At 67.1% G+C, this 56,904-nt stretch carries 51 protein-coding genes and 2 pseudogenes; 26 read left to right on the forward strand and 27 right to left on the reverse strand.

Annotated features, from left to right (window positions below; translation table 11 throughout):
- The first annotated feature begins 591 nt into the window (after positions 1–591).
- Complete coding sequence (locus tag ADK86_RS26075) at positions 592–816, forward strand: hypothetical protein (protein WP_159393958.1); 225 nt, start codon at positions 592–594, stop codon at positions 814–816.
- Positions 817–1,020: 204 nt separating this feature from the next.
- Here the strand turns inward: ADK86_RS26075 and ADK86_RS45715 are convergent.
- Together ADK86_RS45715 and ADK86_RS26080 are read right to left on the reverse strand one after the other, a co-directional pair.
- A pseudogene (locus tag ADK86_RS45715) lies at positions 1,021–1,074 on the reverse strand (hypothetical protein); the annotation flags it as partial.
- Positions 1,059–1,247, reverse strand: coding sequence for a hypothetical protein (locus tag ADK86_RS26080; protein WP_053698791.1), 189 nt, complete (start codon positions 1,245–1,247; stop codon positions 1,059–1,061). The pseudogene ADK86_RS45715 and the gene ADK86_RS26080, both read right to left, overlap by 16 nt.
- A 117-nt stretch (positions 1,248–1,364) precedes the next feature.
- Here ADK86_RS26080 and ADK86_RS26085 point away from each other — a divergent pair, with 117 nt between their 5' ends.
- Positions 1,365–2,894, forward strand: coding sequence for a GMC family oxidoreductase (locus tag ADK86_RS26085; protein ID WP_053698792.1), 1,530 nt, complete (start codon positions 1,365–1,367; stop codon positions 2,892–2,894).
- Between the two features lie 2,227 nt (positions 2,895–5,121).
- On the opposite strand, the gene ADK86_RS26090 is transcribed toward ADK86_RS26085, so the two are convergent.
- The 3 genes from ADK86_RS26090 to ADK86_RS26100 form a co-directional block, all read right to left on the reverse strand.
- Positions 5,122–6,456, reverse strand: coding sequence for a VanZ family protein (locus ADK86_RS26090; RefSeq protein ID WP_053698793.1), 1,335 nt, complete (start codon positions 6,454–6,456; stop codon positions 5,122–5,124).
- 40 nt (positions 6,457–6,496) lie between these two features.
- Positions 6,497–6,844: a hypothetical protein gene (locus tag ADK86_RS26095; RefSeq protein ID WP_159393959.1), complete on the reverse strand. Its 348-nt coding sequence runs from the start codon at positions 6,842–6,844 to the stop codon at positions 6,497–6,499.
- Between the two features lie 1,137 nt (positions 6,845–7,981).
- On the reverse strand, positions 7,982–8,191 hold the full coding sequence (locus ADK86_RS26100) for a hypothetical protein (protein ID WP_053698795.1): 210 nt from the start codon (positions 8,189–8,191) through the stop codon (positions 7,982–7,984).
- Positions 8,192–8,359: 168 nt separating this feature from the next.
- Here ADK86_RS26100 and ADK86_RS26105 point away from each other — a divergent pair, with 168 nt between their 5' ends.
- Positions 8,360–9,112, forward strand: coding sequence for a DUF6879 family protein (locus ADK86_RS26105; protein WP_053698796.1), 753 nt, complete (start codon positions 8,360–8,362; stop codon positions 9,110–9,112).
- 15 nt (positions 9,113–9,127) lie between these two features.
- A complete protein-coding gene (locus tag ADK86_RS26110) occupies positions 9,128–9,985 on the forward strand; it encodes a helix-turn-helix domain-containing protein (protein ID WP_053698797.1) in 858 nt (285 codons plus the stop codon).
- A 57-nt stretch (positions 9,986–10,042) separates the two neighbouring features.
- Here the strand turns inward: ADK86_RS26110 and ADK86_RS26115 are convergent, their stop codons facing one another.
- Entirely contained in the window at positions 10,043–10,795 is a 753-nt protein-coding gene (locus ADK86_RS26115; RefSeq protein ID WP_053698798.1) for a GntR family transcriptional regulator, read from the reverse strand.
- 223 nt (positions 10,796–11,018) lie between these two features.
- Here ADK86_RS26115 and ADK86_RS26120 point away from each other — a divergent pair, with 223 nt between their 5' ends.
- The 3 genes from ADK86_RS26120 (at position 11,019) to ADK86_RS26130 (ending at position 13,027) form a co-directional block, all read left to right on the forward strand.
- Positions 11,019–12,155, forward strand: coding sequence for a hypothetical protein (locus tag ADK86_RS26120; RefSeq protein ID WP_159393960.1), 1,137 nt, complete (start codon positions 11,019–11,021; stop codon positions 12,153–12,155).
- A 9-nt stretch (positions 12,156–12,164) separates the two neighbouring features.
- Positions 12,165–12,710: an adenylate kinase gene (locus ADK86_RS26125; protein ID WP_053698800.1), complete on the forward strand. Its 546-nt coding sequence runs from the start codon at positions 12,165–12,167 to the stop codon at positions 12,708–12,710.
- Between the two features lie 89 nt (positions 12,711–12,799).
- Positions 12,800–13,027, forward strand: a complete 228-nt coding sequence (locus ADK86_RS26130; protein WP_053698801.1) for a hypothetical protein — start codon at positions 12,800–12,802, stop codon at positions 13,025–13,027.
- A 146-nt stretch (positions 13,028–13,173) separates the two neighbouring features.
- Here the strand turns inward: ADK86_RS26130 and ADK86_RS41350 are convergent, their stop codons facing one another.
- The 9 genes from ADK86_RS41350 to ADK86_RS26175 form a co-directional block, all read right to left on the reverse strand.
- Positions 13,174–13,437: a YrhB domain-containing protein gene (locus tag ADK86_RS41350; RefSeq protein WP_078952274.1), complete on the reverse strand. Its 264-nt coding sequence runs from the start codon at positions 13,435–13,437 to the stop codon at positions 13,174–13,176.
- Positions 13,437–15,065 (reverse strand): pre-toxin TG domain-containing protein, encoded by a 1,629-nt coding sequence (locus ADK86_RS26140; RefSeq protein WP_053698803.1) that lies wholly within the window; start codon positions 15,063–15,065, stop codon positions 13,437–13,439. The genes ADK86_RS41350 and ADK86_RS26140 overlap by 1 nt, the downstream gene beginning before the upstream one ends.
- A 408-nt stretch (positions 15,066–15,473) precedes the next feature.
- A complete protein-coding gene (locus ADK86_RS26145; RefSeq protein ID WP_053698804.1) occupies positions 15,474–15,665 on the reverse strand; it encodes a hypothetical protein in 192 nt (63 codons plus the stop codon).
- A 290-nt stretch (positions 15,666–15,955) separates the two neighbouring features.
- Positions 15,956–16,228, reverse strand: coding sequence for a hypothetical protein (locus tag ADK86_RS26150; RefSeq protein WP_053698805.1), 273 nt, complete (start codon positions 16,226–16,228; stop codon positions 15,956–15,958).
- A gap of 129 nt (positions 16,229–16,357) precedes the next feature.
- Positions 16,358–16,657, reverse strand: a complete 300-nt coding sequence (locus ADK86_RS26155) for a hypothetical protein (protein ID WP_053698806.1) — start codon at positions 16,655–16,657, stop codon at positions 16,358–16,360.
- A gap of 223 nt (positions 16,658–16,880) precedes the next feature.
- Positions 16,881–17,378, reverse strand: a complete 498-nt coding sequence (locus ADK86_RS44765; protein ID WP_234346036.1) for a glycoside hydrolase family 16 protein — start codon at positions 17,376–17,378, stop codon at positions 16,881–16,883.
- Between the two features lie 462 nt (positions 17,379–17,840).
- The gene (locus ADK86_RS26165) at positions 17,841–18,230 is read right to left on the reverse strand and encodes a hypothetical protein (protein WP_053698808.1); all 390 of its coding nucleotides are present in this window, start codon (positions 18,228–18,230) and stop codon (positions 17,841–17,843) included.
- Positions 18,231–18,268: 38 nt separating this feature from the next.
- Positions 18,269–19,108 carry an endonuclease/exonuclease/phosphatase family protein gene (locus tag ADK86_RS26170; RefSeq protein ID WP_053698809.1) on the reverse strand — a complete coding sequence of 280 codons (840 nt, stop codon included), beginning with the start codon at positions 19,106–19,108 and terminating at the stop codon, positions 18,269–18,271.
- 57 nt (positions 19,109–19,165) lie between these two features.
- A complete protein-coding gene (locus ADK86_RS26175; protein ID WP_053698810.1) occupies positions 19,166–19,933 on the reverse strand; it encodes an IS5/IS1182 family transposase in 768 nt (255 codons plus the stop codon).
- Between the two features lie 905 nt (positions 19,934–20,838).
- Here ADK86_RS26175 and ADK86_RS42540 point away from each other — a divergent pair.
- The 6 genes from ADK86_RS42540 (at position 20,839) to ADK86_RS26190 (ending at position 24,811) form a co-directional block, all read left to right on the forward strand.
- Positions 20,839–20,976, forward strand: a complete 138-nt coding sequence (locus ADK86_RS42540; RefSeq protein WP_107088557.1) for a lasso RiPP family leader peptide-containing protein — start codon at positions 20,839–20,841, stop codon at positions 20,974–20,976.
- 23 nt (positions 20,977–20,999) lie between these two features.
- Positions 21,000–22,859, forward strand: coding sequence for an asparagine synthase-related protein (locus tag ADK86_RS26180; protein WP_159393961.1), 1,860 nt, complete (start codon positions 21,000–21,002; stop codon positions 22,857–22,859).
- Entirely contained in the window at positions 22,856–23,119 is a 264-nt protein-coding gene (locus ADK86_RS26185) for a lasso peptide biosynthesis PqqD family chaperone (protein WP_234346037.1), read from the forward strand. The genes ADK86_RS26180 and ADK86_RS26185 overlap by 4 nt, the downstream gene beginning before the upstream one ends.
- On the forward strand, positions 23,116–23,535 hold the full coding sequence (locus ADK86_RS41360) for a lasso peptide biosynthesis B2 protein (protein ID WP_078952276.1): 420 nt from the start codon (positions 23,116–23,118) through the stop codon (positions 23,533–23,535). Before ADK86_RS26185 ends, ADK86_RS41360 begins: the two co-directional genes overlap by 4 nt.
- Positions 23,536–23,603: 68 nt before the next feature.
- Positions 23,604–23,765, forward strand: a complete 162-nt coding sequence (locus ADK86_RS43320; protein WP_159393962.1) for a DUF6233 domain-containing protein — start codon at positions 23,604–23,606, stop codon at positions 23,763–23,765.
- A 56-nt stretch (positions 23,766–23,821) separates the two neighbouring features.
- Positions 23,822–24,811: a Ku protein gene (locus ADK86_RS26190; RefSeq protein ID WP_053698812.1), complete on the forward strand. Its 990-nt coding sequence runs from the start codon at positions 23,822–23,824 to the stop codon at positions 24,809–24,811.
- Between the two features lie 509 nt (positions 24,812–25,320).
- On the opposite strand, the gene ADK86_RS26195 is transcribed toward ADK86_RS26190, so the two are convergent.
- Positions 25,321–25,911, reverse strand: a complete 591-nt coding sequence (locus tag ADK86_RS26195; protein ID WP_159393963.1) for a hypothetical protein — start codon at positions 25,909–25,911, stop codon at positions 25,321–25,323.
- Between the two features lie 1,196 nt (positions 25,912–27,107).
- On the opposite strand from ADK86_RS26195, the gene ADK86_RS26200 reads away from it, so the two are divergent.
- Complete coding sequence (locus ADK86_RS26200) at positions 27,108–27,596, forward strand: hypothetical protein (RefSeq protein ID WP_053698814.1); 489 nt, start codon at positions 27,108–27,110, stop codon at positions 27,594–27,596.
- Positions 27,593–27,919 (forward strand): winged helix-turn-helix domain-containing protein, encoded by a 327-nt coding sequence (locus ADK86_RS26205; RefSeq protein WP_234346038.1) that lies wholly within the window; start codon positions 27,593–27,595, stop codon positions 27,917–27,919. The genes ADK86_RS26200 and ADK86_RS26205 overlap by 4 nt, the downstream gene beginning before the upstream one ends.
- 518 nt (positions 27,920–28,437) lie before the next feature.
- On the opposite strand, the gene ADK86_RS43325 is transcribed toward ADK86_RS26205, so the two are convergent.
- From ADK86_RS43325 to ADK86_RS26225, 5 genes are all read right to left on the reverse strand, one after another.
- The gene (locus ADK86_RS43325) at positions 28,438–29,322 is read right to left on the reverse strand and encodes a hypothetical protein (RefSeq protein WP_159393964.1); all 885 of its coding nucleotides are present in this window, start codon (positions 29,320–29,322) and stop codon (positions 28,438–28,440) included.
- 949 nt (positions 29,323–30,271) lie between these two features.
- Positions 30,272–30,700, reverse strand: coding sequence for an NUDIX domain-containing protein (locus ADK86_RS26210; protein WP_053698815.1), 429 nt, complete (start codon positions 30,698–30,700; stop codon positions 30,272–30,274).
- 93 nt (positions 30,701–30,793) lie between these two features.
- Entirely contained in the window at positions 30,794–31,150 is a 357-nt protein-coding gene (locus ADK86_RS26215) for a hypothetical protein (RefSeq protein ID WP_053698816.1), read from the reverse strand.
- A gap of 51 nt (positions 31,151–31,201) precedes the next feature.
- On the reverse strand, positions 31,202–32,524 hold the full coding sequence (locus ADK86_RS26220; RefSeq protein ID WP_053698817.1) for a UDP-glucose dehydrogenase family protein: 1,323 nt from the start codon (positions 32,522–32,524) through the stop codon (positions 31,202–31,204).
- 128 nt (positions 32,525–32,652) lie between these two features.
- Positions 32,653–33,888: a hypothetical protein gene (locus tag ADK86_RS26225; RefSeq protein WP_053698818.1), complete on the reverse strand. Its 1,236-nt coding sequence runs from the start codon at positions 33,886–33,888 to the stop codon at positions 32,653–32,655.
- A gap of 246 nt (positions 33,889–34,134) precedes the next feature.
- Here ADK86_RS26225 and ADK86_RS26230 point away from each other — a divergent pair, with 246 nt between their 5' ends.
- Entirely contained in the window at positions 34,135–35,553 is a 1,419-nt protein-coding gene (locus tag ADK86_RS26230) for a hypothetical protein (RefSeq protein ID WP_053698819.1), read from the forward strand.
- A gap of 148 nt (positions 35,554–35,701) precedes the next feature.
- Here ADK86_RS26230 and ADK86_RS26235 read toward each other — a convergent pair whose 3' ends face one another.
- The 6 genes from ADK86_RS26235 to ADK86_RS45720 all read right to left on the reverse strand — a co-directional run bounded on the left by ADK86_RS26235 (position 35,702) and on the right by ADK86_RS45720 (position 39,810).
- Positions 35,702–36,238 carry an EF-hand domain-containing protein gene (locus tag ADK86_RS26235; protein ID WP_078952277.1) on the reverse strand — a complete coding sequence of 179 codons (537 nt, stop codon included), beginning with the start codon at positions 36,236–36,238 and terminating at the stop codon, positions 35,702–35,704.
- A 196-nt stretch (positions 36,239–36,434) separates the two neighbouring features.
- Complete coding sequence (locus ADK86_RS26240) at positions 36,435–36,677, reverse strand: hypothetical protein (RefSeq protein ID WP_159393965.1); 243 nt, start codon at positions 36,675–36,677, stop codon at positions 36,435–36,437.
- Between the two features lie 382 nt (positions 36,678–37,059).
- Positions 37,060–37,494, reverse strand: a complete 435-nt coding sequence (locus ADK86_RS44770; RefSeq protein WP_234346039.1) for a hypothetical protein — start codon at positions 37,492–37,494, stop codon at positions 37,060–37,062.
- Positions 37,495–37,565: 71 nt separating this feature from the next.
- A complete protein-coding gene (locus ADK86_RS44775; protein ID WP_234346040.1) occupies positions 37,566–38,510 on the reverse strand; it encodes an NAD(P)/FAD-dependent oxidoreductase in 945 nt (314 codons plus the stop codon).
- The gene (locus tag ADK86_RS26250; protein WP_053698821.1) at positions 38,507–39,433 is read right to left on the reverse strand and encodes a hypothetical protein; all 927 of its coding nucleotides are present in this window, start codon (positions 39,431–39,433) and stop codon (positions 38,507–38,509) included. Before ADK86_RS26250 ends, ADK86_RS44775 begins: the two co-directional genes overlap by 4 nt.
- On the reverse strand, positions 39,427–39,810 hold the full coding sequence (locus tag ADK86_RS45720) for a TniQ family protein (protein ID WP_078952280.1): 384 nt from the start codon (positions 39,808–39,810) through the stop codon (positions 39,427–39,429). Before ADK86_RS45720 ends, ADK86_RS26250 begins: the two co-directional genes overlap by 7 nt.
- 722 nt (positions 39,811–40,532) lie before the next feature.
- On the opposite strand from ADK86_RS45720, the gene ADK86_RS43330 reads away from it, so the two are divergent.
- From ADK86_RS43330 to ADK86_RS26290, 10 genes and pseudogenes are all read left to right on the forward strand, one after another.
- Positions 40,533–40,742 (forward strand): hypothetical protein, encoded by a 210-nt coding sequence (locus tag ADK86_RS43330; protein WP_159393966.1) that lies wholly within the window; start codon positions 40,533–40,535, stop codon positions 40,740–40,742.
- Entirely contained in the window at positions 40,739–41,173 is a 435-nt protein-coding gene (locus ADK86_RS41375; protein WP_078952281.1) for a peptidase inhibitor family I36 protein, read from the forward strand. The genes ADK86_RS43330 and ADK86_RS41375 overlap by 4 nt, the downstream gene beginning before the upstream one ends.
- Positions 41,174–41,208: 35 nt before the next feature.
- Entirely contained in the window at positions 41,209–42,087 is an 879-nt protein-coding gene (locus tag ADK86_RS26255; RefSeq protein WP_053698822.1) for a hypothetical protein, read from the forward strand.
- A gap of 584 nt (positions 42,088–42,671) precedes the next feature.
- Positions 42,672–46,745, forward strand: coding sequence for an SGNH/GDSL hydrolase family protein (locus tag ADK86_RS26260; protein WP_053698823.1), 4,074 nt, complete (start codon positions 42,672–42,674; stop codon positions 46,743–46,745).
- A gap of 115 nt (positions 46,746–46,860) precedes the next feature.
- Complete coding sequence (locus ADK86_RS26265; RefSeq protein ID WP_159393967.1) at positions 46,861–47,253, forward strand: hypothetical protein; 393 nt, start codon at positions 46,861–46,863, stop codon at positions 47,251–47,253.
- A 31-nt stretch (positions 47,254–47,284) separates the two neighbouring features.
- Complete coding sequence (locus ADK86_RS26270; RefSeq protein ID WP_053698825.1) at positions 47,285–47,572, forward strand: hypothetical protein; 288 nt, start codon at positions 47,285–47,287, stop codon at positions 47,570–47,572.
- A gap of 981 nt (positions 47,573–48,553) precedes the next feature.
- The gene (locus ADK86_RS26275) at positions 48,554–51,559 is read left to right on the forward strand and encodes a Tn3 family transposase (RefSeq protein ID WP_053698826.1); all 3,006 of its coding nucleotides are present in this window, start codon (positions 48,554–48,556) and stop codon (positions 51,557–51,559) included.
- A 224-nt stretch (positions 51,560–51,783) separates the two neighbouring features.
- Positions 51,784–52,245, forward strand: a complete 462-nt coding sequence (locus tag ADK86_RS26280) for a hypothetical protein (protein WP_324611418.1) — start codon at positions 51,784–51,786, stop codon at positions 52,243–52,245.
- Positions 52,242–54,920: an FxSxx-COOH system tetratricopeptide repeat protein gene (gene fxsT / locus ADK86_RS26285; RefSeq protein ID WP_053698827.1), complete on the forward strand. Its 2,679-nt coding sequence runs from the start codon at positions 52,242–52,244 to the stop codon at positions 54,918–54,920. The genes ADK86_RS26280 and fxsT overlap by 4 nt, the downstream gene beginning before the upstream one ends.
- 192 nt (positions 54,921–55,112) lie before the next feature.
- A pseudogene (locus ADK86_RS26290) lies at positions 55,113–55,729 on the forward strand (recombinase family protein).
- Positions 55,730–56,904: the final 1,175 nt, after the last annotated feature.

Consider the following 56,904-nt stretch of genomic DNA (forward strand, 5'->3'; position numbering starts at 1 on the left):
GAGGCATCCTCCCCACCCTCTGACGAACCGTCGAAGATCTCCTTGGGCACCAGCAGCTCATTCGCTTCCCGCGCAACGGAAGCCGATTACGGCTGGCGTCTGCGGCTGACCACAGATCAGGAACTGGGGAGGCGCAACTCGTGCCCACGGGGCCTTCGGCGCGGGAATCCCCGGTGGTCGGCCTGCCTCATTGGATCCGAGCGAGGCCCTTCGCCGCGAACGGGTGCTGTCGAATCTCATGAACAGTTCGATAGGCCCTGATGATGCGGGTGCCTCCCAAACTCGCGTACAGGTGCTGTCGCAACTCGTGAACAGAGCCACAGGGGCGATGACCGGCGGGACCCGGCGTCCGCTGCACACGATCACTCACAGAGTGACGTCCCGGCCCGTTGCTGGCCGGGCGGGGCAGGCCGGGGAAGACGGCGGTTGGCCGCCGTCTTCCCGGGGGTGCGGCAGAGGGCCGCGCACATGGAGCAGCGCTTGAGGAACAGTCGGCGGTGTGAGGGCGCACATCTCCCAGTTGGGTGAACTAGGGAAGGAGCGCACGGAACACATAATCGGCTCCAGCCGGACGGACTGATCGCCTTCTCGGTGAACGAGCCCCGCGCCGGAGAACTGCCCGGCCGACGCGTGGACAACCTTACTCCGGCCGACGGCACCCGGTTGCCGGTCGTTCACTACGCGTACGACGCCGGTACCTCGTGCAGCTTGCTGCACGAGCACGGCTTCGCCGACGCCGAAGTGCTGCCAGTCGAGGGTCCCGAGGGCAGCTCCTATCGCACGCTGGTGATACGGGCTTGCCGGATCGGAGACTGAACGGCCGACATCCGGATGAGCGGTGCTCGGTCCGACTCCGGTGATTCTGGGGTCTCCGGGCCAGGGGCCTGGCCGTGATCCAGGCATTGCTAGGGTCTGTGCGGAGTCGTGATCACGCTGTGGCTGGACACCGATCGGGGCGCCTTGGGCGGAGGTGCCGTGCGCTGGGCACCGGCCGGGCTTCGCCGTCGTGCGACGGCGTATGGAGCAGCGGGCGGTGGGAGTAGTGCGCAGGTTCGGGATCAGTCCGGCGCGCAGGAGCGAGGACTCACCACTGCCGGACGGCCGGCCAGCACCGGCAAGGGCCTCTCGCGCACCATGACCATCAGCTGCTGGATGTGGTCGTCCCGGCCGAAGAAGCGGTCTTGGTCACCTGTTTCGTAGCGCGCCGGCCCCGGATACGGCGCCTGGTCGGCGGTGTTTCGGGCCATCACGGTGACGGAATCACAGGGCGCGTAATCTTCCCGCCGTGCGACCGTGATGCTTCGATACCTGATAGCGGCTGGCCGAAGCCGTGCAGGAGTGACGACGCTCCGAAGGAGGACCGCGTGCCGGGATTCGACTTCGTCATCGTGGGCGCGGGGACGGCCGGCTGTGTGCTGGCGGCGAGGCTGTCGCAGGACGTGAACACTCATGTCCTGCTGATCGAGGCGGGTGGCTCAAAGGTGCTGCCCGCGCAGACCTCGCCTCCCGCATGGCCGACCCTGCTCCAGACCCCTGCGAACTGGGGAGACTTCACCGTCGAGCAGTCGGCCACCGGCACATCCATACAACTGCCGCGAGGGCGCGGGCTCGGCGGATCCTCGGCGATCAACGGCATGGTCTTCGCCCGCGGCCACCACTTTGGCTACGACCGGTGGCCCAGCCAGGGCGCCAAGGGCTGGGGCTTCGACGATCTGCTGCCGTACTTCCGGCGCAGTGAGACCGCGGTGGGCCGCGATCCGGCACTGCGCGGGATCGACGGCCCCCTGACCGTGGGGCCCGCCAACCCGCCGCATCCGGTCATCGAAGCGTGCCTGGAAGCGGCCGCGGAGACGGGGTATGCCAGGGCCGCCGACATCAGCGGCGGCCTGGAGGAGGGCTTCGGACTGGCGGACCTCAACATCGTCGACGGCAGGCGGCAGAGCGCCGCCGACGCCTATCTCGCGCCGGCCCTGGAGCGGCCCAACCTGAGCGTCGTGACCAACGCCCTGGTGCGGCGGCTGCGCATCAGCGGCGGGCGCTGTGTCGGCGTGGAGTACCGCACCGGTACCGACGAGGTGACCGTCGACTGCGCGGGTGAAGTCGTCCTGACTGCCGGTGCCATCGGCTCCGCGCAGCTGCTGCTCCTGTCGGGGGTCGGCCCGCAGGCCCATCTGGCCGACGTGGGCCTCACGACCGTCCTCGACCTGCCGGGCGTCGGCGCCCGGCTCCACGACCATCCGATCGTCAGCGTCACATCGAGCGCGGCCCGCCCGCTGCCGCCACGGCGCAACAACCACGGCGAAGCCATCGGTCTCATACGCAGCGATCCCGCTGTCGAAGAGCCGGACCTCCAGGTCGTCTTCGTCGACTTGCCGTCCCATCTGGCCTCGGCCCAGGACCCCGAGGACGGCTACACCATCGCTGTCTCCGCGATCCGCCCGTACAGCCGCGGCACGCTGCGGCTGGCAAGCGACGATCCCGGTGCGGCGCCGGTGCTCGATCCGGGTTTCTACACCGATGCGCGTGACCTGGCGGCGGTCGTCGCCGGTGTGCGGCTCGTCCGGGAGATCGGCAGGGCCCCGGCGCTTGCGCCGTGGCGTGGCCGGGAGGTGGTTCCCGGGCCGGACGCGGACGACGACGATGCCATGCGCGGGTTTGTGCGCCGGACCCTCACCTCGTACTGCCATCCGGTGGGCACCTGCCGGATGGGGACCGATCCCCTCGCTGTCACCGGGCCCGACCTGCGGGTCCACGGCATCGACGGACTCCGGGTCGCCGACGCCTCGGTGTTTCCGTCCATTCCGTCGGCGAATACGGTCGCCACGGTGTACGCCGTGGCCGAACGAGCCGCGGACCTGCTGCGCGGCACCGACTCCAGGAGGGCATCGTCATAAGCGTGCTGACCACCCGGCTGACGGAGCGGTTCGCTGTCCGCACCCGCACGAGCTGTCGCCGCACCGCCTGCCCTAACACCTTCCGCCGCGCGCTATCGCTTACGCGATCGACACCGTGCCAACTGCTTCCGCTACGCTCTGACCGCTGGTTCACCTGATCTCCACCGCCGAAAACCGGCGTCCCGCCCGCCACCGCCAACCACCTCGTCCAGAGTGGCGCGTCGACCGACACCCGCGCTGCTCGGAGCGTGGCCTGATGGCCTGTTCGACGGGCCGTTTGGGAAGTTCTGCACGTACGCACCGAGGCCCCACCGGGACTTTCGGCCAAACGAGATGACGCAGCCACTCATTCTGCAGGCCCCCGAGGTTGCGCCTCGGGGGCCTGCTGATTGATGTAGCGAAGCCGATGTTGGTGACCTACTGGTGGCCTCCCCGATCCGAGCCGAGATCGCCGATGGCATCGTCAACAAGGCACCAACTAATGTACTCGCCGTGTACCGTCAATCAACTGCTGAATCGTCCCAGTAGCCCACAGGGAAATCGTCGGGCTGTGTCTCTCTCGCTTCTGGGGTAGGCAGATCCTCTTCGGCGGGATGGTGAAGGAGGAACATCGTGAGGAACATCGCCGTGAATGGGTTCCTCGGATGAAGGGGGCGGGTAACCGAATGACTCAGAGTTCACACCGCACCTCGCAGACTAGGCGCAATACATCCAATCAGGTCGACCGTACAGCAAGTTGCCCCGCACCTGGACACCATTGGTGGCGATCGCGTATCCGCGCGCTTCGAGCCGGTGTTGGTCATCGTTGAACCTGTGTCGGCATCGCAGCCTGAAGGTTGTGTCGTTGAGCTGCCCGGTCTTCCTCGGGCCACTGGCCGAAGCTGTGAAGCGCCGCCATCCAGCGCCGTCGGGGTTGTGGGCGAACTGGCCGTTGGTCCAGTGGGTCCGGAAACTTCCAGTACACGTCTGATGGGTACCAGCCTTTATGTTGTCGCTCCCAGCGTCAATAATCACCCTCCCAACGCAGGTGCTGTAAACAAAGCTGCCGGGTGCCTTTGTTGGCCCCGTCACGCTTCCAGGAAGCCAGTTGGCCGGGTCCGCAGCCCCCGGATCTGATGCGTTCATCACTTGAGGGTGCCGTCGTTTCAGGGACGGCCGAGAGAGGTCAGGGCCGCAAAGAGTTCGAGTTGTTCAGCGGCGCCTGCCGCTGCTCAATCAGCTTCCACGGGGTTCCTCGTCGTAGAAGCTGTGGAAGGCATCCGAGGCTTGTCCCGTCCAGCCGCTGTGGTCCAGGTCGCGCAGCCCGGAGTCGACCCCTGTGACAGTGTCTGCCCGAACTGGGTCAGGAGGTCGGCCGTGGCCTGCACCGCCTTCGCATCGCCCGGAACCAGGTCCATCGGGTTCCGGCTCTCCCCAAGCTCAGCCACGCACGCTCCCGCCGGTGGGCGGAGCGATACGGGCCAGGGATGCGGCAACGTGCTGGTCGACCTCCAGGTAGGCGCCCGCGGTGTCGATCAGCCTGCGTGGCCGGCCAGTGCCGCCCCCAGGCCGTCATGCCCCCACGGCGTCCGCGTCGCAGTCGATGTCCTCCACGCGGTGGCCCTCCAACAGCGCCATCAGATCCGCTGCTCCCAGTCCCGCGCTCTTGAGCGCCTCTATGTCCACAGAGAACGACTCTGCCCCCACCTGTTCCTGCTTCCCCTCACTTCGACTGCTGTGTACTACACCAAGACGCGGCAGCACCACCGCCTGATTGCAGCAACCGCGGTAGAAGCCGGGCCCATCACCCGGTCAGCGACAAACCGCTGACCCGATGACAGCACGGGCCCTGCGGACGCACCGCCGCGAGCGCGGCCGGACGAGGTACACCGCGACATCCTGACCGCCCAGCTCCGACCCCACCTCTGTGAACAGGCCGCTTAATGTTCGACGGGGCAACCTACCGGCCGACAGGCGATGTCGTCGAACCCGGCGAGCCAGTTGATCACCGACTGTCTTCGTAACCCGCCGGCAAGCGCTGTTCCTCTTGGAGACAATCGAAGCCAGGGCCCTTACGGTACGCATCCGCGTACCGTAAGGGCCCTGCATCTCTGCAGCGCCGGGCAGCGTCTGTGGTCGGTGCTTTTCGCCCCAGTCCTCCAGCCTTCGGCGGAAATTATGGACGAATTCTTTGGGACTCGGCCACTCGGTCCGAACCGGTTACGGGGGCCTCAGGCGCCTTAACACTTCAAGAAGAGCTCGGGCTGACTGAGGAGCCGGCGTCGCCAAGGGTTTCGGGAGTGACCTTTTTGCCGGTTACGACATCGAGGAAGATGCTGCTTTTTTTGTCGGGGTTATGGGGGTCGCTTTTTGGCTTGAGGCCGATCAACCAGACCGGTCGCCAGGAGCCGCCGACGCGTTGCGCCATGAGGGACACCGGTTCGGCCTGCATGCCTGTCGCTTCATGCTCCGCGCGCTGTTTCGCAGCAGTATTGCTGACAGTAGCGGGGGGCAGGGCAGGGTCCGGAACGCTGCGGGCTGCTGCGTTCGTGACACGTCCGGCCGTTGTGACGATAATGTCGAGCCGCATCGGCATCATCACGTTCTGCGAGTATCGGCGGTAGCTCAAGATGTGCATCCCCTGATTCCGCCGGAGGGGGCGAAAATCGGCTTGCGCGCCCTTTGTGTCAGCTGCGAACCATTTTTGGGCGAATCGCTCTGCCGATTCCTTCATCTGCGCTGCAGAGAGAGCGCCGTTGTCGTCGTGGTTGTCTGCCGATTCCACCTCTACCAGTTTACGGTCTGGCCAGGTGGCGACGACGGTGCCACGGTTTGTCTCAGCCCGCAAACGCCAGTGGCCGTCCTGCACCATTCTGACTTCCGTCTGGCCGAGTTCGGCTTGCGCTCCGTACAGGTCTTTGGCGGTCTTCGCCAGCCACTCCAGCTTTTCGGTTGAGTCACCGAACTTGGCCTGCGCACGGTGGTGCAGTTCTTCGTAGTTGACGCTCGTGAGCGTGAAGTGGAAGAGGGGTGTGACGACAGCTGCGACCGCTATGACAGCCCCGATCCCCCACGCCGCTCTTTTGCGCGTGAAGGGGAACTCGCTCTGACGTCCCCACACGTACAGGCAGCCCAGAGCGATGCCGATTACTCCGCCAAGGAAGTTCGCCTTGACATCGTCGTAGCTGCATGCGCGCCCCAGCCCCAGCCATCCCTGCACCAGTTCAATGCCGCAGGTCAGTGCCAGTGTTGCGGCCAGCACCAGCAGCGGGCGGCGGAAGAAGAGGACGGCCAGGAAACTCAACGGAACGAACAGCAAGACGTTCAACTGGGCCGACTCTGAGGCCAAGAAGGCGAGACCGGGCAGGCCTGTGTCACAGGACCCGACCTGCCCGGTACCGGCGATTCCCGGCATCATCGTCACGACAAGCACGCCAGCCAGGGCCGTGGTCAGCAGTAACGACAGGCCGATGGATCGGCCTTTGGCTTTGGCAATCAAGGCTGCAGGCACGCCCATGACAGCCGCGCAGATCAAGAATGCCGGAATAAGGCCGGGCAGCGCGCCGACCGATGCTTCAATCACCGGGTTCGTCTTTCAATGAGCGAGAAAGGATGCCGCCTGATCAGCAGAGATGCCGGACGGAAGGCGTCTCGTGCGACTTCCCTCCCGAATTCATGTAACCAATTGCGAAGCACTTCGGCACATCACTGATGGGCTTTGCGCCGAAGTTGTGGCTTACCGTCTGCCCCTTCTTCACCGTCTTCGCCCCGGAAGTGTAATCGGACCTCTGAGTGTAAAGCCCGAATACGACGGACACCGTTCCGCCCCCGGTCTTGCGGTAGCTGTCGGAGGCGTAGAACTTGGTGCTGGAAGAGCCGATGGCGACCCCATTGAATGCCGTGAAGCTGAGCACCCCATTTTCCAGCTGAGTCGATGACGTTCCGTTCGCGAACGCAGTTGTGGCACCCATCGCGGCAAGCGCAACCCCCCGACGGCAATTACTCGCGCTATCTTCTGCGGAAACATCAGTCCCTCCGTAAAATGTACGTCTGGCACAGGGTGTAGCGAATTCTCGCGCCACAACCCAAAGGCTGATCGAATCCCCATCCCCCGCCGCCACCCGTTCGATCGGATGTTTGATTTGACTTTAGCGCAAGATGATCAGACGGCCAACGCATTTCCGCGCCTCGGGACGATCTAGGCACGTTACGCATGGCTGGAAAACCTATGGACAGGGCTGGATCTCCCGCATGCTGCGCACGGGTGGCTTCTTGCAAAGGCCGGTGTCGGTGATTTCCCGGGACGCGGCCTTCGAGCGGATCGGCTGGCGACTGGCATCGGAACTGCGTTGCCTCAAGGGGGGAGAAGGACGCATCAACACCGAGCGCGGCATCTGCTCCCTGGCCTCGGTCCCACCGCAGCGGGCCGGTCAGGCCTGCAGATGGCGTTGGCGGGCGGTGACCAGGGCGCGCCAGCGGGTACGGACGGCGGCTTCGCTGTCGAGCCACTGGATTGCGGAACGAAGGGGATGATGCCGTGACGCTTCACGCACGCCGGGCAGGCGTACACCGTCCTGCCGCCGGCCGACACCACGTGCTCGATCCCGACATCGACAGGGTCGGCGGTGGACTCCCTGCACCAGCGGCATGTTTCGCTCACCAGGCCCACCCCGGCAGGTAGGTGCCACCGTTCACGCGGTTCCGCTGCATGTTCCGGCGTGCCGTCGGGCAGTCGGGCCTGCACGCCCACAGTTCCACCGTGATCTCCTGGCCGCACGAGATGACCGGTGCACGCCCAGGGAGCGGTCCGCGAACAGGCGGGCGTTGCACAGTGCACAGTTCCAGCCCTCCTGCTGCGGCCCGTTCAGGCGCGACAGGTCAATGCCTGCAACCGGCGCGCTCACCGCAGCGGGCCGCTCTCGGAGTCTGCGTTGACCGCGGCGAGGCGGGCGCTGAGGAATTCGCGCGGCGTCGGGGGCGCAGGCTCTCCGGGGCGGCGTCCCATTCGCGGCCCCCGCCGAGCGGCCGGAGCTGTACGGACGTCCCGACGCGGCCCATGACCCTGCCGACGCGCAGCTGGGCGGTGTCGAAGACGATCTGTGCGTCGTTCATGCGTGGGCCCCGCCCTTCTGCCGCACCACATCGGCCAGCCGCATGGCCACGGCGGCCCGTACACGGCCGAGGCTGACCAGGCCGAGGTCCGATGCTGCGTCGGCGGCCAGTGAGGGCAGGACAATGCCGACGCCCATCAGCGCGTCGCGGAGCGCTTCCGTCGCCACGTCCGGATCAACGGTCTCGGGACTCCTTGCTGTTGCCATGCATTCGACGTTAGGAACAGCCTCGTGGAGGTGCTAGCGGAGTTGCGCGAAGTTTCTTGACAGCCCATGCGAGTTGCGCGAAGTTGCTCGCGAAGGCCGGGGATGCCTGTATCACACGCCTGAAGAGTCGGTGATGCTTAGCGGATCAGTCCCCGACGAAAGGTACTGATCATGAGGCGACTGCGCTTCAACGGCACGGGCAGCGGCGGCGGTTCCTGCCCTGCTGTGCACGAGGACCTCGACTCCGGTGAAGTGATCGTGCACGGGCCGCGGCTCACCGACCCAGCCTCCCTCTCCCAGCTCCAGCACCTGGACGAAGACGAAGTCCCGATCGTCGTTCCGCGTAACACTCTGATCGACTTCGGTCCGAAGGAACGCGACGAGAAGCCGCGCATCCTCGACCCCGAGACGTTCGCCCGACTCTTCGAGAACTTCCGGCACAGCGCGTGGCATCTGGAGATGCGCCGCCGCTACGCCGTTGATGAAGCCACGGAGACCTACGCCCAGTTCGCCCGCGGCGAGACGCCTGCGTGGGACATGAACTCGCCGTGGGCCCGCATCATCAGCGCCAAGACACAGGACGGCGCAGCCGTCGGCCGCGTCCGCATCCTCGACCGCCCGCCGACCGAGGGACAGCGCTACCTTCTCGTTCACGCGGAGCACAACGACGCGCTGGGCGAGGACGTACGGAACATGTGGCGCGAGGATGCCGAACGCGTCCACCTCCCGGACGAAGATTTCTGGATCTTCGACTCGCACATCGTCGCCGTGTGCCACTTTGACGGTGAGGACAACCTCACCGGCGCCGAGCTGATCACGGAACCGGCGAGGGTCAACCAGTACAACCGGCTGCGCGACATCGCAGTGCACTACGCCGTTCCGTACAAGGACTTCGTGGCACGCATGACCGCGGAGGAGTGAAGCAGGTGGGTACCGGTGGGCACGGACTATCAGCAGGCACGCGCGGATCTCGGGATCCGGCTCCGGGAACTGCGGCTCACGGCCCCTGGGGGCCGGCTCACCGGTACGCAGCTCGCTGACCGCCTCGGACCGGGATGGTCCAAGGTCAAGATCAGCAAGCTGGAGAACGGCAAACAGACGGCTACGGCCGATGACCTGCACGCGTGGGCGAAGGGCACCGGCCAGCCCGAGGCATATGAGGAACTTCTCGCCCGCCTGCGGGGGTTCGAGTCACACATCCGCTCATGGCGCCGCCAGCTGTCCGCAGGGCACAAGCCGGTCCAGGACGCCGTTACCGTCGAGCACGAACGGACGCGGGTTCTGACCATCTGGGAGAACTGTCTGATCCCCGGCATGGTGCAGATCCCAGAGTACGCGCGGCACACCTTCGCCCGGCACGCAGACCTCATGCAGTCGCCGCGGGACACCGAAGACGCGGTGCGCGCCCGGATACAGCGCCAGAAAGGGCTGTACCGGCCGGGCAGGAAGTACAAGATCATGATGTGGGAAGGAGCGCTGCGCTCCCTTATCTGCCCGCCGTCCGTCTTGGCGGCGCAGCTTCATCACCTGTCCGGAGTCATCGGGCTGGACACCGTCGAGATGGGCATCGTCCCTTTCAGCGCCTCGCTGAAGATCTATCCGGGCAACAGCTTCTGGGTCTACGACGAACGCCTCGTGGTGGTCGAAGACTGGCACGCAGAACTCTGGATCGAGGAGGCCGACAGCATCGCCACCTACCTGCGGGTCTGGAGAACACTGAGCGAGTCCGCAGTCTACGGCGCCGATGCCCAGAACGTCATCAACCGGGCGCGGCGGGCACTGAGCGCCGGATGACTGCATGAAGCGGCGGCGCCTGCCGGTGCAGGCGCCGCCTGGGTGAACTCCTGCCCGTCAGTCCCTCGGCCGCTGGTAGGCGTAGCGGGTGAGCCGGTCGCCCGAGCTGAGGTACTCGCCGTACTCGATCACTTCGCCCTCCTCATCGAAAAGCGAGTTGTACCCGACGAACAGCGCCGCCGGCCGCTCGGTGATGCCGAGCAACTCGGCTTCTTCGTCCGTCGCGATCCGGGCTCCGACCAGGTCCTGCCCGTCGTTCCAGACCCGGCCTGTGGCTTCCTCGATTGCGCCCGGCGTGCCGCCGGGAATGCGCTCCGTGGCCAGAAGCGCCGGAACGGCACGCGCGAGTTCACCGGCGAACCACGAGGTGGACACGGACACCGGGCCCGACTCATCACAGATCACCCGTCGGCGGCAGATGACCTGGGCACCCTCTTCGATGCCCAGCGCGAGAGCCACGCGCTCCGGTGCAGGGCGCAGTTCAGCGGAGAGGATCTTCGCGTACTGGCCGGGCGGGTAGATCCGTCCGGTGATGTCTGCCGACCGGACGCGGTCGGACGGTGAGTGGTGCTGGGTGCGGCGGGCAGTGACCACGGTGCCGACGCCCTGCCGGGGTTCGACCAGGTTCTCGTGGCGCAGTTCGCCGAGGACTTTGGCCGCCGTCGCCCGGGAGACGGACCAGTCGGCGGCGAGCTGCCGCTCGGAGGGGACGGTTTCCCCTTCAGCGAGTACTCCGCTGAGGATCTGCTCACGCAGGTGGTTGAGAACCTGCCGGTAGGGAGGGAGGGACCTTTCGACCTCAGGAGACATGCGCTGACACTCCTTCACGCGGGGTGGACTAGGCCACAGCCAGGATAGCGCCAAGCCCTTGACGGTGGATGGTGGCCTAGGCCACCTTGGGAGTGTCGTACTTCACCGGACCGCACCCACGGAGGTGCCTGTGAGTACAGCCCCCGTCCTCCCGGCCGTCACCGCAGCTGCCCGTCCGCTGCTCCCGCCGGACCTCGAAGCCCTGCGTTCTGGCGTACCGGTCGTGGACTCTCTGCCTGTCAAAGGCTTCCCGCAGACCAGCGCAGGCGACCGGCGGCTGCGCACCGTACAGCAGATCTACGACCGTGCCGGAGTCCTGGCGCACATCGCGTGCGCCCCTGACGAGGGGTACGCCCTGACCGACAAGGCGTCCCCGCACGCGGTGCACGAACTGATGATGATCTCCGCAGGCCGCAGCCGCCGCCCTGGCCTGGATGACCACTCGGCCGCATTCGGCCGCGCGCTGGGAGTAGTGGCAGGGGCCTTCGCACTGCACTGCGCCGACAACGACCTGTCCCCGGCACTCTCGTGGAGTTACGACCCGCACACCCTGGACCGGCCGTCCATCCAGGGCGAGAAGCGGTTCCACGCCCATCTGATCGGGCGGACGCCTGCGGAGCAGGCCGCCGTCGCGCAGCAGGCCGTACCGGCGGCAGACCTGGACCCGCTGCGACGGCGGCGGATTGTCGAAGAGGCGTCTGTCCTCGGGGCGCTGCTGACCGCCGACTGCGTGGACCCCGACGCGCTGCGCGTGCTGCGCCCTGTAGCAGCTCTATCCTCCCCCGCATCTACCTGCGCTGCGGTCTTCGGCGTCCCCGGCGGATGGGGCGCCCTCGCCGACCCCGGAGTCCACGAGGATCTGGTGTACGTGCACCGCAAACTGCGCCGTGCGTACGAAGAGATCTCGCGCGCCTGCCTGACGGGCACAGCGGGCCCGTGGCGGCGCCCCGCCGTCGACGCAGACAGGGTGCAGGACGTGCGCCTGCCGCTGTCACCGCGCTCCCGGTCCGCCCTCGGGCACTACCTGTCCGCCCTCCGTCCGGACCTCACGCCGCAAGGCCCCGCCACAGCGCAGCGGGCCCGCATCATCCACACCTACCCGTTGGCGTGGCTCGCCTACGCGGTGACGATCACCGAGTTCCAGGGAAGCCTGGCGGTATACGTGCGGGTCAACGTGTTCTCCGACCTGGGCGGTGCCGGAGTGACCATCATGGACGGCACGGTCGTCAAGATCCGCAAAGGTGTGGGAGCGCTGCGTCCTGCGGAGATTGACGCACGCGCCTGCTTCCAGAACCAGTACCTTGACCGCCTGTGCCGCCACCCGCAGGCCGGGTACGCCCTCTTCCCCCGCCAGAGCTGAAGGACACCCATGAAAATCACCGTGTTCGGACTGCCCGGCACCGGGAAGTCCACCCTGGCCCGCAGCCTGTCCGCCCGTACCGGAATCCCCGCGATCAGCCTGGACGCCATCCTCTTCAGTCCCGGCGGCCCGCTGCCGCTGGAGGAGTTCCGCGCCGAAGCAGGCCGCGTAACGGCCGGTCGGAGCTGGATCGTTGAAGGCAACTACTCCAAGCTAGCGGATGTGGTCTGGCACCGCGCCGACACTCTGGTGTGGCTGGACTACTGCCTTCCTGTCATCGCCTGGCGTATCACCGCACGCTTCCTGCGCCAGGCTGCGGGGCGGGAAGCGAACCCCAATCGGCTGACCTTCCGGCGCACCTTCACTGCCCGCACGTCGGTCCTGCGCAACGCGGTCCGCAAGTACCGCAAGAACCGGCCACGCTATACCCGGCAGACCGCGGAGGCGTCGGCGCACGGCGTACTGGTGCTGCGCTTGCGCAGTCCCCGCCAGACCCGCTGCTGGCTGCACAGCCAGCCGGTGGCAGCGGAGGATCAGCCGGTACGGAACACCTGAGCAACCAGCACACAGTCCGGCACCTGGAAGGTGCCGGGCTTCTGCTGCGCCGGGATGCGGACCGCGCTCCCCCGCATGATCCTGTCCGTATGGCAGCGCGCGTGGTGGTGCATCCGCCCTCCCCCACCGGAGGACGGCGCGTCCACGCCGACTCCGTGGTCCTGGGGGTGGCGTACGGCATCGCCGACTTCCTGGAGTTCCTGCGCCGCGCGGGCCTGGACCCGGACGACGTGGACCTGGGCGACACCTCGCTGATTGAGTGGCGCGGGGGCGGACCCGGCGTGTGGTCACCCGACGACGCGGCACCCGTCGGCTGAGCCGTCGCTACGCTTTCCGGTGAACGCATTGAAGCCGTGGAGTCGCCGCATCTGGGTCGGTGACTCCACGGCTCAATCATGGGAATCAGCTTCAGCAGGCCGAGTTCGCCTGGAGCCAACTCGGCTGCATCAGGAGCGAAACCAGATCAGTCCGCCCACAGCGACCTGTCGTTGATGGTACCCATACGGACTTGCCCACTGGCGAGATCCACCAGGATGGGCCAGCAGTCGAGCAGCATGTCACGAAAGTCGCGAGTCTTCAGGTATTCGATGCCATTGAAAGGGACGATGAGCAGGCCATCGCGTTCTTCAACATTATCCGCATCGATAGCCAGAGGCGGATCGTTCGGCCTGGTCTCCCTTTTGAGGAGTTCTTCTGCTGCCTCTAGAGCTTGAGTGCGACTCAACATTATGCTGTCCTCATAAATGCGAATTTGGCGTACCCGGTGGGGTCAGCATGCCCGCTCTGCCCGTCCAGCAATACTACATCTCCGCCACGGTTGACCACATTGAAGGCGTGACCGTCTTTCCCGGTCGCACCCATAATGATGCCCCGCGCGCCATCGCCCGCATCCTTGATTTCTTTGACGATGTTAGAGAACGACTGACCTCGGAACCTCTTCCCGGGGTAAAACTTCTCAAGATCCCGAATTCCCCCACGGTCAATCTTCAATGCGGTTGCCGGAGCACCCTCCAGAGTCTTGTCGACGGCCAGGGCGCAGGCCCGACAGTTCACATCTGTTTTGGGATTGTAGTCAGGGTTGATCAGCTTGTGCAGATCCGGCGTAATGGGCGTCTTGTAGCCGTCTCCCAGGGCGGTGGTGCCGCCACCGCCCGCGTTCCAGCGGACATTGCCGACCCGGCTGAACGCCTTCTCGTTCTCGATGGCCTTGAGCAGGTCTTCGGCCTTGATGGCCTGCTTGCCGCCCTTGATCCAGCGGGCGACGATGGCAGCTCCGAGAATGCGATCGGCGGTGGAAAGCTTCTCGCCGGTGATGATGTCCTTGCCGGCGATCGCCTCAACGACGCCCTTGACGTCACCGATGCCCGGAGCGAGGTTCAGCAGCAGCGAGACGAGCGCCTCTTTGGCCTTACTCTCCTCGACCTTGGAATGGCCACGGACGTAGTCCCCGATGCCGGACAGGTCCAGGTCCTTGAACGGGCTGCTGCCGTCCTTGGCGATAGGGGTCTTGATGGCATCGTTGACCTTGTCGATGGCCTTGTTCATGCCCGTGACGCCACGGTTGGCCTGGTCCATGCCGCGGTTGGCTTCGGCGATGCCCTGGTTCATCTGCCGGAGACCGCGGTTGGCCTGATCGATGCCCTCGATCATTCCGTTAATGCCGCGGTTCACCTGGTCCATGGCCTGGTTCATTCCGTCCAGACCGTCGATCATTTCATTCAGGCCGCGTTGCATCTGATTGATGCCCTGAAGCATGCCGTCGACGGCCTGGTTCATGCCGCCCACATCGTCATTCAAACCGTTGATGGCTTGATTCATCTCTCCGAAACCTGCGATCGCCTCATCGAGCGCAGCATGGATTTCAGGGTCCGAGATGATGTTCGCGGCCTCGTTGAAGACCGGTGCCAGTTCGAGGGCGAGGTCACCAGTGGCCTTCACGACTTGCACAGAATGCTGCGTTATGTCGCGGATGTTGCCGAGCACCCGCTTCTGTGAGTCGATGGTGGCGGTCAGATTCTTGTATATCTCCGCCGCTTCCGGGTCCTTCTTTTCCTTGGCGGCAAGGTACTCCTTCATCTTGGCTTCGATGAGCGGAGCCGCCCCCTTGGCGCCAGATATCTTCTCGCGCAGGCCGGGGAACTGGGCGTCGACCTGCTCCTTCCAGTCATACGATGCGCCGAGGTAAAGAACGATGCCCAGCAGAGCGAACGCCTCGCTCCTGGCATTCTTTTTGATGCACTCCAGCTTTTTCCCGAAAGGCTCGGCGAGGCACTTCTTCAGGGCTGAGGGCGTTTCCTTCTGGTCGGCTGCAAGGGCTTGGCTCATGCCGCCGGTGATGAAGATGGCGAGCGTCACTACGAACGCTGCGATTCTGCTCAGTGTGCGATTTTTCATGGATTCCAGACGTGCGGGCAATGACAGGATGGCGCTGGGTCTGGAAAGTCGCCTTGCCTCGAACCTCGCTGCGTCAGATCGAAGGAGGAGTCGGGCATACGTGGCGTGAATGGAGTACACGCCTGACGGCGGCGCAAACGTCCCCCCGAACGCCAGGCGAAAGATCATACATACCGCATGTACCGATGTCTCCCCTCGGAAGCTACTTTGCCACTTTGTCGGCCACAGACGGCGGCCCCGGGGCGGCGAAGCCGGAGACGTCGCCGGGAAGTCGAACCATCGCTACCTGTTGTCAGGGAAACTGCATCGAATCTGAGCGTGGGCGCCCCGCAGCTGCAACACCACGCGAAGAAGCCCTCTCCACCCGCGTCATGTTTCGGTGCGGTCGCACTCCTCCGCCAGGGGCGGCAGATCCTGCGGCGTGATCCCGGAGCTGCGCATCTGCGCATTCAGCCCGGCCACGTACCCGGCGAAGACGTGCTCGACCGTATGCAGGCGGACGGTTTCCACCCGCAGTGCTTGCATCCCCTGGCGCCGTTCCTTACGGATGGCCTTGATCATGTCGAGGTCGACGCGGCGCTGCTCCGGTTCGGCGGCAGCATGGGCTGCCGCCCGGGTGACTTCGGCTCCGTTGTGGTACCTGACGCCGTACCGGTCCGCCCGGCCGCAACACGGTCAGCCCGACATACCGTCGGATTGGCCGGCTCATCGGGTCGGTTGACCGCGGTGCTGCATGGTGCAGCTCCGGATAGTCTTGTCGCGGTTATCGTGTCGCTTCGCCTGCGCGCTGCAAGTCGGTCAGCATCGGGCGCCCTCGGCGGCTACCGCCAGCGCCACTGCCCGGGCCCAGTTCACCGGACCGTCTCGTCCGCGAGAGCGAGGGACAGGCGGGCCCGGAGGCGGGCACCACGGCATTCCACCACTGTTGCCAGAAGTGCCTCCGCGACCAGCATCCAGAAATCTTCGCGGTACCGGAAGATGATGTCGAGGAGTTGGAGAGGGGTCTCGGCGACGCGTGCACGCTGCTGTGCGATGCGCTGGCGGCGATCGGATAGGAACTGGGTGGTGCTGGCCAGTGCCACGCCGGCGAGCGTCCCGATGACGGCCATGAGCGAGTCCCGCATGGCTGAGCACCCTTCCTGCTGGCCAGCCGGACGTCTGAGATAACCGCCGGTATGGCCTGCATTCTTCATGTGGATCAGTCCGCCAAGGGACTCGTTGCGTCAGTGACGGTATGGCGGACCCCGGATCCGTTACTGGTCGGCCGGAAGCCGGGCCAGTCCACCGGGACAGGTCACCCGGATCCGGTCATCGGGCTGCCGGGGATGCGGCAGCACCCGGTGCATCTCGCTCTCACCGAACTGCCCGGAGCCCCGCACACCTGCGTTCAGCCGGACAGTGGTAGGCGGACCGCAGTAGGTCACCGGGTAGACCTGCCGGACATTGCCGCATGCCGGGCAGTACACCCGCACCTGCCGGGCTGCGGCCCGCTGAGTAGCAGGCGACGCCGCGAGCTCCCTCGTCGTCTGCGTCTCAATGATCGTGGTCGTCATGGTTCCTCGTTCCCGGTCGTACCGGCCCGGGCCGACGGCGGCCACCAAACCGGCAGCTGTCGGTCGCAGTTCGTGCACAGGTGGGCGACCAGCTACCGGCCGACGGTGTAGGCCGGACCACGTCCTCGTCCCAGTGCAGGCAGGCGCCCGGGAAACACTTCCTGCCATTCACGAAAACGATGGAGATCTGCTCGCAGTGGCGCTCGTTCCTCACCACCGGGATTCACCCTGCGGCGCAAGTGCTGCCGTACGTGTAGCCGGCCACCCATGTGATCTGTAGGTTCGCCCTGCTGCCGGGTGCCGCGTACGGCCCGTACAGTGCAGACTCGTTCTGGACGATCCAGGACAGCGGCCGGTCGGGGGTGCCCCGGGCGGGCCCGATCAGCTTGCCGTCCAGGAAGTACTTGACGTGATCCGGGGTCCACTCGGTGCTCACGGTGTGCCAGTCCGTCCACCGGGCCTTCGTAGGGAAGGCGTCCTGGCGGCCGCCGTCACAGGCGTGGGTGAACGCATGGATCGTGTCCGTCCAGTTCTGCTCGGGGTAGTCCAGCTCGCAGCCGTGGCCGTAGTGCAGCCAGGCACTCTTGTAACCGGGCGCTGCCCGGGTGACCTTGAGGCGGGCGGAGAACTTCCCGTACGCCTGGTCCATGAGCTTCTTCGGTACCACCGCGGCGGAGTGGACGTCACCGCCGGACCGCGGCCGCCAGAGATCAATGTTCATCCGTCCGTCGCCGTCAGCGGCCGGGCGCACGCTCACCGTATCCTCAGGATGGTAACTCCCGCCGACCGTACGGCCGGTGTTCCCGTCGGCCCCCGATTTCGCGGTGTCAGGCCAGCCGGCGGGGTAGGCCCGGTACGTGCCCGTAAGCCCGCCGCAGTAGGCCCGGCGGGTGTCGGGATAATGGTTGCAGTCGCGGAAGCTTCCGAGCGGGACCATGTCCCCGTTGAAATTCTCTGCGAAGGTCTGCCGGAAGGGACCGCAGTCGCCGCGCGGCATCGCGGTTCCGGTGGTGTTGGCACAGGCTTCCCGGCCGGCCGCAGCCGCCGGGGACGGGCAAAGCAGGGCAGCAGTCACCGCACACGTGGTGGCGACTCATGGCCCCGAAGGGGCGTTTCATGGTCGGGTCCTTCGTTCCTGAATTCCTGGATCGGTCGTCTTGCCCTCACCCTGTGGAGTCTGCTGTCAGACGGCGACAGCCTGAAGCTGAGAGCGCAGGCTGTTCACGTGCTGGAAATCGATCTCGGTGGACAACGTCATATCGTCGCCTTCCTTGCCGTTCCAGCGCTGTTCATGCACTGGTGTTGCCCACCGGAAAAGGATAGAACCGTTCTTGTCGCCGGACAGGGACAAAGCTTCCGTGTCCGGTTCTCTGAACTCTGCCCACTTGTACCACTCAAGGCATGAGGTTACCTGATCGAGGGCAGCCATGATATGCGGGACCTGATCGGCCAAAATGCGCAGTACATATCGGTCAACGCGTTCCGGGGTGTGCTTCTTGACGAACTCCTTGGTCGGCTCACTTACGATCAAGTAGAACGACCGAGAGCGAATCTCGGTGCGATAGAGGCCCATGGCGGACGGGCTGCTAAAGGTTGTCCCGTAAACGCCTGTCAGAACAGAGGGTGCAGGTCGGAAGGTGTTCGTAGGTCTGCGAGGACGGCGGCGTGGTCGGACGGCCACACGGCATCGACGGGCCCGTCGCCGACGCGACGGATGGAACTGACGGAGCCAAGACCTTGAGGGCCTGGTGGGCCCGTGTGGATGTAATCGACGCGGACACTGGGTTCGAATGCGGCGGCAACGTACGGGTTGGCCGCGTTCCAGGTTGCTGAGGGCTGTGCCGGGTCTGCGTATTCCCACGCGTCGAGGAAGACCTGGCCAGGGACGGCAGGAGCCGTCTTGTAGCCGCCGAACTGTCGTACTTCGTCGGAGTCAGGAAAGGCGTTGAAGTCGCCCGTGACAACGGGTGGGAAATCGGTTCCACGGCTATGGGATACGACGAACCCGGCGAGCACTTTGAGCTGTTGGCAGCGTACCGCGGAGGCATCGATGGCCGAGGTGAGGTGGGTAGTGAAGAACGGCACCTGGTGTGTGGGGGCGTCGATGCGCGCGTAGAGGGCCAAACGGCCGTCATCATCGTCCTCGCGGGCCGGCAACTCCATCCTGTCGTACTCCGCGATGGGCCAGCGACTCAGGACGGCGTTGCCGATGTCCACCGTTGAGTCCCCGATGCGTCTTTGCCACCGCTCCGGCGCGCGGGATGCTGCCCAGGTCCAGTGCATGTCGAGGTGGGACGCGAGCCATTCCGCGAGGTTCCCCCCGCCGTGGGCCCACACCTCCTGAAGGCCGATGACATCGGGCTGGAGATCTCTCAACACTGTGAGGATGGCCTTCCGCCGTTCCGCCCATGGGCCAAAACGCCACCACACGTTCCATGTCAGCACCCGCATCACTGCCGCCCCCCTAGCCGGTTCGCACGAGCATCCTGGATGCATGCCGGATGCTGGCTATCCGGCGACGGTGAGGTTGTGCAGGCGGGCGATGCCGAGCATGGTGTGGTGGACGCCGTCGCCCTTGAGGCGGCAGTCGCGCAGGATCTTCCAGCCCTTCATGCGTGTGAAGGTGTGCTCAACGCGGGCCCTGACCTTCTTGTGCGACCGATGGTGCTCCCCCTTCCAAGTCGGGAGTTCTTCGCCCTCGCGGCGACGGTGCGGAATGACCAGTCCGGTCCCTTGGTAGCCGCCGTCGGCGATGGCCATCGTCCTGCCGACGGCGGCCTTGGCGCCGGACTCCTCCCAGCCGCGGGAGTCGTGACGGTTGCCCGGGACGGGCCGGCCGACCACGACGACCAGGCGGGTGTCGGCGTCGATGACGACCTGGTGGGCGGTGGAATAGCGATAGCTCTTCGACTGCTCCGCGATCGTGCGGTCGCGCGTGGGCACCAATGTCCCGTCCACGATGAGGACGGTGTCCTTGCGGAACCGCTCACGCGTCCGGAGCGCGAGAAGCGGCCCAAGGTGGTCGATGACCCGGTCGGCCGCGGACTTGGAGACGCCGAACAGCGGGTCCAGTTGGCGCAGCGTCAAGTTCGTGCGCCAGTAGGTCGTGACCAGGAGAATTCGATCTTCGAGCGAGAGACCCCAAGGCCGCCCTCGGCGAACTGTGCTCGCGGTCTCGCGACGTACAGCCGTCACCAGCTTGCCGAAGCAGCGCGGGCTCAGCCCGGAGAACGGACCTATCCAGGACGGTACCGACGCCGTGATCACACCAGCCACACCAAGATCATCTCACCTTTGGCCAGCCGTTACGGGACAACCTTTAGTTTCGTCTACGCCAACGGATTGCGCGCCACCCTGGGCTCGACCACAACCGCCTAAGGAGCCATGACACGGCATGGCGGGCCAGCCGAGCTGTGACTGGCGCCGCTAGTTGGCCATGGTCAGCGTTTGTTGGCCAGCCGTCCTGCAGTCCCTCGGCAGGCCGGCAAGAAGCACCACCACGTGATTGTGATCGTCTCCGGCGGCAAGCGGCTGCTGTCCCGCCGGTGAGGCGCCGGGGCGGGGAGGGGCAGGCCAGGCGCGAACGGCAAGCGGCTGGACCTCGGCGGTACGGTGGCTGGCGCGTCACCGGCCCGCGAATGTGCCAGCAATTACTGGCTGCCCCCGAATCAAGGGGCATGGCCTCGTTTGATCGGCATGGGGTGCTGGTGGTCAGGGGCGGTCGGGGGCTTGCGGATGCGTACGCCGGTCCAGATCTCGGGGCGTTCAGCCTGGGGCTCTTGGAGAATGGCGTACGGGTCAGACGTTCGCTTGCGACGCGCTGGAGCCTCCGCTTCGAGCGGGCGACGCTGGTGCGTCCGTTCCGCTGGCCCAGGGCGGGAAGAGCTTCGCGGGCTGGTCCTTCGTCTGCTCCTGATGCGATCGCCTGCCAACGGGTTCCCACGCTTTCACGGGCAGCATTCGACGTATCGACTGCTCACTCTCCGCATCCCGCTGTGCGTTGCCCTGATGCCCCTGAACCCGCTGTCAGGACTGTCTGGCGCATGCCACCAGTCTATGTTCCCGCGTCCTCCATGCGGGTCATTGTCGTATGAATGTGCTAATCGGTCGGGCTGAGAGGGGAAAGTCCAGGTGCGGTGGGTGAAGAGCCCGCCGGTAGATGACTACGGAAGGAGAGAACAATGACTGAGCAGACCGCCGAGTGCGACGTGTATGAGCCGCCGGCGCTGGTGGAGGCCGGTGAGTTCGCAGAGGTGACCATGGGTGCGCATCAGGACGGAACCTGCGACGGTACCGGCCCGACCTACTACCGCAGCTGAAGGCTGGAGAAGGGACTTTTGACGTGGCTGAGGAATGGTTCGTTGTCCTTCCGGACTCTGACGCCGGCCTCACCGCAGCACGAGCCCTTCGCCCGTCGGCATCGCGTGTCATCGAGCACGCCTCGGGCCGGCCATGGCTCATCGGGCACTGGCCTCTCGGTAGCGTTCTGCGCACCGACAGCGGTCCGGTACGGGTGGCGGTGGTCGGGCAGTGCCCGACCACCGCCGACTCGCTGCGGAGGCTGACGGACAAGGTGCGCTCGGTGCATGAGGTAGGAATCGCTCTCGCGGGCCTCGCGGGCGCTTTTCATGTCATTGCGTCCGTGGCGGGACGCGTGCGTGTCCAGGGTTCCCTGGCCGCTGTGCACCGCGTCTTCCAGGCCCGGTTCGGCGACGCGGTCATCGCCGCGGATAGTGCCCGGGTGCTGGCCGCACTGACCGGCGCGACGTGGGATCCGGCATGGCTCGCGCTGCACCTGACATCCCCGAGCATGCCGTACCCCCTGCACGAGAGCACGCCTTGGCTCGGCGTTGGGGCCGTGCCGGCCGACCACTGGCTGTGTCTCGAACCGGACGGCACGGCGGGCACCCACCGTCGCTGGACGGCGCCGGATCCCGAACTGCCCCTGGCCGAGGGGGCGCGGGAGGTGCGCAAGGCGCTGGCGCGGGCGGTGAACGCGCGGACGGAGGCCGGTGGCACTATCAGCAGCGACCTGTCCGGGGGCATGGACTCCACCAGCCTGACGTTCCTGGCCTGTCGCGGGTCGGCACAGGTCGTCACCTACCACCAGGTGGGCCGTGACCCCCACAACGACGACACCCACTACGCCCGCCTGGCCTGCGACGGTCTTCCCGACGCCCTCCACCGGAGGTTTACGGCCGACCAGGCCGGGCAGCGCTTCGCCGCACTGGGCGCCGATCTGTCCTTTCGTGACACGGAAGCGCCCTTTCCCATGGAGCCGGGCCGGTCAGATCTCGGCATCCGCGCGCGGGCCATGGCCGAGGAGAAGTCCCGGGTCCATCTGGTGGGACTGGGAGGGGACGAGCTGTTCCGTCCGGGCATCGCCTACCTGCACGACCTGGTGCGCAAGCGGCCGTTGACAGGACTGACGCACGTCCGGGCCCAACGCCTGTGGGACCGGCTGCCGTGGTCCGCGGTGCTGCCTGCGCTCACCACGTCCAAGAGCCCCGTGAAGCAACTGACGACCGCGGCCGAGGTGCTGACGGCGCCCCGGCGCCGCACCTGGGCGGAAGACTTCGGCTGGCTCTCGCCGATGCGTATGCCGCCCTGGGCAACGCCGTACGCGGCCGAGGCCGCCCGGGAGACGCTGCGGCACTGGTCCCGCAAGGACGTCCGCCCGCTGTCACGGTGGCGGGGCCAGCATGCGATGCTCGTGTACGCCCGCGCGTCGGGCAGGTCGGTAGGGCGAGCCGATCTGCTGTTCGCCGGTCATGGTGTACGCCTGGCCGCACCGTTCCTCGATGACGAGGTCCTGCACGCGGCCCTCGCGGTGCGCCCGCAGGACCAGCTGTCGCCTTTCCGCTTCAAACCGCTCCTCGCGGCGGCCATGGACGGCATCGTGCCTGACGAACTCCTGCACCGCACCACGAAGGGCGAGTACAGCGCCGAGAACCGGCACGACTGGGCACGGCAACGCCGACAGGTCATGCGGTTCTTCGAGCAGTCGGAACTGGCGCGGCACGGGCTGATCGACACGGCGGAGATGTGGAAGGCATTGCTGCGACCCCACAAAGACACTTCGACGCTGATTCAGATGCACGGCACGGTGGTCTGTGAAGCCTGGTTGCAGGCGGTCCGTGACCACGCCGGCGTTCCGGAACCCCGGCCGGCATCCGCAGCGAGGAAAGGCAGCGCACCGTGATCGTCCTGCGCCCCGACGTGAACGTAACCGAAACCGGTGACGCCATGGTCCTGCTGGACCGGAGTTCCGGGAAGTACTGGCAGCTCAACGCCACCGGAGCGCTGGTGCTCCGGACTTTGCTGGAAGGCGCCACATCGGAGAAAGCCGTGCATGATCTCGCAGAGCGGTATCCGGCAGCAGCCCATCGGGCGGCCGACGACGTGGACCTTTTGATCGGGCGCCTGCGCACCGCGGGGCTGATCGGCGAGGAGCGAGTGTGAGCGTCAACCTCGTCCTGTCCCGTGGCGAGCGTCCTCCCCCACGGCAGTGGCCCGCCGCCTACCTCGCCGTCGCAGCGGCCCGGTGGCTGTCCGGCAGATCACCGCACCGCATCAGTCAGGTACTCCATCTGGTCAGGCGCGGGGCGACACCGGCATCCGTCGGGCAGGCCACAGCGGCCAGAAAGGCGGTGGTCGCCGTCAGTCCCCGCTGCGCGATCGAGCGGGGGTGCCTGCAGCGTTCGCTGGCGACAGCGCTGCTGTGCCGTCTGCGTGGTACCTGGCCGACGTGGTGCACGGGGGTACGGACTTTTCCCTACTTCACCGCCCACGCCTGGGTCGCAGTCGACGGGCAGCCGGTCGGCGAAGACCAGAACCCGGACTGCTACACCCTCACGCTGACCGTTGCTCCCAGATGACGACGTACCGGTCGCGGCACAAACGGTGACCATGGCCACCTAGCGGCGACAGTCACACGAGCGAGGGCATGCTTTGCAGCCGCGGCGATCCCCTGTACGTGTACGACGGCGCGTGTCGGGCCGCCAAAGGCAAGGCGATCACGCGTGAAGAAGCCATGCAGGCGCTCGTCCAGGGTGTGGAGCCGTGCCCCTACTGCCGGCCGGACACGGAGCTGGGCATTCTCAGCTGAGATGCCGGTCAGCAGCCCGCGCCGTAGGCTCGTACTCCCGCAGGGAGGCGAGCCCCATGCCCTCAGCGAAGGTCACCATCTCGTTCGGCCTGGTCATCATCCCCGTCTCTCTGGCCCCGGCGACGGATGCCGGTCCCGCCGTCTCGTTCCACCGCATCCACACCAAGGACGGCGGCCGGGTCCGCAACGTCGCCGTGTGTAGCCTCGACGACGAAGAGGCCCCCCGCGAGGACATCGGCCGAGGCTATGTCACCGGCGACCGCGTCGTGCCGGTTACCGACGAGGACCTTGAGCGGCTGCCGCTTCCGACGGCGAAGGTGCTGACGATCTTGTCCTTCGTCGACTCCTCGGAGGTCGACCCGCTCCAGATCGGCAAGCCGTATTACGTCCGCGCCGAAGGTCCGTCCGCGAAGCCGTACGAGCTGCTGCGCCGGGCGATGGAGGACCAGGGGCAGGTCGCACTCGGGAAGGTGGCCCTGCGTGGCCGGGAAACCCTCGCGATGATCATCCGCCCCATGAACCAGATGCTGGTGATGCACGCCCTGCTCTGGCCCGACCAACTGTGCTCCCCGGCCGGCGTGGTACCTGACCGGCCCGTAGAGATCACCGCGCAGGAGCTTCAGGCGGCGGAGGAGCTGATGGACTCGTACGGCCCGCTGGACGAGGAAGACCTGCGCGATCACTGTCGCGAGGAGCTGGAAGAGATCGTCCAGGCCAAACTGGAGGAGCGCGAGCCCGAGGTTGAGGCCGAGAAGCCCGCGCCGGGCGGGAAGATCGTGGATCTGATGGCTGCGTTGGAGGGGAGCGTGCGCTCCGCCCGCCAGTCCCGCGGCGACACCGGCGAGGAGGCCACCGTCACCCCGCTGCGGGCCGTCCAGAAGGCTGTCGCCCCGGAGGAGAGGCCGCCCGCCAGGAAGCCCACGGACTCCGCCGCCAAGAAGTCCACACGGGCCCCGAAGGCCACCGACGGCAAGGCAGCCACCCGCACGAAGAAGACGGCCAAGAAGGCCGCGGGGAAGAAGACCACCGGCAGACGAGCCGGATAACAACGCCGGAACGCCCCGCCCCGCCAAAGCGGAGAGGGCGGAGCGGGGGGGTGTCGCGGCACGGGCCGATACTCGATGAGACGGACACGCCCCAGCCGCGGTCATGCAGCCCGCTCATGGACGCCGGGGCCGGTGCCGAACTCTGAGCAGCACCATCGGACCGGGATGAATGCGGTCTCGCTACCGAAGATTACCGAGACCCCGTCCTGGTCCGGATAGCTCTGTAATGAACGGAAGCGCCTCGGAGCTACGCCAGCACGCTACCCCTCACGTAGAGGGCGCGAATACCCATCGCGGGCTGTCAACATGCCGGTGTAGCTACCGAGGCGCAGGGCCTATCGGCGGGCTCGCAGGGCTATGACTGCGCCGCTGGTCGTGCAGCATGTCAGCAGAGCACCAATGACGATGTTCCACGTATCACCACGCCAGATACCGATAGCCGTCACCGCGAGCGTAAGAACAAGCGAGATGGCGAGGAGTATCCGTCCGATAAGCATGAGCAGCAGTCCTTAAAAGCAGTCCTGGACGCCGTGAGCTGCCGCCGCCGCTCCGCCCATGAGGGCTCCGGTGGCGGCCAGCGACGTCCCGCCGCTGGCCGGAGCCGCTATAACGCCGCCGGCGGCGCCAAGTCCGGCCCCGATGGTTGCCACACCATCCCAGAAGCAGTTCGAGTTGGAGCGCTTGGCGCGCGTCGCCACCTTACCTGGGGCCGCCGCGGGGACCACGGTGCCTTCGATCGTGGAGCCCTTCACGTCAGCGATCTTCTGCGTGAGCTGGTCGCCCTTGAGGGTCCAGGTGGCCTTGTGAATCTTCCCGGCCTTGTCCTTGACGTCGAGCCGCTTCATGCCGCCATCCAGTGTTCCGTCGGCCTTGAGGAACCGGACGCCGCGGTCGGTAAGGACCGCATGGTCGCCCTTGGGCAGGTTGAGCTTGAATGTGGAAGTGGCCGCGAACTTCGTCACCTCACCACCCTTGGCAAAGGGTTTTGCGGGCTTGTCCTGCGAAGCCGGAGCAGCAGCCGTGGCGGTAGCGGCCATAGAGGTCACGATCGCGGCGGCCGCCACGGTGGTGGCGAGGGCCGAACGCACGCCGAAGCGCATATACATTTACCTTTCAATCATTTTCCGCCCCCATAACCGGGGACACACCCACCCTTGTTGACAAAAAGGCCCACCCATATGGCGCCAGTCACAAATCAAGCAAACGCCCAGTAAAGATCATTTAGATGCCGGGTAAAACGCCCAATTGGCGGTCCGGCTCACACCGTCAAAGTCCGATTTAAATGGAGATTCGCTAATTAACCCATCGATCCTTGCCGACTTCGCCACGGTGCGCCGCTTGAGCCCCGATGGCGCAACTTTGTCCGGAATCGTCGTGCTCCATGTCTCGCAGCACGCATCATTTCGACACTGACGTAGCCCTCGACGATCTGCCGTCGACCGATTCGGAACACAGGAGGAGAGCGCAAGGTCACCTCCGCCCGTCGGCAGCGTCCCCACGCGCCCCTGTGCGGCGGGCGAACGATTCGCCGACTGGGCAGACGTCGAAAAGCGCCCCGCCCCTGCCGAAGCAGCGGGCGAGGCGCGGGGCCGGTCCTACACGCGCTGGTACTCGACGGAGGCGTGGCCGCAGCCCGTGGCCAGGCGGCGCAGTGCGTCCCGGGCCGGTGCGGTCGACGGTCAGCGCCCAGCGGAGTTTGGTGGAAGCTGACCGTCGACACCACGGAGCGCGCCGCGTTGCATAGGCTCGCGGCTGGCTGCCCGTCGACGGAGGTGAGGTTCACCCCGGCACCATGACCGGCGGGATGCCAGAACCCATCTTCGAACCTTCGCTGATCTCGTACGCGCGCCACAGATGAGAACTTTGATGCCCTCGGCAGCGGGGAACTGTCAGCCCCGCCCAATACCTTCTTTGTGGAGCTCGGTTCGGGCTCGCGGCCTTCGGGGTCGGTATGACTCGTTGCCCTGTCGTTGATGATCCGGGAGTGCTGTCGCCGGTCCCGGTGGCGCCGGTTGATCGCGACGCCCGCGCCTGCCGGCCGTCGCCGCTGCCCGGCGTCTCGAAGGTGCGTGCCTGGGTGCACTGGGAGGCATGAGCAGCGCACCGATCGTCGTGCACCGGCCATCTCGCCTCAGCGGACGCTGGCGTAGGTGTCCGTTCAGGCCCGGCGACGCCCTCGAAGCCGGAGGCCGTTTGTGCAGCACCGCCTCCGGGGGCTCTACGTGCCCGGGTTGCTCATCACGCTGACAGAAAGTACTTTCCAGTTGGAAAGTTACTGTGCGTGCGGGAGTGAGTGATGGACGAGTACCAGGTGGGCATGGACGTCGTGGCTCGTCAGCGCCGGGCCGCGGCTGCGCGGGTCCGGCTGGGCTGGTGGTTTCCGGCGCTGACCGCGGTGTCCTGGGCGCTTGCGGTCAGCAGTGCGTTCCCGGCGGCCGGCTACCGGCGCCTGGGCATTCCGGACCTGCCGTACGGCCAGGTCGGCGGTCTGCTGTTCCTGGCGTTGATCGTGCTGTTCTCCGTGCGGTCGGGTATGAACCGGCGGGATGTGTGGCCGTTCACGGCATATCCGTCGTTGCGTCGGCGCTTTCCTGCGTTCGTCCTGGTGGGCTTGGGCGGTTTGGCGGCGGTGTTCGGGCTGGGCCGGCTGAGCGGTCCGCCGGCCGGCGCCGCATGGGCGGCCGTCGCGGTCGCGGTGGCCGCGGGGGGCGTGATCGCGTTCCTGCTGACCTGGATGGCTGCGGGGATCCGTGGCGACATCGTGACCGGGGGCCGGCGGCGGTGACCGGCACGTCCGAGGGGCTGGATCCTGTGATCCATCCGCTGCCGAAGCTGTCGATCTGTGCGCTGCTGGCCGCTGGCCCGCAGTGGGTGGAGTTCCGCGTGGTCCGGGAGACCACGGGGCTGAGCGATTCGATGGTGTCCAAGCACAGCCGAGCCTTGGAGGAGGCGGGCTACATCGAGGTCCGCAAGGGCGGGATTGGGCGGCGCCCGCGCACCTGGTTCCGTATGACCCCGCTGGGCCAGGCCCGCTACGGCGGGCACGTCGCGGCACTGCAGCAGCTCCTTCAGCGGGAACCTGACCAGGGCCCCACCCCGGACGCCTGAAGAGTGCGTACGCAAAAGCAGCGAGCGTGCGGGAACCGTGCCTGCGCCACAAATCCGTGCAGAGTACTGCCGGGCACCTCGAATACTTGAGGCCCGTATCCGGCAAGGCGCTTCTGCGGGCCGCCTCGGTCCAGGGCAGTGGGCTGTTCGCCCTCAAGCCGCCGTCTGCTCCTCGGACGTTGCGTCAAGCCCGACGGCCCGCTGCCGCGCCTTCTCGCGGCACGCCTCCACTGCGGTCCGCTGCTCCTCAGTGAGCGGCGGAGGCGGAGGCCAGCAGCCGTCCGGGCCCATGAGTGCGGCGAGCCGGGTGCGCTGTGTCTCGGTGAGTACCGGAGCTGATGCCAGCAGACGATTGATGAGCTTTTCGGCGCTGCAAGCGACGATCGGAGCCGTCCGGGACCGCTCGGCGCCGGTCCGCGGGGCTGCACGAGGCACTGCGGAACGGTGATCAGTAGACACGGTAGATGTCTCCGACCGTGCAGTGGCGCAGCCGGGCGCCTGTCCACACGAACTCGACCTCATCGACCAGATGCTGCAGTTCCCGGACAACCTCTCCGACCGTCAGGTCCTGGCCGGCCAGCTCCTTCACGATGGCCAGGGCGCCTTCTATCGCGTCCGGTACGGCATTCCCCTGGACACTGCACCCGGGTGGCGGGCATCGTCGCGTAGCGCTCCCGAGACTCCTCGCGCTGCTCCGGGTCGGGTTCGGAGGTCGGCCAGGCGGGGGAGGCATAGATCTTCTGCAGGCCGTACATCTCGGCCGGGGCGCATCCCTTGGAATGCCGCGTGCCATAGATCCAACCGGTGAAACCCCACATTGTGTAAGCGTTCACAGCCAGCTGGTAGACCTGGCTCATGGCCAGCGGGCGCTTCTTCTTGCGGACCTTCTTGACATAGCAGCCGCGGCGAGAAGTGGCCGGCGGGATGGGAGTCTCGGGCCGGAGCCGGTATCGCTGCACGGCATCGATCATCAACAGGCCGAAGACCATCAGGATGTCATTGACGTAGGTCCGGGCCCGTTCCTTGTGCCGCACCTTCTGGTTGAGCGCGTTCTTCCAAGCGATGTACTCCGGGGCTTCGATCGCATTGACACGGTGCTCGCCCCACTGCTCGTTGATCTGAGCTGTGAGAATGGGCCGGTACCATTTGACGGACCCGTGGCGGAGGTCCTGGTGTGGCAGCCAAATTACCAGGCTGTACGTGTGCATCGGCACGTTGTCGCAGCTCTTGGCCACACGCGTGCCGTGGCGGACCTCGTACTCACGGTCCGTACCGTAGCTGTAGGTGGTCTCCTCGTCGTCGAAGCCGCTCTTGCTTTTGTATTTCTTCTTGCCGTTCTTCAGGTACTCGCCGGACCACCTCTTGACCCGGCACTTGTTCCCGCGCCATTCGACGTACGGCACGCCGCCCCCAATTGGCTGGGTGGTGGTCTGTGTGGTGCTCCCGCCGCCGGGTCAGGGTTTCCTGCTGCGGCTGCTGGCCACGTGCGCCTGCTGCAGCCGTAGCCTGCCCGTTTGGTATGCCGAGTCCGATAGGCGGGAAGCTCAGTCGTGCCCACGATATTCCGCAAGGAGGCGGGTGCACCACCGATGCGCTCGCCTCCCAGTGGATGTGCAGCGGCATGGTGTGTCCAACGCGCGGCGTTTCTCTACGGGTTGGGTGCTGTCCGAGCCAGGCACGAAACTCGGCCGGGGTACCTGAGCCGGACCTTGCTGGCGCGGGCGGCGGCCTGCCGGTGCTGCCCGCGGCGGGACGATCCACGCCTACAATGATCCGCTCATGATTCCGCCCCGGCTTTGGGCGCGTAGTAGTTCGTCGGCAAGCCTCCGCAGCATGCAACTCGCCGTCTTTGGCAGGGAATTGCGGGAGCTAGGCATCATATGGCGGAGGAACCCGGCGGATGGGCCCGGGGTGGCCCTGGTATTCGACCACTCGGCATTGCCCTGGACGACGCCACCCTCGCCAGGCCCTGGCTCCGCCTGACGCTCGCCGAGGACGGCGCTCCTGGGCGACCATCCGACTCAGGTGCAGACCAGGGCGGCGACCAGGTCGTACAGCTCGGCTAGGGGCGAGATGGACGTACTGCTCCACTCTGGGCGCCACGAGCTGAGCGGTGGCCTCCGGAGCGATGACGCAGACCAGGGCGTCCCCGGGGAGTGGCAGGTCGGATAGTGTGCATACTCGCGCTTGAGGCGGCCGCTGACGCCGGGGGCGGCGGTCTTGACTGTTCAGGTGCCGGTGCCCTTGCGGCGGTCAACGTGCTTGGGCTGGTCCCGCTGCCCAGGACAGCATCAGCGCGAAAGCCCGATGCGCAGGCTCGCTCTCCCCTGATGGGGCCGCTGCTCGTCGGCTTCATCCTGCTGGTGACCTGCGGTGGCCGGCTCCGGCAGCATCCTCGACGCCGGCTTGGTGGAGGCGGATCGCTTCGACGCACCACGGCGGGACACGCAGACGCGGCAGCAGGTGGGGCCGGAACCAGGCGAGCATGATGCCTTCGGTGACCTGGATGCGGGCGGCGTCTCCGTTCCAGGAGGCGGTGAAGACTTCGATGTCCGCCCGGCCGTTGCCCTGTTGCACCGTGGCCAGGGGGCGCAGGTCGGGCAGGACGAGGCCGGCTTCTTCGTGGAGTTCGCGGGTGATGGCCTTGTGCGGGGTCTCGTCGGCCTCCAGTTGGCCGCCGAGGAAGCTCCAGTGGCCGGGCCAGCAGATGCCGTCGATGTTGTCCCGCAGGTGCAGCAGGTAGGCGCCGTCGCTGTTGCGGATCGCTGCCGCCACACCCATGGACACTCCTTGGCTCGCCGGTGTGTCCACGGTACGCGCCTGGGGCGTGGGTGGCCCGGGAATGCGGCCGCCCACGCTCCGGGTGTCGCGGGGTTATGCGGTGGCGGTGGCGTGCTCGCGTCCGCGCCGGGTACGGCGGTGCAGGACCTCTGCCAGGGTGGTGCGCCAGCCGTCGGGGTCGATGTAGATCATGGCGATGAGTGCGGCGAGGACGGCGCCGCCGAGGTCGTTCATCACGCCCGTCCAGGAGTGCTCCGGGCAGTCACAGATGGTGAGCCCTTTGAGGCCGTGCAGCTGGTGCATGGCCTCGCCGCCTTCTTCGCCGACCTTGCCGACCTGGAGGGCCTTGAGCTCCTCGGCGGGCAGGTCGCTGCCTGCCTGCCGGCACACGGCCGCCAGGCGTTCGATGGTGTCGAGGTCGAGAATGCCCGGGAGCTGGTGCGAGGTCATGATGCTCCTTCTTCTGCGGGAAGGGCGGGCGACCGTCCGGTGCCCGGCGCTCTAGTGGGGGATGCGGACCGCGGGGCGGCCGAGCTGGTGTACGCGCCATCCGGCGGCCGTCCAATGGTGGGGGTCGAGGGTGGTGCGCAGGTCGATGATCAGGGGGTTGGTGGGCAGGTCGCGTAGGGCGGCCGGGTCGGCGTCGCGGTAGTGGGGCCATTCGGTGGCCAGGATGACGGCGTCGGCGCCCTTGACGGAGGCGGCGAGATCGTTGGCGTACTCCAGCTCGGGGTGGCGGGCCAGGGCGGTGGGGACGGCGTGCGGGTCGTGCACGGTGATGCGGGCGCCGCGGTCCTGGAGCAGCCGGGCGACGGCCAGGGCGGGGGATTCGCGGACGTCGTTGGTGCCGGGCTTGAAGGCGGCGCCCCATACGGTGATGGAGCGGCCGGCCAGGGATCCGTCGAGGACTTGGGTGACCAGGGCGAGGGCGGCGGCGGGACGGCGTTCGTTGATGATCTCTGCGGCGCGCAGCAGGTCGGCGGCGGTGTCGGCGCCGAGCTGGCGGGCCGCCGCGGTGAAGGCGCGGATGTCCTTGGGCAGGCAGCCGCCGCCGTAGCCGATGCCGGGGCGCATGCCGCCGGTGCCGATGCGCGGGTCCATGCCGATGGTGGCGGCGACGGTGGCCACGTCCGCGCCGGAGGCGGCGCACATGTCGGCGACGGCGTTGATGAAGGAGATCTTCAGGCCGAGGAAGGTGTTGGCCGCCCCTTTGATCATTTCGGCGGTGGGCGGGTCGCACACCACCAGCGGGGCGTCGATGGGTGCGTAGAGTTCGCGGATGACGTCCTCGGCGCGGTGGGAGGGGACGCCGGCGACGATCCGGTCGGGGCGCAGGGTGTCGGCGACTGCGTGGCCTTCGCGCAGGAACTCCGGGTTCCACACCACCTCGACGTCGCGGCCGGCGGGCGCGTGCCGCGCCAGGAGGCTGGCGAGCTTGGCGGTGGTGCCGGGGGTGACGGTCGACTTGCCGATGATGATCGTGGGCCGGGTCAGGTGCGGGGCCAGGGCCCGGGCGGCGCCGAAGACCTGGCCCATGTCGTAGCCGCGGCCGTCCGCGTCGATCGGCGTGCCGACGGCGAGGAAGTGCACGTCGGCGGCCTCCGCTGCCTCGGCGAGGCTGGTGGTGAAGCGCAGCCTTCCGCTGGCGGTGTGCCGCGCGAGCAGTTCGGGCAGTTCCGCCTCGTAGATGGGGGCTTCGCCCCGGTTGAGGGTGTCGATCTTTGCCTGGTCGGTGTCCACGCCGATCACTTCGTGGCCGATCTCTGCCATGCCGGCGGCGTGCGGGATGCCCAGGTGGCCGCAGCCGATGACGGATACGCGCATGGTTCGGTGTGCTCCTTCGGGGAGGGAGACCGTCCGGATGGAGGGCCGGGCCGGCCAAGGGAGGCTCGCACGCTAGCGGCGTTGGCCGGCCGGGCGGACATCTGGCAGGTCGTGCGGTTGACGCGGTGTCAGGCGGCTACTTTCTCCAGCAGGTGCCGGGCGAGGGCGGGCAGCGCCTCACTCGCCGGGGCGTTGCACACCAGATCGCCGTCCTGCGGCCCCTCCAGCGGGTAGGGGTGGAAGACGCCGCCGTTCCAGAAGCCCTCGGGATCGCAGTGGATGACCTGCATGCCGCGCTCCCGGGCGCGGGCGGCGACCTGGCGGCGGTCCGCGTGCAGCCCGACCACCAGCAGCGCGCGGGCGCCTTGGCCCCATTCCACGTCGGGGACCGTCTGGTCGTAGCGGCGTACGAAGCACTCGCGCAGTCCGGCGCGGGCTGCCAGCACGTCGAAGTTGTTGGTGATGACGGGCCCGGTCAGGTATCCGGCGTCGTGCAGGTCTTTGAGCGCGGTCAGGGCGGGGGTGGGCCGGGCCTGGAAGCAGGCCCGGTACATCTCCACGCACTCCTCGGCCTTCTCCTCCGGCGCGGTGAGGAACTCGGCCAGCAGCGGATCATCCTGGGGGCGCAGGACGAAGCCGTGGACGCCGGGGGCGTCGTCCTCCCGGGTGGTGACCCGGTAGATCTCATGCAGCCGGTGAAGCGCGGGGATGCCGGCCTCCCAGCTCGTACCGCCGCCGACCTCGGCCTGGAAGGGCAGGTGGTCGGCGATCGGCGCGAGGTCCGGGATGCGCCGGAAGACGCCCGGGGCTGCTTTCTGGCGGATGCCACCGGCGAGCACCTCCCACGGACGGCGGCGGCTCGCCGGGGGCGGGACGTAGCCGGATGAGGTGATCTGGACGTCCAGACAGGCGTATCCGCGTGGCAGCGTACGACCGGCGCGGAGGTCTTCGGGATGCGGGGCGGAGTGCAGGGCCGGGGTGACGCGCAGGTCCCCGCGTACCCACCCGCCGCCCTCGGGCTTCCAGTCGCCCGCGCGCAGGGCGGCGCGGACCGTTTCCCAGTGTGCGCCGATTTCGTCGGCCGGGGCGGCGGCGTGGTGGTACAGGTACAGCTGCCGCAGCGCCAGGGCCGGCGCACCGGTGGTGGTGGCGAGCCCGTACCGGTAGCGGTAGTGCACGATGCGGCGCCGCGCATCGCCGGGCTGCCAGCCGGACTGCGCGGCCGTGGCCTGCTCCTGGGTGCGCCGCCAGATGCCTTCCTCGATGTCCCGGGGCCGGTCGGCACCGCGAGTGCCGAAGAAGGCGTGCCAGTCGCGTTCCTGCTGCGGGGTGAGCTGATCGACCACGATGAAGGGCAGTTCCATGGGGACCTCTCGCTGTGAGACGTACTGCTGTCCTCGGGGCCGCGGCTCCCGGGCGTCCTCACCACGGCACCACAGCCACTCGGGCGCGCGAAGGCGGTGAAGCGCGGCGGACGGCGGCTGGCACGGCGGCGCAGCCCCGGCGTACGGACCGGCGAAACACCGGCGCGTTCAACGGTGTTGTTTCTGCCGGGCGCAGCGCGCCGTACGCTCGGAGGGTTCGGTGGGAAAGCGGCGGGAGGGCCCAGGATGGGACAGGCCGGGAAGCGGGTGCCCAACACGCTCTTGAGCCACTTCATGGAACGGGCCCAGCTCTCCAACGCCCAGCTCGCACACGCGGTGACCGCGGGCGCGCGGGCCGCAGGACACCGGGACATCAACCCTGACGAGAGCCGGGTACGCCGCTGGCGCGGCGGGGAATGCCCGCGCCAGCCCGTGCCGCAGATCATCGCCCAGGTGCTCGGCGCCCGGCTGGCTCTGCCCCTCACACCGGCGGACGTGGGCCTGCCGGGACCGCTCCAGCCGACCGGCCACGGCGCCGACCTGCCGTGGCAGCACGCCGCCACCATCGCCGCCATCGCTCACCTGACCCGGAGTGACCTGATGCTGCCGCACACCCGCACCAGTGACGACGCCGCACAGATCCAGGCCGCCGACGCCCTCCTGGAGCCGCTGCGGCGCTGGCCGTCCGCCAAACCCGCCGCCCTGCCGAGCCCGGCGCCCGCCGGGAGGCTGGGCACCGCTCAGGTCGAATCGATCGAGGCGCTGACCGCCGCCTTCCGGGACGCGGACAACCGGCACGGCGGTGTGCTCTCCCGCCGGGCGGTCGTGGCCCAGATGAGCGAGATCAACGACGTACTCGCCACCGCCTCCTACACCGAGGCCACCGGGCGCCGCCTCTTTTGCGCCGTCGCCGACCTGGGCAGCGTGGCCGGGTGGATGTCCTTCGACGCCGGAGCGCACGTCAGCGCGCAACGGCTCTTCATCGCCGCGCTGCATGCCGCCAGCGAGGGCGGCGACCGGCAGCTGGGCGCGCACATCCTCCAGTGCATGGCCCGCCAGATGTCCCACCTGGGGCACGTCGAGGACGCCCTCGAACTCGTCGCCCTCGCCCAGTACGGGGCGCGCCGGCACGCCGGCCCCGGCACCCGCGCGATCCTCGCCGCGCTCCACTCCCGCTTCAGCGCCCTGTGCGGCGACGTGGAGGAGAGCCAGCGGGCGGCCGGGGAGGCCGAGGACGCCTTCACCCGCATCCGCCCGGACGACGAGCCGCCGCACACCGCATTCTTCGACGAGGCGGAACTGTCGGCCACCCTCGGTGTCGCCCACCAGATCGCCGCCAAGCACGCCTCCGGCCACCGTCGCACCCACCGGGCCGAGCAGTCCCTCGCTCTGCTGGCCAACGCCCTGCGGCTACGGCCCGCCGGCCGCGTACGGTCTCGCGCGTTCGACCACATCGGCCTTGCCCGTACGCACCTGGCGGTTGGCGAACTGGCCGGGGCCTGCCAGGAGACGACCATCGCGCTCACCATCGCCGAGGGCCTGCACAGTACCCGCATCACCGACCGGCTCAGCGAACTCCACGAGGAGACCGAGCCATATGCGGGCAGCAGCGACATCAGCGCTTTGCGTGAGCGTCTGGAGGACGTGGTCGCCACCGGGCGCTGAAGGGGGTGTTCTCGCCTGCGCGCTGCCCCTGGTTACGGGGGCGATGTTCGGGTCCTCGCCGGTGACGGAGACGTTGCGCGCGCGGGTGGACGGGCTGCTGGTGAGTCGTCAGCGGGACGGTTGTTGAGGTCGGGGCCTTGACCGCGGGTCAGGACAGGGTTCCGAGGGCCGGTCGCTCGCTGCCGTAGGCCGCGGCCATGGGAGAGCTGCCGTCGGTGACGAATGTTTTGATGCCCGCCAGGTAGGCGTCACGGTCGATCAGCCCGTCGCTGTCGCTGTCGAGGGCGTCGAAGGCCGCGGCGACGCCGGTTCCAGCGTTCCCCGCGGCGGTACGCAGGCGGATGAACTCGTCGCGGTCCAGACGCCCGTCGGCGTCGCTGTCGGCGATGTCGAACAGGGAGCCCAGCGCGGGCCGGCAGGAGCGCTCGAACGCCTCATGTCCCACCCAGGTGCGGTACTCCTCGAAGGTCACGCGGCCGTCCTGGTCGGCGTCCATGTCCGCGAAGACCGCCTCGTGGGCGGCCCGCGCGGCGGTGACGACCGGATGATGGGCGTCGCGTTCCAGGGCCGACGCCACGCGGTCGACCCGGGCGAGGTATTCCGCATGGGTAATGGCGCCGTCACCGTCCACGTCCAGCATGGCGAAGATACGGTGCTGCGGTGAGTCGGACAGGGGATGGGACACGGCGCTTCCTCCCAGCTGATTCCATGGGCACTCAGCCGTCAAGATACCCACGGAAAGCATAGAAAACGCACATTCCGCTAGTGTCGGGCAAGAAGGCTCACCGGGAATCGGAACGGTGTACTCGTGGGGAAAACAGGCGCGAGGCTGCCGGACTCCCGAGGAGGATTGGTCGACCGCTTCGCAGGAGGAGCACGTGTCACCGGGCCGGTGGCGCGTCGGCAGCGGGCGGGGGCGGCGCGGGCCCAGTGGGTGCCGTATCGGGCAGGTAGCCGCGCCGGCGGAGTTCTTCCACCAGGTGCTGGCTCAGCTTGCGAAGGTCGGCCGTGGTCAAGGTGTCCGTGGCGGCGATGTCGGCGGCTTGGACCGCCTCCTCGATGTCCCTTCGAAATACCTGCGGGTCGGCCGAGCGGGGCGGGCCGCACTCAGGTGAGCTCGTCACCACGGAAGGCTCACCGGTGCCGGCGAGAACGTTCCGGCAGGAGCCGGGGCTCCACCCCAGCACGGGCTCGATTCTTCCGTACGTGGTGTCCCGGACGGGCCTGGCTGCCTCGACCTTGTTGTAGGTATTGCTCGGGGCGGCACGGACGCGGGGCCCGGCTGACGGGTACGGGTCAGCTTTGGCCCTGCGGCGGCTGCTCAGCGCTGCTACGTCGTCGCCGAGCAGCCGTGCCCCCACCCCGCGCCGCAGCGACCTCCCCATGGGTTGGCGGGGGGCAGGCGGGCTGGCCGCCACCTCCAGGCGGCCAGCCCGTCACGGGAGCCTGTCCCGGCTGTTGCACATCACTTCCGATGGCCACCGGGACGGTCGATGTCGCTACCCCTCAGATCCCGTCCCGGAGTTGCTGTGGTCCGGTGCGGCAAGGAACGAGGAAGGATCGCTCCCGCGGGGTCAGCGGTGGCTCGGTAAGGAGTGGACGGCGCGAACCGACCAGGGTGGCCAGCAACGCCTTCGGGGCGAGGAGGCGGGTGGGGGAGTGAGCGAGGGTGAGAACACCGAAGAAGGCTTCGGCGGTGGCGGGATCGCCGGCCGCGGCCCGCATGAGCCGCGCCGCGCCATGCTGGGCGAGTCGGTCGGTGGCCGCGTGGCGGGCGTCGGCGCCATTGAGGAGCAGACGGTCCTGGCCGGTCGCCACCGACCAGGCCACGGTTACGGGGCGAGCGATGGCGCGCTGGGCTCGGCGGGTTGTCCGCGGGCGCAGGCCGTGCCGGGTGAGGAGGCGGTCCAGGGCCATGGCGCCGAGGGCGGCGACCGTCATGCCTTGTGCGTAAATGGGGTTGAAGGCGGCGGAGGCGTCTCCCAGGACTAGAAGCCCGTCGGGCCAGTGCTTCAGGTCCTCGTAGAAGCGGCGCCGGTTGGCGGTACTGCGGCTGGTGTGGGCGGGGCCCAGCGGTTCCGCGTCGGCGATGAGGTCTCCGATGATCCGGTGGCGGAGCCCCCGCGCGAAGGCGGTGAAGTCGTCCTGTGCGGCGGGGGGTTCTCCGCCGGGGTGCCGGCGAGCGTGACCAGCCATCGCCCGCCCTCGATCGGCAGGAGCGCACCGGCCTGGCCGTAGGGGTGTTTCCCGGGCGCCGCGGCGATGTTGACGACGGGGAAGTCCGCCGCTCCGTCGGGGGCCCGGAAGATGCGGGTGACGTACGTCAGGCCGGAGTCGACGGTTACTTCCCGTACGGCAGGGAGGCCGAGCACCTTCAGCCAGTGGGGCATTCGGGAGCCGCGCCCGGTGGCGTCCACCACGAGGTCGGCCGTGATCTCGGACAGGTGGCCGGTGCGCTCGTCGCGCAGCCGTACACCGCGGATGTGATCAGCGCTGCCCAGCACGTCGGTCGCTGCGACGCCGGTACGGATGGTGATTTTCGGGTGGTGCCGTAGTCGTTCCCGTATCCCCCAGTCCAGTAGGTCCCGGCTGCAGCCGATCACGTACTGCGTCTCCGGCCACCGGCGCAGCCAGCCCTGCGGGGTGAGGGAGAGCAGCTGGTTGGGCATGCCCTTGCGGTGGGCGCCTGCGTCGAGAAGGCGGCGCAGCGTTCCGGGGACCAATGCCTCGATGCCCCGGGCTCCGGTGGACGGCAGGACGTGGGTGTGCTGTGCCTGCGGGAGCCCTTTTCGGGCGCGGGGGGTCCGGGGAAGGGCGTCTCGCTCGATGACGATCACCTGGCCCAGGTGCCGCGCCAGTGCCGCCGCGGCCAGCATGCCGGCCATGCCGCAGCCCAGTACTACGGCCTGCGTGGGCGGGGATGCCTCTGCTCGCTTCTGCCCGTCTGTGCGTGTCACGTCGTCCGGGCTCCTTCCGAGTACGGGGCGGTGCCCGTGGCCGGCTGCACGCTGTCGACGACGGGAGAGTGGACGAAGGCGAGGGCGGCGAAGTGCCGGCCCAGCGAGGGCAAAGTGGTCGGCAGGTGAGCGGCCATGAGGTCGTGGTAGTCATCGGTGCCGATCCGGTGGGGAATGTGCCGGATCTCCAGTGCGGCGGTCGCCTTCGCTGGTTTCGCACGTGCCAGTGGGTAGGGGCGGGGGATGGCGGCGGTCGCCTTCTGGTCGGTCACGGACATCTCGTCCACGATCGGCGGGCGGTGGATTTTGCGCAGGGGGTCCATCCCGTGGTGGCGGGTCTTGCGTTCCTCGGCCAGTCGTCGTGTCCAGGCAGCAAGATAGTGCCCTCCCGCGTCGGGGGCGGGCGCATCGACGACGGGCGCGGCCAGGGCGAGGATGGCGGCGGCCGCGGCGGCGCTTTCCGGCTTGGCTCCGGGGGCGCTTACTCCGCCGCTGGAGTGCTTGGTGCGGCTTTCGTGCCGGGTTTCGCGCGCCGCGGCGAGTGCGTGCGCAAGTGCGTCGGGCAGGTCGCCGAGCTCGTCGTCGTGGATGACCAGCCGGGCTGCGGCAGCGACGAACCGTACGGTGGCGAACCAGTCGGCGCCCGATACCGGCTTGCCCGCTACCCGTGCGGCCTGTCCGTCGGCGATGGCGAGCACGCGTTGCTGGAAGGCGGCCAGGGCCTCGGGAGCCGGCTGGGTGGGGATGTCGGTGAGGCGCTGGCGGCATACCTGCGCTTCGCGGGGGCGCTGGGGATGAAAGGTGCGGTTGCCGCATTCCTTCGCATCCAGTCCTTTGGGGTGGCGGCGGAGCAGGACCGCCGGTTTGGTTGTTGTGCCGCGGCGCAGCGCGATTGAGCACGCGGGACAGGTGTCGATCAACACGCAGCGGTGGGTGGGCAGACCGCGGCGATGCCCAGACGCCACCACAGGGGCCATGCGTCGCTGTGGGCCAGGCACCGGGGGCAGGCGCGGCTTGCACCGAGGAGCAGCCACTGGCGGCCAAGCGCGGTCTGCGACCGCGCTTCGTTTCTCGCGTCGAGGTGGGGCAGGTCCAGGGCGGTTCCGTCGTACCGGTCCAGTTGCATGTGCTGCAGGGCGCGGGCGGGCAACCCGGTGGTCTGCTGCAGGGCGTGCAGGCTGGCGGGGGCCAGGGTGATGCCGAAGAATACCGGCCGTTCGTCGTTGCCGGCGTACTGAAGCCCCAGGGCTCGGGCGGCCAGGCCGGGCGAGATGTCCAGTGTGCTGGCGGTCCGGTCCAGCCTCTATTCGGACAGGGCCCACTTCCCCCTATGGCACCTCCGGCACTTGCCAAAGGTGAGCGAACTTCGGTGGTGCGCTGCACTTTAGATCGATTTTTGGCCACTCCTTGCATCGACTCGTCGGGACGCTGACACGGGCCAGACTGTAATGGGGGGCGCGAGTTGGTCGGCTTTGCGCGTACAAGCCTTTCTGTGCGATGTCCGAGGTAGACGCCATGCGGTGCCTCTGATTCCGCACCTGGCCCCGCCAGTCGGCCAGCTGCTGCCGACATCACCGGGGATGACGCCCGGCGTCGCGGAACAGCGAAAAACAGTCACCTGAACGACTGATCGACATTCCTTGTGACATGTACAGCTTCATTGCTATCGTCCATCCCCGTTCCCCCACAAAATGCAACTGCCGTGTACAAACGCAGAGTTAGGGTCACCGCACCCCGACTCTTGCTCTGTACGCGTGGCCCGCCATCGGGCCCTTGGATCGGAGTGACGTGTCGCCTGTTGCCCTCTCAGCCGCCAAACGCGGCCGAACTGCTCTGCTGTCTGCAGCGATCGCCGCGGTGGCTCTCTTCGGATCCGCCTGTTCCGAGGCGTCTGTTCCGGCCCATGAAAGCTCCGCGAAGCCGAGAACTGAAGTTAGAGATGCATTTGCGCGGGTGCAGGCACGGCTCAACGAGGGGTGTGGGCAATCCCCTGAGACATGCAGGGAGTACCTGGAAAGCGCGATGGAGAACCTTGACTTCCTGCTGCGGGCAATGCGTGAAGACCCTAAAGGGGTTGACCATTTTGCCGCTCCCGTGAAATGGATAAAGGAAACACAGGGAAAGGTTCCCGACCAATCTAGCGGGGAGATCATAAAGCACGAAGCAGAGATAGTGCAGACGTTGAAGCGTGTCAATGACTGGATGCAGCATCATCCGGAGGATTACAGATGAAGATCGGGAAGTTGATTCATAATGCGGCTCGGCCAGCTGGCGTCGTCGCTTTGTCAGTCGCCATTCTGGCGGGAGTCGAGGCGCCGGCGCACGCCTTGGGGTGCACCTACCGCATGATCTGCCTGTACGACAGGTCAAATTATGAAGGTGGCAGTTTCGTCACCCCGAAAGATTACCCCGACTACACACCCTATCAATTCACCGACGGTGAGCCGCTGAACGACAATACGGCGTCGCTCAAGAACCTCGATGAAAACTATCGATGGCGCGGCTTCCAGCACAAGAATTACGGTGGCTGGGCCTTTCACGTGAAACGGATGAAGGAGTGCGGGGAGGGCTGCATTAAGTACTCCCAGTGGCCGTCGCTTCCCGACACCGGCCCCAACCCCCCCAAGAATGCCATTAGTTCACACAACTGGTACAAGCCCTGACTGTAGCCCCCGTAAGGAGAAAGTGAGGTAACACGGTGAAGAAGTACACAAAGCTAGGCTTGGCCGTCAGCGTGGCCGGGGCCTCCGCCCTCGCGCTTGCTGGCTACTCGAGTGCGGACTCGGCGCATCGAGCGCTTCCCGACGCCAGCATTGCCCAGCGCGTCGACGTGACTAGCGTCAACTATCCGCTTGAGTCCTACAGGCTTGACGCCGATCAGGAAAAGAAGATCGTCCAGGCCATCGATGAATTAACCGTCAGATGCATGAAGGACTTCGGGATCACCTATAAGCCTGTTCCCAGTACCGGTGATGGAGGCTTGGAGTCATCTCACAAACACCTCTATGGAGTGACGGACGAGGAGGAGGCGCGAAAGTACGGCTACGGTAATCCGGACCTCGGGAAAGAGATAGAAAAGCAGTCGACAGGGGAAACCAGCGAGGAACTCGCCGTACGAATCGGGGAGGTGAGCACATATAACGGTAAGGCAGTGCCCGAAAACGGCTGCCAAGGCCAAGCCAGTAAGCAGGTGTTCAGAGAGCAATCGCCAGAGCAGAGCGAGGCGTTCACCGACGAGCTGATCCTCCAGGCAAGCGCGCAAACACAGAGAGACCCCAGGGTTCGTGAGGTATTTCAGAAGTGGAATGCCTGTATGAAGAAGAAGGGGTTCACATACAGTACACCGCTTGAGGCGCTCGATGACAGCGAGTTTGCGTCACCTTCCGCCACAAAGCATGAAAAGAATGTGGCAGTGGCGGATGCGCAGTGCAAGAAGAAGAACAACGTAACGGGTGTGTGGTCATCGGTTGAGATGGCCTACCAGAACCAGGCCATCGGCGATAACTCAGCCCGCCTGGCGAGCGTACGAGCGAGCCTCCAGAAGAATCTCCAATCTGCGGCTCGCATCAACAAATAGAAACTTCGCATTGCGGCCTTCCGTGCCACGCAGTGCCAACACCCGATCTGTGTGAACCGGGTGATCAGAACGGCCCCTCTGTTTATGCATGGCAGCCCTTCAGAGGGTAGTAGAGTTCCTGACCCCTGCCCGAAGCGGCACCTGGATAGGCCCACTAGCGCTCTTCGCAACTGATCATCGAAAAGCATTGCCACGACCCCTCTGAACGGCAGGAAAGCGCCTCAGGGGGGTCGTGACGCGCATAAGTGCATCGTGTTTTGCGCGCCTCATTCACAAGCAGTTTCATATGCCCAAAAATAAAGGCAGAGCTTTGAAACGTGGCAGGTTAAGGCGCGCCTATTTGCCAATGACTTTCGCTGGCCGTTGGGGTCACTACCGGTCAGGCCGCTGCGACTGGAACCCCTGTGGCGCCCAAGGGCTGGGCCGATGGCTGGAGTGAGGCCGCAACACCCGAGGCAGACGAGCCTCCCGGACTCCTTTCCATAAAACGCGGGGCTCACGTCCCCCCCCCGCAGGTTGACTGCGGTCAACGTGTCCACGTATAAGCCAACTACCTGAGGAACGCTTTGACACGGCATCACCACATGCCGAGACGTCTGCGCACACCGCTGCTCATCACTACGGCCATACTGGTCGCGAGCGGCCCTCTGATGTCGCAGGCACTCGCTGCAGAAACCCCTACCCCAACCGATCCCGTTCATGGTGCGGCTGCGCCCGCCAAACCGAAGCCGTCGAGTGACCCCGGCCCGGCTCGGGTGGCGAATCCGGATACCAACCTCGGCAAGGACTGGAAGAAGAGCCAGGACCGGGCCGTGACCGGTGCGGCCGACGCGAAGGCTTACCGGATTCTCGTCGCTGATGAGGCGAAGGCGTACGACTGGAAGACGGTCGCAGCCCTTTCAGAGCCCGGCATGCCCGCCGATTCATGGATCGGCAACCAGTGCGTCATGGACCGCGACCACGTCGCCGCCGTGTACGCGCCCCGCGCGTTCACCAACAAGCCCGACCTGATGCAGGGCGGCGCGTTCACGGCGATCGTGAACACGAAGACGGGCGATGTGACGAAGCTGCCCTTCACCGGCACCCTCGCCTACTTCGACCCCACCTGCAACACCACCACGCACACTGCCGCCTTCACCCAGTACCGCGACATGAACGACGCGTCGAAAGTGAAGACGCAGGTGATCACCGTGGACACGGCCGGCAAATCGGTTGCCACGACGGGGGAGCTGCAAGGACAGGTGTCCTCGGCGGCCCCGGTCAAGGACGGCGTGGTCGCCGGCCTCGGCCGCGATCTCGTCCATATCGATGGCAAGGGCAAGACCCGCCGGCTCGCCACAGGCGACAGCATCCCCTTCGACATCCGCCCCATGACGGGGGACCGCATTGGCTTCGTGGACCGCAAGGACACCAAGACGGCCCAGGCGAAGGTGTATGACGGCCACGGCAAGCCGCGCACGATCGCCACCGGACGCCTCGGTGACCTCGACCTCGTACCCGGCGAACAGGGGCGCGCGTTTCTTACTGGTAAGACCAAGGACGCGAAGACGCAGGGGAGCGGCGTCACCAGAATCGATGCGCCGGCCGACACCGACGTCTCCTCCCATGGCCGCCTCGCCGTTGATCCCGTCCTCACCCCCGGAATCCGCGCCGGCCTGACCCGTATCCAGGGGGCCGGGAAAGGCTTCGACAAGGCCGACGAGCCCGAAGCGGGCGTGCGTGACCGCTCCGGGCAGGCCCCCAGCACCGCGGGTGACGCGGCTCCGCTCACGGTCACATCGACCGCCACGACGACGGGCAATAAGGTCCAGCAACGGGTCGTCGCCACGCAGCCGCGCACCGGTAACGTCCTCTCACCCGCTCTGACGGGCGCTTCCGCACCACGGGTGATGACGCGTACCGCAGCCGCCGTCTCCCACGATCCCCGGGACACCGACCGCTGGTGCTCCGTCTCCCGCAACGACATGAGCGCTCAGGCGCTGCAGCCGACGCCCAATCAGGTCGAGTGGGCGGTGGACATGGCCGTCCGCGGTGAACTGCGCAGCAAGTGGATCCGCCAGGGCGACTACCGCAGCCAGGCCGGCCTCGGCACGATCGACCCGCAAGGGCTGTTTCCCCTGCCGAAGCTGAAGGGCGGCGGCCGCATCCCCGCCAACGTTCTTCTCGGCATCCTGGCCCAGGAGTCCAACCTGTGGCAGGCCGAGAACGGTGCGGTACCCGGCCAGATGGGCAACCCGCTGGCCGCCACAGATGGCTACTACGGCCACAATCCCAAGGACACCCTGCTGGGCTACTGGCGCATCAACTGGAAGAAGTCCGACTGCGGTTACGGCGTCGGACAGGTCACCGACGGCATGCGCCTGGCGGGACACGAGAAGATAGACGAAAAGACAGGCCAGAAGACCGAGACGAGCCTCGACCCTAAGCTGCAAAAGCTCATCGCGATCGACTACGCCAGCAACATCGCTGCCTCCATGAAAATCCTCGCCGACAAGTGGAACGAGGTCCACGAGGACGGCCAGAAGATCACGGTCAACAACGACGACCCTTCCCGGGTGGAGAACTGGTTCACCGCCGCCTGGAACTACAACCTCGGCTTCAACCCCAAGTCGGCCGCCGCCAGCAACGGTGGCAACTGGGGCCTTGGCTGGTACAACAACCCGGCGAACCCCTTGTACAAGAAGGGCGCCTGGGACCACCCGTTCATGGACGTCAGCATCAACAAGAACAACATCCGTGACGCGGCCCACCCGCAGTACTGGCCCTACGAAGAAAAGGTGATGGGCTGGGCCGCCTGGTCCATCGACACCGGCTTCTCCTACGGCACGGACGGCCGCCAGGACTGGGTGGGCGATTCCGGGTTCTCTTCCGCCGGCTTCCGCCCCGCCTGGTGGAACAACGACGCTGCCCGCTCCCAAGTCAGCCCGCTGCTGGACACCTTCTGCAACGAGAAGAACGGCTGCAGCACCGAAACCCCGGTCGACTGCCCGGACGAGGCCTGCTACCGGAAGTTCTGGTGGAATCAGGAGAACGCGGTCTGGAAGGTCTTGTGCGAGCAGTCATGCGGGCATGAGAGCATCAAGTACGAGACCCTGCGTTCCGAGCCCGGGCGCGGCTATCGGTTGCAGAATGGTGAGCCGGTATGTGACACCGCACCGAAGGGCTCCGAGGTTGTCACGTCTATCCCCAACGGCACTCAGACCTGGTCGAAATGTGGATCGGCCTCGTCGAAGGGAAGTTTCGAGTTCACTTTCTATCCGGACTGGGACGGTAACTACGAGGCGAAAGCTGATCTGCATTCGATCGGAGGCGGCGACGGCGGTCACTTCTGGTACAGCCACACCCGTAACGAGGACAACCTTGGCGGCGACGGCAATCGGATGACGATCAAGGGCCAGTGGACACTCGGGCACAAGCTCGACTGGGCACGTGTGCTGGTGCATCTGCCCGACACCGGCGCCCATACCCGACAGGCCGCCTACGTCGTGCAAAATGCGGACACTAAGAGCAATAGGCGCCTGGTTCCGCAGCGCGCCGACCGGTGGGTCAGCCTCGGCGTGTTCCACTTCACGGGGACACCGCAGGTGGAGCTGTCGAACGTGACGAAGGACGGGACTGCGGACGAGGACATTGCCTGGGGCTCGGTCGCCTTCCAGCCCTTGCCCGGTAAGCCGAAGCACTCCATCGTCGCCATGGGCGACTCTTACTCCTCCGGAGAAGGAGCCTCCGAAGGCAACCGCGACTACTACCCGGAAAGCAACTACCGCGACAAGCAGAACGAGTCAACACGCAACGCCTGCCACCGGTCGAAGATGGCGTGGTCCCGGCAGGCTGCTGCGCCCGGCCTCGGTACGTCCATCGGAGCGCTGGACGACAGCCTCGACCCACGCATGGACTATCACCTCATCGCCTGCTCCGGAGCACGCACGTACAACGTGATGAATGTTCCCCAAAACGGCGAACTGGCGCAGGTGGAACAGGGGTACCTGGACCAGAACACAACGTTGGTCACGATGTCCATCGGAGGCAACGACACCCGCTTCACACACGTAATCCAAAAGTGTCTGATTTCTTTCGGCATCAAGACGAGCTGCGACGATGTGCCGTTCGAAGACGAGGACACGGACATCGGTGGCCGGGACAAGAAGTATCACGGCTGGCACTTCAGGCAGGCTCTGCCTGCACTGATCAAGGAGGTGGTGGCGCCGGATATAATGCGCTCCATCCAGGAGATCCACAAGAGGGCGGAGAACGCCAAAATTGTCCTCATGGGCTACCCGAAGCTGATCTCTGACAATGGTTCCTGTCTACGCCTAGGTGCGTTCGGCCTTTCGAAAGACTCGAATGCCTGGCTGGACAGCGTCGCGGGAGAACTTGCGGCCAACATGCAGAAGGTAGCCGACACCGCCAAAGCCGAGAACGATATCGACGTCCGATTTTCCAACCCGATCCCAGACTTCGAGGGAAAGGGAATCTGCGGCAACCCAGAGACCATTCACGGATTGGTCCTGCACACCGTGGACAGCGACAACCCGATCAAAGACTGGCCAATCCTGAGAGACTACGGATTGTCAGCCCAGTCATTCCACCCAAAGATCGCCGGTGCACGCCTATACGCAAACTCTTTGGAGCGCACCATGAAGGACTGGGTGCAGTGACCTCCAGGGTGTAAGCACTACCGTGAAGGGGCGGAAAGAATATTCTTTTCGCCCCTTCTGTCCTAGACGGACCGCCGCCCCGGCATCGCTGAGGCGGCGCGCTGACGCAAAGAAGGTGAATGACATACAGTCGTTGCTTAAAGGGGGATTCACCGCCCTCTTGGTCGCTGCTCTATTGCTAGGCTGCATTAGTCTTGCTCACCGGTACGGCATGGGAAGAAATGAGGAACAATTCCCGCTGATCCAGCAAGCCATATTGACTGGCATTGCGACTGTCTTCACGTTTATTGCCGCTCCTTTCCTGCTGTGGGCGGGAGCGCACTGCATGGCGGCCGGCAGCCCTGTAGGGCACTACGTGCTCAGCATGTCTGTGCTGTGGCTGCTAGCGGGCAGTGCCGCACTCATCGGCTTTGTGCAGGCGACTTACCCAACGCCAGGTGTGCTGATCTTCACGGGTACGGGCTACGTGTGCGCTGGTGCCCTGGCCGGATGGCTCGTCGGCCTCTAGCCGCATCGCGTGATGTTGAAAGGAGCATTCATTGACAGGCCACCCCAAGCGCCTGTGGCCCGCGTTCACAACGGGCTTGGCTTTACTGATCCTCACCTCCCTCGTGCGCGGCGTGTGTTGGGTGCTTGCCTCTGACCACATGCAAAGCGGGCATCACGACGGCGACAGCAACACGCCTGGCGAAGCCATAGGCGCCGATTTGCAGCACAAGGCCTGGAGCGTGTATCAGGGTACGGCAACAGCCGCCTTGGTCATCGTCGGTGTCACCGTTTTGTGGGCAGCCATCATAGTGTGGGTGAATCGCCGGGCCCGTCAGTAGTTTTCAATCGCCTGCGACGGCCCTTCACGCTCGATGATGGGGTCACCGCCGGTGCCGCTGCGATCGCTGCACCACTGACCGCGACCACCGCCTCCGTGCCATCCGGCGTCGGCTGGAACCAGACGGCGACGAGGGAAGCCCAGAAGCCGCCAGTACGTGATCTTGGGCAGATGGAAGCCTCGGAGGGTGCTGAAACGGTTCTCGTGCTCACTGCGGGCGTTGAGGTGCGCCGGGACTGTGGAGACGGCCGTGACGTGCGGGGTGTAGCAGTGCCGTCAAGCGGCTTTCCTGGTCCGCGGGGCACGCAGAGGGCCAGCGGTTCCCCGAATGGCTCTGCGGAAGGGCGCCGCCCTGCGCGGGGACGGGCTGGAGGCAGGCACGCTGGCGGTGCAGACCCGAACCGCACACCGGCACCGGGCCGCAGACCCAGGTGTGGCGCCTGGAGCCGCTGGCCCCGCGGGGAGAGGCCAAGGCGTTCGACACGCTGACCGCCACGGTGGTGCACCCCGGCGGCGGTGTCATCGGCAGTGCCCTGGCGGGGATGACAGGGCGTTCAAGCAGACGCTGGACGCGGGCGGGGGGCTGTTCGAGGCGACGGCCAAGGGCATCGCCGATCCCCGGGCGCCGCATGTGCGCTTCGACGGTTTCTGCGGCCAGGAGTTCATCCGCTTCTCCCAGCGCTACGGCATCGAGGCCGGGCCCAAGGTTTCGATCAACTGAGCACGCTGGCTGACTACTCGGGCGGCGTTGGGCTCACCTGCCCGAGCGGGTCGGCGAAGGCGTTGAACTCGCTGAGCGTCTTCAGAGCGCGAGGAGGCCAGGAGAACGTCTCTAGCACGGGCCACAACGGTTGTAGGGGTGGCGGTAAGAACCGTGTCACCAGCCGCAAGCGGCGGTGATCTTGGCGGGCATCCCTCATGCGGGTGAGCCGGGGGCCGTACGGCTGCGGTGCGTGAAGTCCCGCGAGGACGATCGGCGCTTGTGGCCCGTACCCCGTTGGACCTGGATGAGTTGGTCGAGCACTGGACGCTGCTGAAGGACGAGCAGGCGCTCGTGTCGGGCAAGCGCGGTGCGACGCGACTGGGCTTCGCTGTGTTGCTGAAGTTCTATACGCAGTACGGTCGGTTTCCCCGGAATCGGGCGGAGCTGCCGGGTGAGGCTGTGGAGTTCGTGGCCCGGCAAGTCCAGGTGCCCGGCTCCGAGCTGGAGTCGTACGAGTGGACGGGGCGCACGGTCGAGTACCACCGCGCGCAGATCCGGGAGCACCTCGGCTTTCGTGAGTGCAGCGTCGCGGACGCGGAGAAGTTGACGGCGTATCTGGCCGAGCATGTCGCGCACAAGGAGCGCAGGCCCGAGCAGGTGCGGGTGGAGCTGCTGGTGTGGTGCCGCGGAGAGAGCATCGAGCCGCCGACTGCGGGGCGGTGCGACCGGATCGTGGCGGCCGCGCTGAGGGCGGCCGAGGAGTCGCTGACGGCCTTAGTTTCCTCTCGTCTGGCCGCGGAGAGCATCGCGCGGCTGATTGCTCTGGTGGCCGCCGACACGGATCAGGACGAGGACACCGAGCCCGGCGATGGCGGGGCCCAGGGCGAGGACGCGCCACCGGTGTTGGGGAAGATCAAGGAAGCGCCGGGCAACGTGAGTCTGGAGACCATGCTCACCGAGATCGACAAGCTCCTGTCGGTACGAGCGATCGGCCTGCCACCGGACCTGTTCATCGACGTTGCGCCGAAGGTCGTGGCCGCCTGGAGGGCGCGTGCCGCTGTGGAGTCGCCTTCCCATCTGCGGACGCATCCCGTGGCGTTGCGGGTGACCTTGTTGGCCGCGCTGCTGCACGAGCGGGAGCGGGAGATCACGGACACGCTGGTGGAGCTGCTGATCTCCACGGTGCACCGGATCGGGGCGCGGGCGGAGAAGAAGGTCACCGAGCAGCTGATCAACGCGTTCAAGAAGGTGTCGGGCAAGGAGAACATCCTCTTCAAGCTCGCCGAGGCGTCGCTCGGCGCCCCCGAAAGGACGGTGCGGCAGGTCGTGTTCCCGGCGGTGTCTGGGGGTGAGTCGACGCTGCGGGAGCTGGTGCACGAGTTCAGGACCCGGGGGCCGGTCTATCGGCGCACGGTGCAGACCACGTTGAAGGCGTCGTACACCAACCACTACCGGCGCGGTCTGATCAAGCTGCTGGACGTGCTGGAGTTCCGCTCGTCCAACCACATGCACCGGCCGGTGATTGAGGCCCTGGCGCTGGTGGCACGATACGCGGGCGCCGGGAACACGACGTACTACCCGCTGGGCGAGACGGTGCCGGTCCACAAGGCGATGGGAGGGGACTGGGCGGAGGTCGTGCACCGCACGGACAAGCGTGGCCGGCGCCGGGTGGTGCGCATGGTCTACGAGGTCGTCGCCTTCCAGGCGCTGCGCGAACAGCTCAAGTGCAAGGAGATCTGGGTGGTCGGCGCTGACAAGTGGCGCAACCCGGACGAGGACCTGCCGGCCGACTTCGAGGCCCGGCGGGTGGAGAACTACCGGGAGCTGCGCAAGCCGCTGGACCCCGCGGTGTTCGTCGACGAGCTGCGCGAACAGATGACGGCTGAACTGGCCCTGCTCAACGACAAGATATCCAAGCTGTCCTGGCTGGACATCGCGGAACGCAAGTCCGGAGCGATCCGGCTCACGCCAGCCGAGGCCCAGCCCGAGCCGCGCAACCTGCGCAGGATCAAGGCCGAGGTACAGCGGCGATGGGGCATCGTGCCCCTGATCGACATGCTCAAGGAAGCGGTGCTGCGGACCGGCTGCCTGGACGCGGTCACCTCCGTCTCCGGTGGCGGCAGCCTCTCGCCGGAGGTGCTGGCCGAACGCCTGCTGCTGGTCATCTACGCGTACGGCACGAACACCGGGATCAAGGCGGTGGCGTCTGGCGGCCACGGCCACTCCGAGGACGAGCTGCGCTACGTACGCCGCCGCTACCTGTCGGCGGAGGCCGCTCGCGCCATCGCCGTCCAGATCGCGAACGCCACCTTCGCCGCCCGCAGTACCGAGCTGTGGGGCCAGGGCTCGACCGCGGTCGCCTCCGACTCCACCCACGTCCGCGCCTACGACCAGAACCTCTTCACAGAGTGGCACTCGCGTTACGGCGGTCGTGGGGTGCTCATCTACTGGCATGTGGAGAAGAAGTCGCTGGCCATTCACTCCCAGCTGATCAACTGCACCGCGTCCGAGGTCGCGGCGATGATCGAGGGCGCGATGCGGCACGGCACGACTATGGACGTGGAGGCCAACTACACGGACTCGCACGGCCAGTCGGAAATCGGGTTTGGTATCACGAGGCTGCTGAACTTCGACCTGCTGCCGAGGATCAAGCGGATCAACAAAGTGAGGCTGTACCGGCCGGTGGCCGGGGAGCCGGACGCCTACCCGCAGCTGTCCCCGGCGCTGACCCGCCCGATCCGCTGGGAACTTATCGCCCAGCAGTACGACCAGATGATCAAGTACGCGACCGCGATCCGGACCCGTACTGCGTCCACCGAGGCGATCCTGCGCCGCTTCACCCGCAACGCCTCCCACCCCACCTACGCGGCGATGCTGGAGGTCGGCCGCGCCCAGAAGACCATCTTCGTGGCCCGCTACCTGCGGCTGAGGGACCTCCAGCGGGAGGTCGAGGAAGGCCTGAACGTGATGGAGTCCTCCAACGGCGCGAACTCTGTGATCGCCTACGGCAAGGGCGGGGAGATCGCCTCGAACCGGCGCGACGAGCAGGAGATGTTCGTGCTGTGCCTGCGGATTCTGCAATCGGCCCTGGTGTACGTGAACACCCTGATGCTCCAAGACGTCCTGGACGAGCCGGAGTGGGCCGATCTGCTCACCTCTGCCGACCGACGCGGCCTCACCCCGCTGTTCTGGTCCCACGTACGCCCGTACGGGGAGGTCAACCTCGACATGGACGCCCGTCTGCGTCTCTGTGCGGTGCCCGCGTCCGGGCCGCGCGTCTTCTAGCCGACGCCGGCGACCGTGTGGCGCCCTCCCTGCACGGGTGTGGCGTTCCGGCTCGGCCAGCGCACAGGCACAGGCCGAGGGCCGTGCGGGAACAAACGCATCGAGGCTGCGGGGCCGGTTGCCGAGCGGTGCGTGTACCAATGAGGCGGACTGCGCCCACGGGACGCCAGGTACCCGATTTGCGACAACTTGCCGGAACCTGTGGACCACGGCGGGGCGTTGTCGTGGGCAACACCACCGCGTACGGGCCCCCGGCGGCGGGTTCCGGGGAGGAGAGCGGCGTGACGCACCGCTGGAAGATCACCCTCATCGTCGTGGCCGTGGCCGCGATCGTCTCCATGCCACTGTTCTGGCTGCTGGGCAGCCCGGGCGCGGGGGAGTTCGCCGGTGCGTCGGTGCAGGCGGCAACCGGCGTCGCGGCGCTGCTGTGGGCGGTGCTGTCGGGCCCGCCGCAGCGCGCCGGGATGCGGGATGAGGCCCGCCGTACCGGCGCGGCCGTGGCCCGGGGCGGCGGCCTCGCGGTCCCGGGGATCAGGCGCCCGGGGGGCCGCGGCGACACCTCGGCGATCGTGGAGGGCACGGGTTCCAGCACGGCGTCCGGTCGGGGCAGCACCGCCGTCAGCGGCATCGACTACAGCGATGACCGGCCCGGACAGCGTCCGGACGAGGAAGGAACGGACGCATGACCGCCGCGGGCCGACGCCCGCACCAGTCCGCGGACACCGCCGAGTCGCGGGTGGCGGTGGCCCGTACCGGTAGCGCCGGGGCCGCCTCCGAAGGTACGGCGGTCACCGGCTACCACGGGTCACCCCCCAGCACCGGCGGCGCCCCCGCTGCCCAAATACAGGTCTCCGGGACCGGCAACTCGAACGCCACGGGAGAAGGGAGCCTCTCCAACACCGGCTACATCGACAAAGTCAGCGTCGAGCGGCTGACCGTGGTGCAGGGTGTCCCCCGGGAGCCCGCTGCCTGGCCGCACCAGGTCGGCCCGATCCCCGGCCGGGCGCAGTCCTTCCAGCATCGTGCCGAGGCCGACCGGCTGCAGGTGGCGGCCGACGGCGGCGGCACCACCGTGCTGGGGCAGGTCCTGACCGGCATGGGCGGCGTGGGCAAGACCCAGCTCGCCGCCGACTACGCGCTCACCGCCTGGGACAACGCCTCAGGCGACTACCTGGACGTTCTGGTCTGGGTCACCGCCAGCACCCGCCAGGCCATCGTGGACGGCTATGCGCAGGCCGGCATCGAATTGTGCCGGGCCGACCCCGACGACCCCGACCAGGCCGCCCGGTGCTTCCTGGCCTGGCTGACGGCCAAGGCCGGAGCGCGGCCGTGCCGGTGGCTGATCGTCCTGGACGATGTCGCCGACCCCGCCGACCTGGTCGCCCACCCGGACGATCCCGCCGCCCGGTACAGTCTGTGGCCGCCGGCCAGCCCGCACGGCCGCACCCTGGTCACCACCCGCCGCCGCGACGCCGCCCTGACCGGGGACGGCCGCCACCGGATCGACATCGGGCTCTACACCCCGGCCGAGGCCGTCGCCTATCTCACCGCCGCCCTGGCCGCCCACGGCCGCCACGAGCCGGACAACCAGCTCACCGCCCTGGCCGCCGACCTCGGGCACCTGCCCCTGGCCCTGGCCCAGGCCGCCGCCTACCTCATCGACTCCGGCGACGACGCGGCCGCCTACCGCGACCTGCTGGCCGACCGCACCACCACCCTCACCGACCTCTCCCCCGACGCGCTGCCCGACGCCCAGGCCACCGCCCTCGCCGCCGCCTGGTCCCTGTCCATCGACCGCGCCGACACCCTGCGCCCGCCCGGCCTGGCCCGCCCCATGCTCCAGCTCGCCGCCCTGCTCGACCCCAACGGCATCCCACAAGACGTCCTGACCAGCGAACCCGCCCGCACCTATCTCACCGAACACCGCACCGCAGCCGGCCAGGACCCCACCCCGCCACCGTCGTCCGTCCCCCGCCGGGACGCGGTGCGCGCCCTGCGCGCCCTGGACCGGCTCAGCCTCATCGACCACACACCCGACGCCCCCCACCGGGCCGTCCGTATCCACCAGCTTATCCAGCGCGCCACCCGCGAGGCCTTCGTCCCTGCCCTCACCTCCGCCGAGCAGGACCGGTACGTCCACACCGCCGCCGACGCCCTCCTGGCCGCCTGGCCCGACACCGAACGCGACACTGCCCTGGCCCAGGCCCTGCGTGCCAATATCACCGCGCTAACCCGCCACGCCGAGGACGCCCTGTACCGGCCCTACGTGCATGCGGTGCTGTACCGCACCGGCAATAGTCTCGGTGAAGCCGGGCAGGTCGCCGCCGCCCGAGACCACTACCAACAGCTCACCGACACTGTCGCCGCCCGCCTGGGGCCCGACCACCCCGACACCCTCACCGCCCGGCACGTCCTCGCCCGGTGGCGGGGGGCGGCGGGGGATACGGTGGGCGCGGTTACGGCTTTGGGTGAACTACTAGCTGACCAGCAACCAATCCTCGGGCCAGCGCATCCCGCCGTACTCGCCATGCGGGCCGATTTCGCTCATCTTTCCGGGAAGTCCGGAGACGCCTCCGGAGCGGCAAGCGCAGCCGAGAAGCTGCTCGTGGACCAGACGCGAGTTCTGGGCCCAGACCACCCTGGCACCCTTGGAGCTCGGGGCCTCCTCGCCTACTGGAAGGGGAGGGCAGGAGATGCAATGGGCGCTGTTAGCGATTACCGTGCTCTGCTGGCCGACGAGGAACGAGTACTGGGTCCATACCACCCGAACACGTTGACCACGCGGAATCACGTCGCTCGCTGGCGGGGTGAGTCGGGAGATCGGGCAGGAGCTGCCGCAGCCAGCGCTGAACTCTTCGAGTTAGTGCGGCATGTGTTGGGTTCCGACCATCCGGTCACTCTCTCTACACAGATCAGCCTGGCTCGTTGGCGAGGAGAGGCCGGAGACGCGGCCGAGGCAGTCGCCGCGTTCGCCGAACTGCTGAAAACGCTGCAAAGGTTGTGGGGCCCGGATCACCCCGACACGCTGGCCACGCGCGGACAGTTGGCCCGATTCCGTGGCAAAGCGGGGGACATAGACGGAGCCGTCCGTGACTATGCCGCACTGCTCGCGGATCGGAGGCGAGTGCTGGGTCCGGATCACCATCACACTCTTATTACTCGACAGTATCTCGCGCGTTGGCGCGGAGAGGCGGGAAACCCGGCTGGAGCGGCTGCGGCCCTTGGGGCGTTACTGACGGATCAGCAACGGGTGCTGGGGCTGGACCACCCGCACACTATTGCCACGCGCCATGCCCTTGTCCACTGGCGAGGACGGGCGGGGAGCGATGTGGCTGGCGCTCAGCAATCGACCGATTGTTGAGCAAGATCAGTAAGCGGCGGCGCACGGCCGGATCGGCGTCGGATCACGCCCATCAAACGGTGTCAGAAAGTCGATGTGCTCAAGAACTTGAGGGGCACCGTTTTCTGTACGATCTGGCGGGTGCAGCCACCCCAGGACGACGACACCGCCGATCTCCTCGCCCCCGTACCGGCCGTACGAACCGGCGGCCTCGTGGGATACGCACGCGTGTCCACCAAGGGGCAGTTGCTCGACCGGCAGATCCACGCACTCACCGAAGCAGGGTGCATCCGGATCTTCGCCGACAAGAAGTCCGGCAAGAACGCCGAACGCGAGGAACTGTGGAAGGCCCTCGACTACCTGCGCGAGGGTGACACCCTCGTCGTCCCGTCGCTGGACAGGCTCGGCCGTTCTATCCAGGACCTCATCGCGTTCGTGTCCGGCCTGCGCAAGCGTGGCGTCGGCTTCACCTCGCTGCACGAGGCGCTCGACACGACCACGCCCGGCGGACGCCTGGTGTTCCACGTGTTCGCGGCCCTGGCGGAGTTCATCCGCGAACTCATCGTGCAGGCACCAACGAGGGCCTGGACGCCGCCCGCGCCCGCGGCGCCCGACTCGGCCGCCCGCCGGCGATGACGGAGGAGCAGGTACGCCATGCCCGCGACCTGCTCGCCCGCCCGGAGAACACCGTTACCTCGATCGCGAAGCTCCTCGGCGTCTCCAGGAACACGATCTACAACTACGTGCCCGAGCTGAAGGGCGGTCGCCTCGCACTCGCTGAGGCGACGAGCACGCCGGAACTGCCCCAACCCACCAGGTCCGAGGACTGATCACCGCCGTTTGCGGCTGGTGACAGAGTTCTTACCGGCACCCCATAGCGGGCGACATCGGTGCGCAGCGTCAGCTGCCCGGCCGCGGCAGGCCCATGACGAGCAGCCGTCGGCCACGCTGTCCTCCAGCGCGACGAGAGCATCGCGGGCGCGGCCCTCACCTGGAAGCGTTCTTCAGGTGCATGTACTACGTGGTCATGCGGTCGGCGGAGGTCATCCACCTCCGGCTCGATCAGTGCCATCTGCCCGATAATGGCTGGGGATTGGGGATTGGGGATTGGGGATTGGGGATTGCTGAACCTGTCCGGTGGCGTCGTTGCCTCGGGCAAGGAGTGGATGGACGACGGCGCGGTGCGAGGTGCACTCGCTCAAGCGCCGCGCGGCCACCGCGACCCGGCCGGTGCCCATCCCGTCGCAGTTCGTGCGCATGCTCAATGCCGCACATCGAACGCTTCGGCGTGGCACCGGACGGGCGGCTGTTCCGCAACAGGGTGGGCAACTACGTGGACGCTGCGGCTTATGGAACGACATGGGCGCGGGCGTGCGAGTCAGAGCATCTAGGTGTTCTTCCGTCACTACGCCAAGTTCTTGGACGAAGTCCGGGAGCAGGCCAACCGGCTCATCGAGCAGTCCATGTAGGAGTGGGACCGCGTCAGCGGAGGAGGCGCTCCTGCGTGGTGAACCGAATTTTGGTCCGTGACTGGTCCGGAAGAGCTGGTCAGAAGGGGTGTAGCGGTGGGAGAAACTGGGAGGAGCCACGCAAAACGAATCTCGCCCCGAGTGAGATGAGAAGAAGGCGCCTGACGGGCAAAAGCCCAGGTCAGACGCCTTTTTCTGTGCGCTCAGAAGAGCCCGAGAGCCTTCGGCGAATACGAGACGAGGAGGTTCTTCGTCTGCTGGTGGTACAGGGCTCATCGTGGTGGCGACCTGCTGTGATGCTGGCTGCGACCGGCGTTGGGGGAGTGTTGATCCGTGTATGGTCCGGACCTTGGTCTCAACCCCGACTACTCAAGTGTGGACGGTTTCTACGCTGGTCTCCTGAACAGCGGTGATGCGCTGGCTGCTTGAGCTCGCCATCCTTAGACGTCATTTCGTTTGGTGTGATCTTGCGGCAGTCTGGGATGGTGACTGCCCCTCTTGTCGAGCGGATGGTGCCGGACAGCCTGTGGGAGCTG

The organism is Streptomyces sp. NRRL F-5755 (genome assembly GCF_001279365.1).
GTDB classification, from domain to species: domain Bacteria; phylum Actinomycetota; class Actinomycetes; order Streptomycetales; family Streptomycetaceae; genus Streptomyces; species Streptomyces rimosus.

Coding starts and splice junctions, on each gene's coding strand:
- ADK86_RS26080 (WP_053698791.1), bottom strand. CDS start 1,247: ATGGCCCGAAACACCGCCGACCAGGCGCCGTATCCGGGGCCGGCGCGC.
- ADK86_RS26095 (WP_159393959.1), bottom strand. CDS start 6,844: ATGGGTGCCACAACTGCGTTCGCGAACGGAACGTCATCGACTCAGCTG.
- ADK86_RS26100 (WP_053698795.1), bottom strand. CDS start 8,191: ATGGCAACAGCAAGGAGTCCCGAGACCGTTGATCCGGACGTGGCGACG.
- ADK86_RS26115 (WP_053698798.1), bottom strand. CDS start 10,795: ATGTCTCCTGAGGTCGAAAGGTCCCTCCCTCCCTACCGGCAGGTTCTC.
- ADK86_RS26125 (WP_053698800.1), top strand. CDS start 12,165: ATGAAAATCACCGTGTTCGGACTGCCCGGCACCGGGAAGTCCACCCTG.
- ADK86_RS26130 (WP_053698801.1), top strand. CDS start 12,800: ATGGCAGCGCGCGTGGTGGTGCATCCGCCCTCCCCCACCGGAGGACGG.
- ADK86_RS41350 (WP_078952274.1), bottom strand. CDS start 13,437: ATGTTGAGTCGCACTCAAGCTCTAGAGGCAGCAGAAGAACTCCTCAAA.
- ADK86_RS26145 (WP_053698804.1), bottom strand. CDS start 15,665: ATGATCAAGGCCATCCGTAAGGAACGGCGCCAGGGGATGCAAGCACTG.
- ADK86_RS26150 (WP_053698805.1), bottom strand. CDS start 16,228: ATGCGGGACTCGCTCATGGCCGTCATCGGGACGCTCGCCGGCGTGGCA.
- ADK86_RS26155 (WP_053698806.1), bottom strand. CDS start 16,657: ATGACGACCACGATCATTGAGACGCAGACGACGAGGGAGCTCGCGGCG.
- ADK86_RS44765 (WP_234346036.1), bottom strand. CDS start 17,378: ATGAACATTGATCTCTGGCGGCCGCGGTCCGGCGGTGACGTCCACTCC.
- ADK86_RS26165 (WP_053698808.1), bottom strand. CDS start 18,230: ATGGGCCTCTATCGCACCGAGATTCGCTCTCGGTCGTTCTACTTGATC.
- ADK86_RS26170 (WP_053698809.1), bottom strand. CDS start 19,108: ATGCGGGTGCTGACATGGAACGTGTGGTGGCGTTTTGGCCCATGGGCG.
- ADK86_RS42540 (WP_107088557.1), top strand. CDS start 20,839: ATGACTGAGCAGACCGCCGAGTGCGACGTGTATGAGCCGCCGGCGCTG.
- ADK86_RS43320 (WP_159393962.1), top strand. CDS start 23,604: ATGCTTTGCAGCCGCGGCGATCCCCTGTACGTGTACGACGGCGCGTGT.
- ADK86_RS26190 (WP_053698812.1), top strand. CDS start 23,822: ATGCCCTCAGCGAAGGTCACCATCTCGTTCGGCCTGGTCATCATCCCC.
- ADK86_RS26195 (WP_159393963.1), bottom strand. CDS start 25,911: ATGCGCTTCGGCGTGCGTTCGGCCCTCGCCACCACCGTGGCGGCCGCC.
- ADK86_RS26200 (WP_053698814.1), top strand. CDS start 27,108: ATGGACGAGTACCAGGTGGGCATGGACGTCGTGGCTCGTCAGCGCCGG.
- ADK86_RS26210 (WP_053698815.1), bottom strand. CDS start 30,700: ATGGGTGTGGCGGCAGCGATCCGCAACAGCGACGGCGCCTACCTGCTG.
- ADK86_RS26215 (WP_053698816.1), bottom strand. CDS start 31,150: ATGACCTCGCACCAGCTCCCGGGCATTCTCGACCTCGACACCATCGAA.
- ADK86_RS26220 (WP_053698817.1), bottom strand. CDS start 32,524: ATGCGCGTATCCGTCATCGGCTGCGGCCACCTGGGCATCCCGCACGCC.
- ADK86_RS26225 (WP_053698818.1), bottom strand. CDS start 33,888: ATGGAACTGCCCTTCATCGTGGTCGATCAGCTCACCCCGCAGCAGGAA.
- ADK86_RS26230 (WP_053698819.1), top strand. CDS start 34,135: ATGGGACAGGCCGGGAAGCGGGTGCCCAACACGCTCTTGAGCCACTTC.
- ADK86_RS44770 (WP_234346039.1), bottom strand. CDS start 37,494: ATGACGGTCGCCGCCCTCGGCGCCATGGCCCTGGACCGCCTCCTCACC.
- ADK86_RS43330 (WP_159393966.1), top strand. CDS start 40,533: ATGGAGAACCTTGACTTCCTGCTGCGGGCAATGCGTGAAGACCCTAAA.
- ADK86_RS41375 (WP_078952281.1), top strand. CDS start 40,739: ATGAAGATCGGGAAGTTGATTCATAATGCGGCTCGGCCAGCTGGCGTC.
- ADK86_RS26260 (WP_053698823.1), top strand. CDS start 42,672: ATGCCGAGACGTCTGCGCACACCGCTGCTCATCACTACGGCCATACTG.
- fxsT (WP_053698827.1), top strand. CDS start 52,242: ATGACCGCCGCGGGCCGACGCCCGCACCAGTCCGCGGACACCGCCGAG.